General features: G+C 59.9%; 55 protein-coding genes and 5 tRNA genes (2 of these 60 running past the window's edge). 30 read left to right on the forward strand and 30 right to left on the reverse strand.

All coding sequences use genetic code 11. The annotated features are described in order from the left end of the window. Both ACZ5WQ_RS06620 and pabB read left to right on the forward strand, forming a co-directional pair. Positions 1 to 677 carry the 3' portion of an alpha-L-glutamate ligase-like protein gene (locus ACZ5WQ_RS06620; RefSeq protein WP_088274009.1) on the forward strand. 337 nt of this gene lie to the left of the window's left edge, so only the last 677 of its 1,014 coding nucleotides appear in the window; its start codon lies off the left edge, out of view; the stop codon is at positions 675 to 677. Beyond that, positions 674 to 2,032: an aminodeoxychorismate synthase component I gene (pabB, locus tag ACZ5WQ_RS06625; protein ID WP_464383413.1), complete on the forward strand. Its 1,359-nt coding sequence runs from the start codon at positions 674 to 676 to the stop codon at positions 2,030 to 2,032. The genes ACZ5WQ_RS06620 and pabB overlap by 4 nt, the downstream gene beginning before the upstream one ends. 91 nt (positions 2,033 to 2,123) lie before the next feature. Here the strand turns inward: pabB and ACZ5WQ_RS06630 are convergent, their stop codons facing one another. Together ACZ5WQ_RS06630 and ACZ5WQ_RS06635 are read right to left on the reverse strand one after the other, a co-directional pair. After that, the gene (locus tag ACZ5WQ_RS06630; RefSeq protein WP_464383414.1) at positions 2,124 to 3,485 is read right to left on the reverse strand and encodes a spinster family MFS transporter; all 1,362 of its coding nucleotides are present in this window, start codon (positions 3,483 to 3,485) and stop codon (positions 2,124 to 2,126) included. A 186-nt stretch (positions 3,486 to 3,671) separates the two neighbouring features. Continuing rightward, on the reverse strand, positions 3,672 to 4,613 hold the full coding sequence (locus ACZ5WQ_RS06635) for an endonuclease (RefSeq protein WP_233049811.1): 942 nt from the start codon (positions 4,611 to 4,613) through the stop codon (positions 3,672 to 3,674). A 262-nt stretch (positions 4,614 to 4,875) separates the two neighbouring features. Between ACZ5WQ_RS06635 and dusA the strand changes: the two genes are divergently transcribed. Together dusA and tal are read left to right on the forward strand one after the other, a co-directional pair. Next, positions 4,876 to 5,892 carry a tRNA dihydrouridine(20/20a) synthase DusA gene (dusA, locus tag ACZ5WQ_RS06640; protein ID WP_464383415.1) on the forward strand — a complete coding sequence of 339 codons (1,017 nt, stop codon included), beginning with the start codon at positions 4,876 to 4,878 and terminating at the stop codon, positions 5,890 to 5,892. Between the two features lie 59 nt (positions 5,893 to 5,951). Beyond that, positions 5,952 to 6,902 carry a transaldolase gene (gene tal, locus ACZ5WQ_RS06645; RefSeq protein WP_464383416.1) on the forward strand — a complete coding sequence of 317 codons (951 nt, stop codon included), beginning with the start codon at positions 5,952 to 5,954 and terminating at the stop codon, positions 6,900 to 6,902. Here tal and rssC read toward each other — a convergent pair. Beyond that, on the reverse strand, positions 6,891 to 7,379 hold the full coding sequence (gene rssC, locus ACZ5WQ_RS06650) for an anti-sigma factor antagonist RssC (RefSeq protein ID WP_088274321.1): 489 nt from the start codon (positions 7,377 to 7,379) through the stop codon (positions 6,891 to 6,893). The genes tal and rssC overlap by 12 nt on opposite strands. Beyond that, positions 7,379 to 8,569: a PP2C family protein-serine/threonine phosphatase gene (locus ACZ5WQ_RS06655; RefSeq protein WP_464383417.1), complete on the reverse strand. Its 1,191-nt coding sequence runs from the start codon at positions 8,567 to 8,569 to the stop codon at positions 7,379 to 7,381. Before ACZ5WQ_RS06655 ends, rssC begins: the two co-directional genes overlap by 1 nt. A gap of 230 nt (positions 8,570 to 8,799) precedes the next feature. Between ACZ5WQ_RS06655 and ACZ5WQ_RS06660 the strand changes: the two genes are divergently transcribed. After that, positions 8,800 to 9,105 (forward strand): PilZ domain-containing protein, encoded by a 306-nt coding sequence (locus ACZ5WQ_RS06660; RefSeq protein ID WP_160003140.1) that lies wholly within the window; start codon positions 8,800 to 8,802, stop codon positions 9,103 to 9,105. Positions 9,106 to 9,129: 24 nt separating this feature from the next. Here ACZ5WQ_RS06660 and ACZ5WQ_RS06665 read toward each other — a convergent pair whose 3' ends face one another. Continuing rightward, on the reverse strand, positions 9,130 to 9,858 hold the full coding sequence (locus ACZ5WQ_RS06665) for an MlaA family lipoprotein (protein ID WP_464383418.1): 729 nt from the start codon (positions 9,856 to 9,858) through the stop codon (positions 9,130 to 9,132). Between the two features lie 102 nt (positions 9,859 to 9,960). Here ACZ5WQ_RS06665 and ACZ5WQ_RS06670 point away from each other — a divergent pair, with 102 nt between their 5' ends. From ACZ5WQ_RS06670 to ACZ5WQ_RS06680, 3 genes are all read left to right on the forward strand, one after another. Then, on the forward strand, positions 9,961 to 10,395 hold the full coding sequence (locus ACZ5WQ_RS06670) for an acyl-CoA thioesterase (protein WP_088273954.1): 435 nt from the start codon (positions 9,961 to 9,963) through the stop codon (positions 10,393 to 10,395). A 63-nt stretch (positions 10,396 to 10,458) separates the two neighbouring features. Then, positions 10,459 to 11,013: a hypothetical protein gene (locus tag ACZ5WQ_RS06675; RefSeq protein WP_233049814.1), complete on the forward strand. Its 555-nt coding sequence runs from the start codon at positions 10,459 to 10,461 to the stop codon at positions 11,011 to 11,013. Between the two features lie 74 nt (positions 11,014 to 11,087). Next, positions 11,088 to 11,366, forward strand: a complete 279-nt coding sequence (locus tag ACZ5WQ_RS06680; RefSeq protein ID WP_088273952.1) for a DUF4404 family protein — start codon at positions 11,088 to 11,090, stop codon at positions 11,364 to 11,366. A gap of 41 nt (positions 11,367 to 11,407) precedes the next feature. Here ACZ5WQ_RS06680 and queF read toward each other — a convergent pair whose 3' ends face one another. The 3 genes from queF to ACZ5WQ_RS06695 are packed head-to-tail and all read right to left on the reverse strand — an operon-like array spanning position 11,408 to position 14,006. Continuing rightward, positions 11,408 to 12,244 carry an NADPH-dependent 7-cyano-7-deazaguanine reductase QueF gene (gene queF, locus ACZ5WQ_RS06685; RefSeq protein WP_464383419.1) on the reverse strand — a complete coding sequence of 279 codons (837 nt, stop codon included), beginning with the start codon at positions 12,242 to 12,244 and terminating at the stop codon, positions 11,408 to 11,410. A 50-nt stretch (positions 12,245 to 12,294) separates the two neighbouring features. Next, positions 12,295 to 13,071: an ABC transporter permease gene (locus ACZ5WQ_RS06690; RefSeq protein ID WP_464383420.1), complete on the reverse strand. Its 777-nt coding sequence runs from the start codon at positions 13,069 to 13,071 to the stop codon at positions 12,295 to 12,297. Positions 13,072 to 13,073: 2 nt separating this feature from the next. Further along, entirely contained in the window at positions 13,074 to 14,006 is a 933-nt protein-coding gene (locus tag ACZ5WQ_RS06695) for an ABC transporter ATP-binding protein (RefSeq protein ID WP_088273949.1), read from the reverse strand. Positions 14,007 to 14,234: 228 nt separating this feature from the next. Here ACZ5WQ_RS06695 and ACZ5WQ_RS06700 point away from each other — a divergent pair, with 228 nt between their 5' ends. The 3 genes from ACZ5WQ_RS06700 to ACZ5WQ_RS06710 all read left to right on the forward strand — a co-directional run bounded on the left by ACZ5WQ_RS06700 (position 14,235) and on the right by ACZ5WQ_RS06710 (position 18,764). Then, the gene (locus ACZ5WQ_RS06700; protein ID WP_228246594.1) at positions 14,235 to 15,545 is read left to right on the forward strand and encodes a spinster family MFS transporter; all 1,311 of its coding nucleotides are present in this window, start codon (positions 14,235 to 14,237) and stop codon (positions 15,543 to 15,545) included. Between the two features lie 244 nt (positions 15,546 to 15,789). Beyond that, positions 15,790 to 18,258, forward strand: a complete 2,469-nt coding sequence (locus ACZ5WQ_RS06705; RefSeq protein WP_285677414.1) for an acyl-CoA dehydrogenase — start codon at positions 15,790 to 15,792, stop codon at positions 18,256 to 18,258. Positions 18,259 to 18,362: 104 nt separating this feature from the next. Beyond that, on the forward strand, positions 18,363 to 18,764 hold the full coding sequence (locus ACZ5WQ_RS06710) for a PA2817 family protein (RefSeq protein ID WP_233049817.1): 402 nt from the start codon (positions 18,363 to 18,365) through the stop codon (positions 18,762 to 18,764). 115 nt (positions 18,765 to 18,879) lie between these two features. Here the strand turns inward: ACZ5WQ_RS06710 and ACZ5WQ_RS06715 are convergent. The 5 genes from ACZ5WQ_RS06715 to ACZ5WQ_RS06735 form a co-directional block, all read right to left on the reverse strand. Beyond that, positions 18,880 to 18,974: transfer RNA gene (locus ACZ5WQ_RS06715), tRNA-Gly, on the reverse strand. A gap of 52 nt (positions 18,975 to 19,026) precedes the next feature. Then, positions 19,027 to 19,102, reverse strand: a tRNA-Gly gene (locus tag ACZ5WQ_RS06720). A gap of 17 nt (positions 19,103 to 19,119) precedes the next feature. Beyond that, positions 19,120 to 19,195, reverse strand: a tRNA-Glu gene (locus ACZ5WQ_RS06725). 187 nt (positions 19,196 to 19,382) lie between these two features. Continuing rightward, positions 19,383 to 19,458: transfer RNA gene (locus ACZ5WQ_RS06730), tRNA-Gly, on the reverse strand. Between the two features lie 17 nt (positions 19,459 to 19,475). Further along, positions 19,476 to 19,551 (reverse strand) — tRNA-Glu (locus tag ACZ5WQ_RS06735). Between the two features lie 16 nt (positions 19,552 to 19,567). On the opposite strand from ACZ5WQ_RS06735, the gene ACZ5WQ_RS06740 reads away from it, so the two are divergent. From ACZ5WQ_RS06740 to ACZ5WQ_RS06750, 3 genes are all read left to right on the forward strand, one after another. Further along, positions 19,568 to 19,876 carry a hypothetical protein gene (locus ACZ5WQ_RS06740; RefSeq protein ID WP_228247425.1) on the forward strand — a complete coding sequence of 103 codons (309 nt, stop codon included), beginning with the start codon at positions 19,568 to 19,570 and terminating at the stop codon, positions 19,874 to 19,876. Between the two features lie 16 nt (positions 19,877 to 19,892). Continuing rightward, a complete protein-coding gene (locus ACZ5WQ_RS06745) occupies positions 19,893 to 20,657 on the forward strand; it encodes a hypothetical protein (protein WP_335598690.1) in 765 nt (254 codons plus the stop codon). Positions 20,658 to 20,792: 135 nt separating this feature from the next. Continuing rightward, positions 20,793 to 21,452, forward strand: coding sequence for a glutathione S-transferase family protein (locus ACZ5WQ_RS06750; protein WP_228247423.1), 660 nt, complete (start codon positions 20,793 to 20,795; stop codon positions 21,450 to 21,452). A 15-nt stretch (positions 21,453 to 21,467) separates the two neighbouring features. Here ACZ5WQ_RS06750 and ACZ5WQ_RS06755 read toward each other — a convergent pair whose 3' ends face one another. Then, entirely contained in the window at positions 21,468 to 22,346 is an 879-nt protein-coding gene (locus ACZ5WQ_RS06755; protein WP_464383631.1) for an ATP-binding protein, read from the reverse strand. A gap of 147 nt (positions 22,347 to 22,493) precedes the next feature. On the opposite strand from ACZ5WQ_RS06755, the gene ACZ5WQ_RS06760 reads away from it, so the two are divergent. Next, a complete protein-coding gene (locus ACZ5WQ_RS06760) occupies positions 22,494 to 24,890 on the forward strand; it encodes an ATP-binding protein (protein WP_233049820.1) in 2,397 nt (798 codons plus the stop codon). Here ACZ5WQ_RS06760 and ACZ5WQ_RS06765 read toward each other — a convergent pair. From ACZ5WQ_RS06765 to msrB, 3 genes are all read right to left on the reverse strand, one after another. Further along, entirely contained in the window at positions 24,838 to 25,311 is a 474-nt protein-coding gene (locus tag ACZ5WQ_RS06765; RefSeq protein WP_228247421.1) for a MarR family winged helix-turn-helix transcriptional regulator, read from the reverse strand. The two genes, ACZ5WQ_RS06760 and ACZ5WQ_RS06765, sit on opposite strands and share 53 nt — an antisense overlap. Beyond that, entirely contained in the window at positions 25,308 to 25,790 is a 483-nt protein-coding gene (locus ACZ5WQ_RS06770) for a glutathione peroxidase (RefSeq protein WP_172409681.1), read from the reverse strand. Before ACZ5WQ_RS06770 ends, ACZ5WQ_RS06765 begins: the two co-directional genes overlap by 4 nt. Before the next feature lie 93 nt (positions 25,791 to 25,883). Further along, entirely contained in the window at positions 25,884 to 26,282 is a 399-nt protein-coding gene (msrB, locus tag ACZ5WQ_RS06775) for a peptide-methionine (R)-S-oxide reductase MsrB (RefSeq protein WP_335598694.1), read from the reverse strand. Between the two features lie 142 nt (positions 26,283 to 26,424). Here msrB and ACZ5WQ_RS06780 point away from each other — a divergent pair, with 142 nt between their 5' ends. The 3 genes from ACZ5WQ_RS06780 (at position 26,425) to htpX (ending at position 29,122) form a co-directional block, all read left to right on the forward strand. Further along, positions 26,425 to 27,636 carry a pyridoxal phosphate-dependent aminotransferase gene (locus ACZ5WQ_RS06780; RefSeq protein ID WP_088278048.1) on the forward strand — a complete coding sequence of 404 codons (1,212 nt, stop codon included), beginning with the start codon at positions 26,425 to 26,427 and terminating at the stop codon, positions 27,634 to 27,636. A gap of 5 nt (positions 27,637 to 27,641) precedes the next feature. Next, complete coding sequence (locus tag ACZ5WQ_RS06785) at positions 27,642 to 28,073, forward strand: hypothetical protein (protein ID WP_464383421.1); 432 nt, start codon at positions 27,642 to 27,644, stop codon at positions 28,071 to 28,073. A gap of 155 nt (positions 28,074 to 28,228) precedes the next feature. Beyond that, positions 28,229 to 29,122: a protease HtpX gene (htpX, locus tag ACZ5WQ_RS06790; protein WP_464383422.1), complete on the forward strand. Its 894-nt coding sequence runs from the start codon at positions 28,229 to 28,231 to the stop codon at positions 29,120 to 29,122. 104 nt (positions 29,123 to 29,226) lie between these two features. Here the strand turns inward: htpX and ACZ5WQ_RS06795 are convergent, their stop codons facing one another. The 4 genes from ACZ5WQ_RS06795 to ACZ5WQ_RS06810 form a co-directional block, all read right to left on the reverse strand. Then, positions 29,227 to 30,768, reverse strand: a complete 1,542-nt coding sequence (locus tag ACZ5WQ_RS06795) for a hypothetical protein (protein WP_464383423.1) — start codon at positions 30,766 to 30,768, stop codon at positions 29,227 to 29,229. Between the two features lie 162 nt (positions 30,769 to 30,930). Then, complete coding sequence (locus ACZ5WQ_RS06800) at positions 30,931 to 31,146, reverse strand: TIGR02450 family Trp-rich protein (protein ID WP_088273886.1); 216 nt, start codon at positions 31,144 to 31,146, stop codon at positions 30,931 to 30,933. 88 nt (positions 31,147 to 31,234) lie between these two features. Then, complete coding sequence (locus tag ACZ5WQ_RS06805; protein ID WP_233049824.1) at positions 31,235 to 31,741, reverse strand: hypothetical protein; 507 nt, start codon at positions 31,739 to 31,741, stop codon at positions 31,235 to 31,237. Positions 31,742 to 31,829: 88 nt separating this feature from the next. Next, positions 31,830 to 32,987 carry an ATP-NAD kinase family protein gene (locus ACZ5WQ_RS06810; RefSeq protein WP_464383424.1) on the reverse strand — a complete coding sequence of 386 codons (1,158 nt, stop codon included), beginning with the start codon at positions 32,985 to 32,987 and terminating at the stop codon, positions 31,830 to 31,832. An 81-nt stretch (positions 32,988 to 33,068) separates the two neighbouring features. Here ACZ5WQ_RS06810 and ACZ5WQ_RS06815 point away from each other — a divergent pair, with 81 nt between their 5' ends. Then, positions 33,069 to 33,257 (forward strand): PA1571 family protein, encoded by a 189-nt coding sequence (locus ACZ5WQ_RS06815; protein ID WP_228247414.1) that lies wholly within the window; start codon positions 33,069 to 33,071, stop codon positions 33,255 to 33,257. On the opposite strand, the gene pdxB is transcribed toward ACZ5WQ_RS06815, so the two are convergent. Further along, positions 33,247 to 34,386, reverse strand: a complete 1,140-nt coding sequence (gene pdxB, locus ACZ5WQ_RS06820; RefSeq protein ID WP_464383425.1) for a 4-phosphoerythronate dehydrogenase PdxB — start codon at positions 34,384 to 34,386, stop codon at positions 33,247 to 33,249. The two genes, ACZ5WQ_RS06815 and pdxB, sit on opposite strands and share 11 nt — an antisense overlap. 414 nt (positions 34,387 to 34,800) lie before the next feature. Here pdxB and ACZ5WQ_RS06825 point away from each other — a divergent pair, with 414 nt between their 5' ends. Next, positions 34,801 to 35,697: an alpha/beta fold hydrolase gene (locus ACZ5WQ_RS06825; RefSeq protein ID WP_228247412.1), complete on the forward strand. Its 897-nt coding sequence runs from the start codon at positions 34,801 to 34,803 to the stop codon at positions 35,695 to 35,697. Here the strand turns inward: ACZ5WQ_RS06825 and ACZ5WQ_RS06830 are convergent. Further along, entirely contained in the window at positions 35,694 to 36,233 is a 540-nt protein-coding gene (locus ACZ5WQ_RS06830; RefSeq protein WP_464383426.1) for an elongation factor P hydroxylase, read from the reverse strand. The two genes, ACZ5WQ_RS06825 and ACZ5WQ_RS06830, sit on opposite strands and share 4 nt — an antisense overlap. A gap of 144 nt (positions 36,234 to 36,377) precedes the next feature. Between ACZ5WQ_RS06830 and ACZ5WQ_RS06835 the strand changes: the two genes are divergently transcribed. Next, on the forward strand, positions 36,378 to 37,769 hold the full coding sequence (locus tag ACZ5WQ_RS06835; protein WP_269687157.1) for an MATE family efflux transporter: 1,392 nt from the start codon (positions 36,378 to 36,380) through the stop codon (positions 37,767 to 37,769). Positions 37,770 to 37,783: 14 nt separating this feature from the next. Next, a complete protein-coding gene (locus tag ACZ5WQ_RS06840; RefSeq protein WP_269687156.1) occupies positions 37,784 to 38,857 on the forward strand; it encodes a DUF3080 family protein in 1,074 nt (357 codons plus the stop codon). Positions 38,858 to 38,865: 8 nt separating this feature from the next. Here the strand turns inward: ACZ5WQ_RS06840 and tusA are convergent, their stop codons facing one another. Beyond that, positions 38,866 to 39,099, reverse strand: coding sequence for a sulfurtransferase TusA (tusA, locus tag ACZ5WQ_RS06845; protein ID WP_088273878.1), 234 nt, complete (start codon positions 39,097 to 39,099; stop codon positions 38,866 to 38,868). 130 nt (positions 39,100 to 39,229) lie between these two features. Between tusA and ACZ5WQ_RS06850 the strand changes: the two genes are divergently transcribed. The 4 genes from ACZ5WQ_RS06850 to ACZ5WQ_RS06865 all read left to right on the forward strand — a co-directional run bounded on the left by ACZ5WQ_RS06850 (position 39,230) and on the right by ACZ5WQ_RS06865 (position 44,844). Next, the gene (locus ACZ5WQ_RS06850; RefSeq protein ID WP_088273877.1) at positions 39,230 to 39,514 is read left to right on the forward strand and encodes an antibiotic biosynthesis monooxygenase family protein; all 285 of its coding nucleotides are present in this window, start codon (positions 39,230 to 39,232) and stop codon (positions 39,512 to 39,514) included. A 299-nt stretch (positions 39,515 to 39,813) separates the two neighbouring features. Then, on the forward strand, positions 39,814 to 40,698 hold the full coding sequence (locus tag ACZ5WQ_RS06855) for a DUF4123 domain-containing protein (RefSeq protein WP_464383427.1): 885 nt from the start codon (positions 39,814 to 39,816) through the stop codon (positions 40,696 to 40,698). After that, complete coding sequence (locus tag ACZ5WQ_RS06860) at positions 40,682 to 44,083, forward strand: T6SS effector BTH_I2691 family protein (protein WP_464383428.1); 3,402 nt, start codon at positions 40,682 to 40,684, stop codon at positions 44,081 to 44,083. Before ACZ5WQ_RS06855 ends, ACZ5WQ_RS06860 begins: the two co-directional genes overlap by 17 nt. Continuing rightward, positions 44,083 to 44,844, forward strand: a complete 762-nt coding sequence (locus tag ACZ5WQ_RS06865) for a hypothetical protein (RefSeq protein ID WP_285676181.1) — start codon at positions 44,083 to 44,085, stop codon at positions 44,842 to 44,844. The genes ACZ5WQ_RS06860 and ACZ5WQ_RS06865 overlap by 1 nt, the downstream gene beginning before the upstream one ends. Positions 44,845 to 44,886: 42 nt before the next feature. Here the strand turns inward: ACZ5WQ_RS06865 and ACZ5WQ_RS06870 are convergent, their stop codons facing one another. From ACZ5WQ_RS06870 to ACZ5WQ_RS06890, 5 genes are all read right to left on the reverse strand, one after another. Beyond that, the gene (locus ACZ5WQ_RS06870) at positions 44,887 to 45,399 is read right to left on the reverse strand and encodes a flavin reductase family protein (RefSeq protein ID WP_228247759.1); all 513 of its coding nucleotides are present in this window, start codon (positions 45,397 to 45,399) and stop codon (positions 44,887 to 44,889) included. Positions 45,400 to 45,570: 171 nt separating this feature from the next. After that, positions 45,571 to 46,599, reverse strand: a complete 1,029-nt coding sequence (locus ACZ5WQ_RS06875; protein ID WP_228247758.1) for a methionine synthase — start codon at positions 46,597 to 46,599, stop codon at positions 45,571 to 45,573. A 28-nt stretch (positions 46,600 to 46,627) separates the two neighbouring features. After that, positions 46,628 to 47,611, reverse strand: a complete 984-nt coding sequence (locus tag ACZ5WQ_RS06880) for a DUF1852 domain-containing protein (RefSeq protein WP_285676183.1) — start codon at positions 47,609 to 47,611, stop codon at positions 46,628 to 46,630. Positions 47,612 to 48,045: 434 nt separating this feature from the next. Next, positions 48,046 to 49,101, reverse strand: coding sequence for a 23S rRNA (cytidine(2498)-2'-O)-methyltransferase RlmM (gene rlmM, locus ACZ5WQ_RS06885; protein ID WP_269687151.1), 1,056 nt, complete (start codon positions 49,099 to 49,101; stop codon positions 48,046 to 48,048). A gap of 61 nt (positions 49,102 to 49,162) precedes the next feature. Then, positions 49,163 to 49,879, reverse strand: a complete 717-nt coding sequence (locus tag ACZ5WQ_RS06890; RefSeq protein ID WP_464383429.1) for a 5-methyltetrahydropteroyltriglutamate--homocysteine methyltransferase — start codon at positions 49,877 to 49,879, stop codon at positions 49,163 to 49,165. Positions 49,880 to 49,991: 112 nt separating this feature from the next. Here ACZ5WQ_RS06890 and ACZ5WQ_RS06895 point away from each other — a divergent pair, with 112 nt between their 5' ends. The 4 genes from ACZ5WQ_RS06895 to ACZ5WQ_RS06910 all read left to right on the forward strand — a co-directional run bounded on the left by ACZ5WQ_RS06895 (position 49,992) and on the right by ACZ5WQ_RS06910 (position 53,700). Beyond that, positions 49,992 to 50,915 carry a LysR family transcriptional regulator gene (locus tag ACZ5WQ_RS06895; RefSeq protein WP_464383430.1) on the forward strand — a complete coding sequence of 308 codons (924 nt, stop codon included), beginning with the start codon at positions 49,992 to 49,994 and terminating at the stop codon, positions 50,913 to 50,915. A 229-nt stretch (positions 50,916 to 51,144) separates the two neighbouring features. Further along, on the forward strand, positions 51,145 to 52,014 hold the full coding sequence (locus ACZ5WQ_RS06900) for an alpha/beta hydrolase family protein (RefSeq protein WP_464383431.1): 870 nt from the start codon (positions 51,145 to 51,147) through the stop codon (positions 52,012 to 52,014). 102 nt (positions 52,015 to 52,116) lie between these two features. After that, positions 52,117 to 52,878, forward strand: a complete 762-nt coding sequence (locus ACZ5WQ_RS06905; RefSeq protein ID WP_464383432.1) for an SDR family oxidoreductase — start codon at positions 52,117 to 52,119, stop codon at positions 52,876 to 52,878. Positions 52,879 to 53,076: 198 nt separating this feature from the next. Continuing rightward, positions 53,077 to 53,700 (forward strand): QsdR family transcriptional regulator, encoded by a 624-nt coding sequence (locus tag ACZ5WQ_RS06910; RefSeq protein WP_088273865.1) that lies wholly within the window; start codon positions 53,077 to 53,079, stop codon positions 53,698 to 53,700. Positions 53,701 to 53,878: 178 nt separating this feature from the next. Here ACZ5WQ_RS06910 and ACZ5WQ_RS06915 read toward each other — a convergent pair whose 3' ends face one another. Then, a protein-coding gene (locus ACZ5WQ_RS06915) for an ATP-binding protein (RefSeq protein ID WP_464383433.1) crosses the window boundary here: on the reverse strand, positions 53,879 to 54,771 show its 3' portion. Its footprint extends 706 nt past the window's final position; the window shows 893 of its 1,599 coding nt (coding positions 707-1,599); its start codon lies beyond the right edge, outside the window; it ends in the stop codon at positions 53,879 to 53,881.

Below are 54,771 nucleotides of genomic sequence, written 5' to 3' on the forward strand. Positions count from 1 at the left end.
TCAGCCGCGATGAAATCGGCCATCACATCTCCAGCATCCTGTCCGGGCTTTACTCGCTCGGCGGTCACCGCGACCGTGTGCTGATCGAATACCGCGTTACCCCGGACCAGATCTTCAAGAGCATCAGCTACGAAGGTGTGCCGGACATTCGCATCATCTGCCTGATGGGCTACCCGGTCATGGCCATGCTGCGACTGCCAACCCGGCAATCGAACGGCAAGGCCAACCTGCACCAGGGCGCCATCGGTGTAGGGGTCGATCTGGCAACCGGCATCACCCTCAAGGGTACCTGGCTGAACAAGATCATCAGCAAGCACCCGGACACCACCAACGAGGTGGACGGCGTGCAGCTGCCGGACTGGAACGGCTTCATGCGTCTGGCGGCGTCCTGCTATGAGCTGTCGGGCCTGGGCTACATCGGCGTGGATCTGGTGCTGGATCAGGACAAGGGGCCGCTGATTCTGGAGCTCAACGCCCGACCCGGCCTGAACATTCAGATCGCCAACGATGCCGGCCTGACTACCCGCGCGCACATCGTCGAGCGGCATCTCGCCCAATTGAAGAAGGAAGGCCGCGAGGAATCCGTTGAAGAGCGCGTTGCGTTTTCCCAGAAGCACTTCGGCAAACTGCCCAATGCGCCGATGTCCAGCGACGAGGCGAACGCCGGCACCGCATGACCGGAGACACTCCCGCGTACCGGCTGCACGAGCTGCCCTACCAGGCTGATCCGATCGCCCGGCTTGAGTCCGTGCGCGCCCTTGGCGCGCCGGTGCTGCTCGACTCGGCGGACCGGCGCAACCAGCTCGGTCGCTACAGCATCCTTTGTGCAGGCCCGCTGCTGCAGATCATCGATGACCAGCCCGCAGCGCAGGTGCAACAGCACCTGCGCGCAGCCCTGCGACAGCTGGGTCCGGCCCGCTGGCCCGGCGACCTGCGTTTGCCGTTTGGCGCGGGGCTGGTCGGTTACCTGGCCTATGACTACGGTCGCCAGCTGGAGTCCCTGCCCTGCCTCGCACGGCACGACATTGCTCTGCCGGACCTCAGTTTCGGCCTCTATGACTGGAGCCTGGTCAGCGACCATCAGCTTCAACGCTGCTGGCTGGTCTGCCATCCCCAGGTACCCAGCGCACGGCAGCAGGCGCTGCTCAGGCAATTGGACAGCCACGCGGCGCCCAGGCAAGCGTTCTCGCTATGCGAGCCTTTCGCGGCCGAACAAGGCAAGGCACAGTACGCTGAGGCCTTCGCCCGGGTTCAGGATTACATTCAGGCCGGTGACTGTTATCAGATCAACCTGGCCCAACGGTTCAGCAGCCATTACCAGGGCGATCCGCTCAGCGCCTATTGCGCGCTGCGCGAGCGCAGCCCCACGCCTTTCTCTGCCTATCTGGAAATGGCTGGCGGCACCCTGCTGAGCCTGTCGCCCGAGCGTTTTATCGAAGTTCAGAACGGCCGGGTCGAGACGCGGCCGATCAAGGGTACGCGGCCGCGGGGCAGCTCGCCGCAGCAGGATCAAGCGCTGGCCGAAGAACTGCAGCGCTGCGAAAAGGACCGGGCGGAGAACCTCATGATCGTCGACCTGCTGCGCAACGATCTCGGTCGCAGCTGCGAGCCCGGCAGCATTCGGGTACCTGAGCTGTTCAGCCTGGAAAGCTATCCCAACGTGCACCATCTAGTCAGCAGTATCACCGGCCGCCTGCGCAGTGACAGCGATACCATCGACCTGCTGATGCGCGCCTTCCCCGGCGGGTCGATCACCGGCGCGCCGAAGATTCGCGCCATGCAGATTATCGAGGAGCTGGAACCGGTGCGTCGCAGCCTGTATTGCGGCAGTGTTGGCTACCTTGGCTGCGAAGGCCAGATGGATTTCAATATCGCCATTCGCAGCCTGGTGTGCCACGAGGGCAGCATCTACTGCTGGGGCGGCGGCGGCGTCGTTGCCGACTCCGAACTGGACGCCGAATACCAGGAAACCCTCACCAAGGTTGGCAACCTGCTCGATGCCCTGCAGCCCGGGCACGACAGTTACACCTGATGAGCTTGCACAGGTAACACCGTGCGCGGTTCAGGCAAGCCGCGTGGCGGCCTGCCCTGTCCTCACCACAACAGCAAGCACAGCACCAGCTTCACGCCGGTGCTGCAGCAGTATCAGCCTCGTCGATCAGCTGTGCATCGGCTGCCATTGACGCCTCCATCCGTTTGCTGTCCGCAACGAAGGAGCGCGCGCCCATCAGCAGCGCTGCCATAGCCGCCAGCAGCGCAACCGGAATAGAGATCATGGCGTCATGCAGCCCCTGCGCCTTGAACAGCTCGTTCATCTCCGCAGCGCCGGCCGCGACCCGGGCCGCCTCGGCAAACTGATCTGACAGCAGGCCGACCACAACCGGCCCCATGCCACCGCCGAGCAGATACAGACAGGCGAAGAACAGGGCCACCGCCGTGCCACGCAGACGCGGCTCGATCACGTCCTGAATGGCGGTGTAAACGCTGGTGAAGTAGTTGTAGGAAAAGAGCCAGCCGATCGAGAACACAGTGATAAACACACCAATCGCAATCTCATCCTGCAGCAACGCATAACCGGTGGCGAGCGCGGAGATCAGCATGCTGATCGCGCCGAACATCAGTCGCCCGGTTGCCCAGCGCTGATGAACCTTGTCGGCAATCCAGCCGCCGGTGACCAGACCGATCAAGCCCGTCACACCCACGATGATGCCGGTGGATACCGCGGCCTGCTGCAACGACAGGTGAAAGTACCGTTGCAGCATCGGCACCATGAACGAGTTGCAGGCGTAGGATGCAAAGTTGTAGGCCAGCCCGGCCAGCGTCAGCCACCAGAAGGTACGCACCGCGAATATCTTGCGCATCGGCTTGTCGACCGATGCCGCGCTGGTCTTGACCACCTCGGCAGCGCCACGGGCAGGCTCCTTGATCATGAACACGAAGACCGCCAGCACAAGGCCCGGGACAGCAGCAATGTAGAACGGCGCACGCCAGCTGTCGAATGCCTCGACCATAGCGCCAACCGTAAAGAACGCCAGCAGCAACCCAAGCGGCAGCCCCAGCATGAAAATACCCATGGCGCGGGCACGCTTGTGCGCCGGAAACAGGTCACCAATCAGCGAATTTGCCGCAGGTGCATAGCTTGCCTCGCCCACGCCGACACCCATGCGAATGATCAGGAAGCTCCAGAAGTTCCAGGCAGCACCGGTCAGCGCAGTAAAGCCGCTCCAGACCGCCAGGCCCCAGCCCATGATCTTGCGGCGCGAGCCGACGTCAGCCATGCGACCGAGCTGAATGCCGGCCAGCGCATAGATGACCGTAAAGGCCGTACCGCCCAGACCGAGCTGAAAATCACTCAGATCCCACTCCATGCGCAGCGGCTCAATAATGATCGCCGGAATGGTGCGGTCGAAAAAGTTGAACATGTTCGCCAGGAACAGAAGGAAGAGCACACGCCAGGCATTTCTGGCTTGTTGTGGCTGCTGCATGGGCTGACCTCTATTGTTGTTGTAGCGCCTCGCTCTGCTGCGGGCAAAAGCCGTCTGGAACGGGCTTAACAATGAGTCTGTCCGATCGCTGCCGGGTACGAAAGCACTACGCCTGCCGTGATCACGATGCTATCAACGGGGTGAATGGCGGCGTCACCGCAGAGCCCAGCGCCTGGCAGACAGGTACTAACGGCAGTTGCCCGCCTTGCTGAAGCCCGCCCTCTGCGCCTGCTCTTCACTCTCAAAATGCACCTGATTACGCTCCGCGACTCGATCGTAGCTCGGGCAGCCGTCCGGCAGGTGATATACCCGGCTGTTACGATTGCCAATAATCACACCTGATCTGAAGGCTGCCGGTTGACCAACCTCCCGCGCTGCCGATGCCAGACCGGAACGGGAAGGCCGATAGCCGCGTGTCCAAACGGCTGCACCTGTCACAAACGGATTTTCATGACCCATCACCCGCGCGGTACGATCACTCCATTCGCGCTCCCACTCGCTCACCGGATACTGCCGGTCCCAGGCCATCAGCAATTGCTGCTGCTGACGGGACATCGACAACCCATAACGGTCGTACATGTAAAAATGCACCCGCGCCACCAGCCCCTTGACCTCATCCCGCGGCTCGGCAGCACGCCCCTTGAAGTCGACCTTTGACGGGCAGGCACCATACTGCGGCGATACCCCGCGCACCATCGCGTACTGGTAGTTGCTGCGATCGCCGTTAACCTCGCCGACGGCGGGATAGAGGTTGAACAGATCAGCCTCCATGGCACGGAATACCGGGTCCTGTGCCGTACAATTGCGCCGACCACCGCTCTGCCAGCACTGGCGCTGATGACCGAATACCCAGGCCGGCACAATATGCTCCCATTCAATGCGCTCGGCCCGGACCTGCTGGGCCCGGGTTTCATAGCCGCAGGAATCGGCATCAATTCGCCCCCCGGATCGCCCTACCCAGTCCCAGCGACAACCGCAGTACAGGTCACCCTGCTCCAGGGCAAACTCATCAAAGAAAATATGCCGCTTGGCCACGGCCTTGGCCGCGGAGAAACCCTCGGGCGCATCGGCAAATACATGGGGAACAACGCACAGCAGAACAAAAAGGGAAACGATCAGAGACTTCATAAACACTGAGCTTTTGCGAAAAGGGTCGCATTGTAAGGATGCAATCGTGACAGGGACAGCAATCGATACAGACCAGCTCAGGCTCGGCGCCAAAGGCATAGCAGCCCCGCCGATCGGACAAGCTGCCGCCGAGCGCCGACTTTCCTGATAAACTGCCCGCCCCCAGCCCGGCGGACACCATCGCAGGCCTCTCACAGCATCAACGCCAGCAACGCGCAAAGGGGTTGGCAGCAGAACTCAGTAACCTAACAGGCAGTCAGAAATGCACCCAGAATCACCATCCAGCCCAGTAACCACGCGGCAAGAGCCCAATCGCCGCTTCAGCGTTGCGCCGATGATGGACTGGACTGATCGCCACTATCGCTACTTTGCGCGGCTTATCAGCCGGCACGCATTGCTGTATACCGAGATGGTGACAACCGGTGCAGTGCTGCATGGTGATCCCGAGCGGTTTCTGGGATACAGCGCCGAAGAGCAGCCGCTGGCGTTGCAATTGGGCGGCAGTAATCCGCAGGAGCTGGCTCAGTGCGCGGTGCTGGCCGAGCGAGCCGGCTACGCCGAAGTCAACCTGAACGTCGGCTGCCCCAGCGACCGGGTGCAGAACAATATGATCGGCGCCTGCCTGATGGCGCATCCGGCGCTGGTGGGTGACTGTGTGAAGGCGATGCAGGATGCCTGCAGCACGCCGATTACGGTCAAGCATCGCATCGGCATCAACGGCAGAGAGAGTTACGAAGAACTGTGCGATTTCGTTGGCACTGTTCACGCCGCAGGCTGCACCAGCTTCACAGTGCATGCGCGCATTGCCATTCTGGAGGGGCTGTCGCCGAAGGAGAATCGCGAGATACCGCCGCTAAAGTACGAGGTGGTGCATCAGCTCAAGCGCGACTTCCCGCAGCTGGAAATCATCCTCAACGGCGGCCTGACCGACCTGGATGTCATGCAAGCGCAGCTTGACCACGTTGATGGCGTCATGGTCGGTCGCGAGGCGTATCACAACCCCTGGTTGCTATCCGAGGTAGATCGCCGCTTCTTCGGTGATGACCATCCTCTGCCATCGCGGATCGAGGTGATGGCACTGATGCGCCCGTATATCGAGCGCCACATCGCCGCCGGCGGCCAGATGCACCACATTACGCGCCATATGCTCGGGCTGTTCCAGGGCTTACCCGGCGCGCGCCACTTCCGCCGCGAGCTGAGCACGACCATTCATCGCACCGACGAGCCGCTGGCGCTGTACGATGCGCTGCTGGAACAGATGCAGGCACGCGTTGGCTGATTGCGGCTGTCAAAGCCTATGAGGTAAGGTCGGAGCATACTAGGGAGTACCACCGCACCATGACCTCAAAACTCGAAAGCCTGAAACAACACACCCTGATCGTCGCCGACACCGGCGACATCGACGCCATCCGCCAGCACCAGCCGATCGACGCGACCACCAACCCCTCACTGCTGCTCAAGGCTGCAGGCCTGCCCAGCTGCGCGCCTCTGCTGGAGCGTTCAATCGGCGAGGCAAAAGACAGCACAGAGCCGCTTGGCAACGCCTGTGATCGCTTTGCGGTAGCGGTTGGCAGTGAAATCCTGGGGCTGATCCCGGGTCGCATTTCTACCGAGGTGGACGCGCGCCTGTCGTTTGATCAGGACGCGACCTTTCGCAAGGCCTGCGAGCTGATCGAGCTGTACGAACGTGCCGGCATCACCCGTGATCGGGTACTGATCAAGATTGCCGCCACTTGGGAAGGGATTCAGGCCGCCGCCGCGCTGGAACGCGAAGGTATCCAGTGCAACCTGACGCTGCTGTTCTCGTTTGCGCAGGCCCAGGCCTGTGCCGATGCCGGGGTCTATCTGATTTCGCCCTTCGTGGGCCGAATCTATGACTGGTACAAGCAGCACGAAGGCCGCGACTTCAGCGGTTTCGATGATCCGGGCGTGCAATCGGTGGCGCGCATCTTCCGTTATTACAAGGCGCACATGTACGAGACAGTCGTGATGGGTGCCAGCTTCCGCAACACCGGACAAATCGAAGCCTTGGCCGGCTGTGACCGCCTGACCATCAGCCCGCAACTGCTGGAGAGCCTGGCCGATCAGGCCGGCACACTGACGCCGTCACGATTGCTGCGCGAAGGGGCTGTCGACCCGCGTGTCGAGCTGGATCAGATCGGCTTTCGCTGGGCTCACAATGAGGACGCCATGGCGACCGAGAAGCTGGCTGAGGGAATTCGGGCTTTCGCGGCAGACCAGCTCAAGCTGGAACAGTTGGTTGCAAGCAGGCTGGGCTTAGCTGTCTGACTTTTCCAGTGCACTGACCAGGTCGCGAAACGCTTCACGGTTACTGTCGTTGAGGTCCATCAGAATGCGATGGGCCTCCAGCACCTTGTGTTTGACCTTGTCTTCGGAAAGCATCTGCGCCGGCAAATCCTGCAGCTCCTCGCAGGTCGGCGTGGATTCGGACACGATATTGAAGACCTGATCAAACCCCATGCTCTGCAGCAGGCGGTTCATGTCTTCATGGTTGGATACCAGCGTCGGCAAAAAACCAACCTTCTGCCGCGACAGGATTGAAAGCTTGGCAAGCAGCCCCAGCGAGGTGCTGTCGATGCACTCGGTCTCTGTCAGATCGATCACAATGGCCTTGAAAGTCAGCACACTGAAGATCTTTTCGATATAGGCATCCAGCGCCGCACACAGCGTCAGGCGCACGTCACCGATAAACTTGAGCACAAAGGTGCCTTGCGCTTCCGCAAACTGAATCTTGCCAGTCGTCATCATTCTGCGTTCCTGCTCAACACCAATACGGATATATCATCGGGCATCGTCCTATCGGGCCCCAGCCCGAGGGACGCCATGATACCTTGCATGCGGCCATCCTGCTCGGCTATCAGCACAGGAAGACACGCTTCCTTCTCCTTCAGGGTAGCCCCTTGCAGACAGTCCAGCACACCATCGGAACACAAGGTAAGACTGAAGCGCTCCGGCAAAGGGATGGTCTGATCCTGATACTCGGCATCCTCGAACAATCCTACCGGCCGCCCCTTGCCTGTCAGATAGTGCGCCTCGCCATCGGCGTAGATCACCGGCAGCGGCAGGTGGCCACCAATACTGTAGGTCAGCGTCTGGTCCTGCTCATCAATCACACCACCGAGCATGGTTACATGCTTGCCAAGCTTGCAGCTGATCAGGCTGCGGTTGATGTGGCCCAGCACGTCTGAGGGCTTGAACTCGATACGCCCCTGGCCTTCCAGCTTGCGACGCTCATAAAGCAAACGGGTGGTCATGAACTTGAGCAACACGGTCACGAAGGCAGAAGAAGACCCATGCCCGGACACGTCTGCCAAATAGAACGCCAGCTGCGAGTCGGATACCCGGAAATAGTCAACAAAGTCCCCCGAGAGGTACAACGACGGAATCAGCTTGTGCTCAAGGGTGTACTCGCCACTGACCCAGGGTGTGACAGGCAGCATGTTGAGCTGCACCTGATGCCCGGCAGCCTGATCGTCACGCAGCTCCTTGAGGTGGACCTCAAGCTCGCGGTTGGCACGTTCAAGCCGCTCGCGAATCCGTTCGTTCTCCAGACGCAGGCGATAACGGTCAAGCGCTCGCCGCACCGCGTGCTCCAGTACCTCGGGGTCATTCAGGGGATTGAGGAGAAAGTCGCTGGCACCCAGTCTGAGCGCCTGCACCACGTCGTTCATTGCGCCGTCAGCCGACATGACAATAACCGGGGCGCCATGCGCCGACTCGGTCATCTGGCGAACCAGCTCAAAGCCCTGATTGTCGCCGAGTTGCAGATCACACAGGATCAGCTCGGGATGCCGGGTGTTGAACAGGGTCAGGCCGCTACCAGCGTTCGTCGCCTGGAGCACGTCATACCCGTTCCCTTCCAACAGTGCCGACAGACTCTGACGAGCCTTGTCGTCGTCATCGATCACCAGCAGTGTGGTGCCTGGAGGCTGCATAGAATCCCTACGTCATTGTCGCTGCGCGCATCATTCGCGGCGACCACAGGGTGATTTGGATAAACCGGAAATAACCCGGCGTTTTCAAGGGGGAAACACTACTCCCATCCGTTGCCGCAAGCAACCGTTGCAGAAGGACCGCAGGGTGCTTGTCGAGGTCTCGACTCGGAACTAGGATGACGGGTAGAAAACCAGAAAAACCGACATATCTGCCAGAGCCGGAGTCGCCGATGTCGTTTCATGATCAGCAGTACAGTGAGAAGCGTGATTTCATGCGTATGACGGTGGAAACTGCCGCCACACTTACCTTTGGTGCCGATAACCATTCGTGCGACGTTATTTGCCGCGACCTTTCCAACCAGGGAGCCCAGGTCACGGCGGGTGAAGCCGTCGCCGCTGGCACGCTCATCACCCTGTCGATTCCCTCACCCACCCCCGGCATGCAAGGGCTGCAGGCCAAGGGAGAGGTAGTACGCTGCCAGGCAGAGAACAACGGCCGCTTCAGTATCGGGCTGCGATTCGACAGCCTGAACTGAGACAGCCGTGCCCCACCCCGGCGATCAGAACTCGTCGGGGACGTTACCGTCACGCACCTTGTATTCGCGATTCTGAAGATAGGCATTGCGAACAAAGGTGTAGCGATCTCCGGTAATCAGGCGCTCCTGATCCAGCAGACCACTGCGGATATCGACCGTCTCCAGCGCAAACATCTGGTTACGAACGCGCACGTCGTTCATGTAGCCGGTGTAGGTGTAATTGAAGAAGTTCTCCGGAAGCTTCGACGCCGTATCGCGCACTGTATTGGGCCCGAGGAAGGGCAAAACCAGATACGGCCCGCTCTCAACCCCCCAGTAACCAAGGGTCTGCCCCAGGTCCTCATCGTTGCGCTCCAGCCCCATGCGAGTAGCCACATCCACCAGACCGAAGCCACCCAGCAAGGTGTTGAACAGGAAGCGCGACATGTCGACACCGGCTTCGTTGAACTTGCCCTGCAGGCCATTGTTCAGGAAGTTGGCCGGCTCTTCGAGGTTGTTGAAGAAGTTGCCCACCCCATCGCGCATAAATTGCGGAGTTACCGCCTTGTAGCCCTTGGCAACCGGCTTGAGCGTATAGCGGTCTACCGTATCGTTGAAGCTGAAGGTGACGCGATTGAAACGCTCCCACGGATCCGGATCCGCATACTCCGACGCGTAATCGTCGTAGTCATCGGCAGCAAAAACGGGTGTAATACAGGTCAGCGACAGCGCCGACAACACCATTGCCAAGGCTCCTGTATTCAACAGATTCATCAGCGGTTTCTCCATTCTTCGCTTTTGAGATGCAGTCGCCGAAGGGCTCTGCGGGCCTGCCAGTGTAATGCATAATTTCCATGAATTTCAGCGATATTTACCATGACCGATCCGAACAAGACCCTGCTCTATACCACCGAAATCCCCATTCGCTATGGCGATATGGACAGCAACCAGCACGTCAACAACACCCGGTATTACCAGTATCTGGAAGACGCCCGCATCGAGTGGCTGGACGGCCTGGGAGCGCCCCGACGTGAGGTAGGCCAGGGCCTGGTGCTGCTGACCTGCACCCACCATTTTCTGAAGCCGGCCTTCCACCCGGGCACCATCATTGTTGAGCTGTACGCCGGCGTGGTTGGTCGCACCAGTCTGACGCTCGAGCACAAGCTTTACATCAAGGGCCAGCCCGATGTGATCGGGTACGGCGACGTCAAGATGGTCTGGATTACTGTCGACAATCAGCGCCCGATTCCGGTACCCAACAGCGTTCGGCTTGCCATGGGAGCCGAGCCGCTGGACGAAGCCGGGTCATAAATCTGACACATTTTGCAACCATCATGTGCGGTCAACACGCGTTTGCGACCAGGAGCACCGCACATGACCGCACAGCAGATCGAGGCTGTTCTCTTCGATCTTTCAGGCACCTTGACAACAGCCCGATCGAACGCCAGCGCCGCCACATTGCTGCCGCAGGCAATTCCTGCCCTGGAGCGGCTGCGCCATGACGACATCCGCACCGGCCTGATTATTCAAGCTCCTGACCATCCGTTCGCCTCGCTGGACGCGCTAACCGACGCCACCGTTCGCAGCGACGACCAGCTGCGCCCCTTCCCTGCGCCCGACCTTCCCGCCGCCGTTGCCGTGCGCCTCAAGGCCAGCGCCCTGAAACGCTGCGTTCTTGTGAGCGGCTGCGCCGACGGCATCAGCGCGGGGCTCAACGCCGGCCTTTGGACGGTTGGCACCGCACTCAGCGGCGCTCTGGACCGACATGGCAACGAGCGCTGGGCAACACTGACACATGACGAACAGGATCGCATACGGCTGCAGGCAACCATGACGCTGATGAACGCTGGCGCTCACTATGTCATTGATGACATTAGCGAACTTGACAGCTGTCTGCGGGATATTGCGCTGCGTCAGACAACGGGCTGATTGGCGCAAAAGCGGCGGACGTCGTATTGATCTGGGGGTATAGTGGAACCAAACCGGATGGACAGGAGAACCGTATGCCCTCAGATCGTTTGAAGTCTCAGCTGGAGTCTTTGCAGCAAACACTGAATGAAAGCAACTCGCCGCTTAGCAGCGAAGAGCACGAAGCCCTGCAGGCGCTGGCAACCAGCCTTGAGGCACGACTGCTGAATGAAACCACGGATCTGCAAGTTGATGAAGACCCAAGCCTGGTGGACGGCGTCAACCTGATGGCCGAACAATTCGAGGCCCGTCACCCCACCCTTGCAAGTACCCTGCGCAGCGTGATGCAGAGCCTGGCCGACATGGGCATCTGACAATCCCGGTGCTCCGCTGCGGCGGAGCACCGGTACTTTTCCTACTGTCGCGCCAATCGCAGGTTTTCCGGCATGCCGGGTTGCGTTGAGCGCCAGGGATTGATGTCCAATCCACCCCGACGAACATAGCGCGCATAAACCGTCAGCGACGCCCCTTCACCCAACTGCTTGAGAATATCCAGGAAGATACGTTCCACGCATTGCTCGTGGAAATCCGAGTGCTGCCTGAACGAAACCAGGTAGCGCAGCATAGACGCGTGATCGAGTTGAGGCCCGCTGTAGCTGATCTGCACAGAACCCCAATCCGGCTGACCTGTCACCGGGCAGTTGGATTTCAGCAAATGACTGTGAAGGACCTCGGTCACCGGCCCTGCGTTGGGTGCAAGGGTCAGCAGCGACGGATCGTAACTGTACTCGGATACCTCAACCTCCAGATCATCGACACAGGTACCGGGCAATACCAGCAAACCCGCCTGATGCAGCTGCTGCATGCTCAGCAAGCGGACCATGACCGGCCCCTGCGCCGCAACCGACAGGTCGGTTTCCAGCGTCTTCAACAGGTCGTGGCGATCACGAAAAACCGTCTGATTGAGTGAGTTCAGGTACAGCTTGAAGGACTTGGACTCGACAATCCGCGCCGCCTTGATCGGGAACACGAACTCGGCCGCAGCCACCACGGGCTTGCCAGAGGGTGTCAGCCAGGACAATTCGAAGCAGTTCCAGATATCAGCGCCGTGAAACGGCAGTTGCTGCGGATCCAGCCCCAACTCCTGCCATTTCGGCAGTCGTGAGATTGGATACAGCAGCGACGGCGTGTAAACGCTGATGTAGGTACTGGACTTGCCCAGCGGCGACTCGGTCGCAGGATGATCAGACATGGAATACCCCGGGGATCGACAACGGGCCGCCGGCTGACGGCCCGCGCCCATTATTGCCGCATACCCGTGCCTCTGACCAGCAACCAGTAGCTCACGCTGTAGAGCACCACGGTAAAGATAGCCATGATGATCAGGGCAGTCGCGATTGGAATATCGGACACCCCGAGAATGCCGTATCGGAACGCGTTGACCATATGCAGAATCGGGTTGACCTGCGACACCGCATGCCAGAACGGCGGCAACAGGTTGATCGAGTAGAATACCCCACCCAGATAGGTCAGCGGCGTCAGCACGAAGGTCGGCACGATCGAGATATCGTCGAAGGTCCGGGCGAATACCGCGTTGATAAAGCCGCCGAGCGAAAACACCAGCGAGGTAAAGAAGACCACCACAATGGTCAGCCAAACGTGCTCAACACGCAGCTTGGTGAAGAACAGTGACGTCAGCGTTACGATCAGCCCGACGGCCAGCCCGCGGGCAACACCGCCAAAGGTGTAGCCAAGCAGGATCACATGCGGCGACACCGGAGCGACCATCAGCTCCTCAATGGAGCGCTGAAATTTGGTACTGAAGAAACTCGAGACCACGTTGGAATAGCTGTTGGTAATCACCGACATCATGATCAGGCCCGGTACGATGTAATCGATATAACGGAACCCGCCCATCTCGCCAATGCGACTGCCGATCAGGTGACCAAAGATGACGAAATACAGCGTCATGGTGATCGCCGGCGGGAGCAATGTCTGCGCCCATATCCGGGTAAAGCGGCGAATCTCCTTGGTCAGGATGGTCGTGAATGCCACCCAGCCCTGTTGCCAGTACTGCATGCTCAGGCCCCCTTCTTCTCGGCGTTTTCATCCACCAGCGTAAGAAACAACTCCTCCAGCCGGTTACTTTTGTTGCGCATGCTCACCACCTCGATTCCGGACTCTGTGAGCGCTGCAAACAACGCATTCAGACCTTGCGCCTTGTCCACCTGCACCTCAAGCGTATGCTCGTCAACGAGTCGCGCCGCGTAACCTGCCAGTGCCGGCGCGTCGGTCAGGGTCTGGCGCGTATCGAGCAGGAAGGTTTCGACATGCAGCTCTTTCAGCAGCGCACGCATGCTGGTGTTATGAATGATCCGGCCCTCATCGATAATCGCGATGTGGCGGCACAGCTGCTCAGCCTCTTCCAGATAGTGCGTGGTCAGCACAATGGTGATGCCTTGGGCATTGATCTCCTGAAGGAACTGCCACATCGAGCGGCGAATTTCGATATCCACGCCGGCGGTGGGCTCATCCAGAATCAACAGTTTGGGCTCGTGGATCAGCGCGCGGGCAATCATCAGCCGACGCTTCATGCCACCGGACAGCATGCGAGAGGGTACGTCGCGTTTTTCCCACAACCCAAGTCGCTTGAGATAATGCTCGGCGCGCTCACGTGCACGGGCCAGCGGGATGCCGTAATAGCCGGCCTGGCTGACCAGAATGTCGATTACCTTCTCGAACTGACTGAAGTTGAACTCCTGCGGCACCACCCCGATGCAGCGCTTGGCTGCAAGCAGCTCGCGATCAATGTCATGCCCGAAGATGCTGACTTCGCCTGCCGACTTGTTGACCAGAGAAGACAGAATGCCGATCGTCGTCGACTTGCCTGCCCCGTTGGGCCCCAGCAGAGCAAAAAAGTCGCCCTCGCGCACCTCCAGATCGATGCCCTTGAGAGCGCGCATTCCGGTGGCATAGGTCTTCTCAAGCCCCCGGATACGTATAGCTGCAGTCATGCCTTGCCTCACGCTTGGAAGTGGAGGGCTAACTATGGGGGCAGATACGCAGGAATCAAGTCCAACTGCTGGCACCTCGAGGAATTCGCACCCAAACTGCGAATACAGATACCGCTGTGCGGAATAAGCGGCTTACAATTTTGCTACAAATGCAGCCATGCGGTTGATTGTTACGATCTGCGGGACAACGTATTCTCGCCGCAGAACAACAAACGCCGGAGACAACACATGGCCCAAACGCCAGACACCGCGGCTGACACGCAAGACGTCAGTCATCGCATTACCCCCGCCTATCGACGCTACGCGTTGTTGATTCTGGTCCTGGCCTACACGTCCAGCCACGTCGACCGCAACATCGTCGGTATCCTGATCGAACCCTTGAAGGCCGACCTGTTGCTGTCGGACACCCAGCTGGGCTTCCTGTCCGGCATCGCCTTTGCCCTGTTCTACGCAACCCTGGGTATTCCGATCGCGATCTTTGCCGACCGCTCCAACCGCCGCAACATTATTGCCTGGTCCATTGCCATCTGGAGTGCCATGACTGCGGTGTGCGGTCTTGCGCAGAACTTCTGGCAACTGGCCATCGCCCGCATTGGCGTCGGCATCGGTGAAGCCGGCTCGAGTCCGCCGTCGCACTCGATGATTGCCGACCTCTATCCGAAGGAGCAACGCTCCAGCGCCATGTCGATCTATGCCCTGGGCGTCTACCTCGGGATCATGATTGGCTTTATCGTCGGTGGTTTTGTCGCTGAATGGTGGGGCTGGCGTGCTGCCTTCTTCGTGGTTGGTCTGCCCGGCATCCTGATCGCCCTGCTGGTGCGTTTCACCATGATCGAGCCGCCGCGCGGCTTCGCGGATGGCGTCAAGCCGCCGCCGATGGGCAAGGTCAACATCAAGGCCGGTTTTGCCGTATTGTGGCGCGTGCGCACCACGCGCCACGTGGTTTTGGGGGTTACCCTGACGGCACTGGTCGGTTACGGCACCATCGTCTGGAACCCGGCGTTCCTGATTCGCAGCCACGGCCTGACTCCCGGCCAGGTAGGACTGTTCCTTGGTCCGCTGATGGGCGTCGTTGGCGGCCTGGGCGCCTGGATTGGCGGCATGCTGGCAGACAAACTGGCAGCACGCGACGCCAGCTGGAACGCATGGATTGTCGGCCTGGCCAAACTGCTGGCGATTCCCTTCATCATTGCCTTTTATATGGTAGACAGCACCTTCTGGGCGCTGGTTGTGTATTGCCCGGCGGTCTTCCTTGGTGCCTTCTATCTCGGCCCCAGCTTCGCCATGATCCAGAGCCTGACCCCGCTGCGCAGTCGCGCCCTGGCCTCGGCCATCATGCTGCTGGTACTGAATCTGGTCGGCCTGGGCCTGGGCCCGCAACTGATCGGTATTGTCAGTGACCTGGTCAGCGGCCCGTTCGGCTCCGACAGCCTGCGCTATGCCCTGATCGGCGCGGCATTCGTCAACATCTGGGCCTGCGCGCACTACTATCTCGCCGGCCGCACTATCCGTCAGGACCTCGACACCGTCGACGGCTGACGCCTCCGTTACGGGCGCCTTATGGCGCCCGTAATACCCTGTCACTGCTCCACTCCCGCCCCTCCCACCCAAACCGGCTATGCTGAAAGGGTGCTGAATAACGATATTTCTCCGCAGTATCACCACACATCGCCCGGCACCGAGCGCGTCATCACCTGCGTCCGCCGGGGATCGAAGGTCGAACGGAATTTTTCAGCACATCCTCTGGTCTGCAGAGATGTACCGAAAAGGAGTGCGTATTATGATGACCCTGCTTTGGCTGATCGGCCTGCTACTGTGTATCGCCGGCCTGGCCTACATCCGAACGAGCCTGCTCAATGCCACCATCGGCGTAGCAGCCTATCTCGCCGTAATGACGCTACTCGGCTCCACCCACTGGCTGCTTGATCTGCTGTTGTGGGCTGTATTCCTTGGCATTGCCGTACCGCTCAACCTGCCGGACTGGCGTCGCCAGAGTATCAGCGCGCCCTTGCTCGGCTGGTTCCGCAAGGTACTGCCGCCGTTATCGGACACCGAACAGCAAGCCCTGGATGCCGGCACCGTCTGGTGGGACGGCGAGCTGTTCAGCGGTCGCCCTGACTGGGGCAAGCTGCACAACTTCCCGACCCCGCGCCTGACCGAAGAGGAGCAGGCATTTCTTGATGGCCCGGTTGAACAGCTGTGCCAAATGACCAACGAGTGGCAAGTCACTACCGAATTACAGGACCTGCCACCGAACGTCTGGCAATTCATCAAGGACAACGGCTTCTTTGGCCTGATCATCCCCAAGGAGTACGGCGGCAAGGGCTTCTCGGCCTTCGCCCACTCCCAGATCGCGATGAAACTGGCCAGCCGCAGCGGCGATCTGGGCTCGACAGTCATGGTGCCCAACTCGCTCGGCCCTGCCGAGCTGCTGATGCACTACGGCACCGAGGAACAGAAACAGCACTACCTGCCCCGTCTGGCCCGTGGCGAAGAGGTCCCCTGCTTTGCCCTGACTGCGCCTGAAGCCGGGTCCGATGCCGGAGCCATGCCCGACAAGGGCATTATCTGCAAGGGCCAGTGGAACGGCGAGGAAGTCATCGGCCTGCGCGTTACCTGGGAGAAGCGCTATATCACCCTAGGCCCCGTGGCAACGGTGCTGGGCCTGGCCTTCAAGGCCTATGACCCGGATCACCTGCTCGGCGACGAAGAGTCGCTTGGCATCACCCTTGCGCTGATTCCCACCAACACCGAGGGTGTCAACATCGGGCGACGCCACTTCCCGCTCAATGCTGCCTTTATGAACGGTCCCAACTCGGGCACAGACGTATTCATCCCCATGGATTACCTGATCGGTGGGCAGGAACGCATCGGTCAGGGCTGGATGATGTTGATGAACTGTCTGTCGGTCGGGCGCTCTATCTCGCTGCCGGCCGGCAGCATTGGCGCTGCCAAGATGGCCAGCATGACCACCGGCGCCTATGCCCGCATCCGCCAGCAGTTCAATCTGCCCATCGGGGAGTTTGAAGGCATTCAGGAAGCGCTGGCCCGAATCGGCGGCAACACCTATGTTATGGATGCCGCGCGCACCATGACCGCCGGCGCCGTCGATCTGGGCGAAAAGCCCTCGGTGCTGTCCGCAGTGGTCAAGTACCACCTTACCGAGCGCATGCGCCAGTGCATCAACGATGCCATGGACGTGCACGGCGGCAAGGGCATCTGCATGGGCCCGCGAAATTACCTCGGCCGCGCCTATCAGTCCGTGCCGATCTCGATCACCGTCGAGGGCGCCAACATTCTGACCCGCAACATGATGATCTTCGGCCAGGGCGCCATTCGCTGCCATCCTTATGTCCTGCGGGAAATGCAGGCCGCCGCACTGGACGATCACAACGAGGCCCTGACCCACTTTGATCGACTGCTGTTCGAGCACATTGGCTTCTCGCTCAGCAATGCGTCCGCCAGCCTGCTGCTGGGCCTGACCGGTGGACGTCTGGCCGGCGTGCCGGACTACCCGCAAACCCGCCGTTACTACCAGCAGCTTTCACGTCTGGCGGCTGCTTTTGCCACGCTGACAGACTGCACCATGCTGATGCTGGGCGGTGAGCTGAAACGCCGTGAGCGACTCTCCGCACGCCTGGGCGATATCATGAGCAATCTTTATCTTGCCAGCGCGACCCTCAAGCACTTCGACGACCAGGGGCGCCAGGAGGAGGATCTGCCCTTCGTACAGTGGGGACTGGAAGACCTCCTGCATCGGATCGAAACCAGCCTGCACGAGGTGCTGCGCAACTTCCCGAACCGATCGATGGGCTGCCTGCTTCGCACCATTATCTTCCCGCTCGGTCGCAGGCTTGATCCGCCGAGTGACCGGATCGGCGCCGAAATAGCCCGCCGCCTGATGCGCCCGGGCGCCTCACGTGATCGGCTGATTGCCGGCTGCTATCAGAGCGCGGATCCAAACGACGTAACCGGCCTGCTCAACAGCGCGCTGAGCAAAGTCATCCTCGCCGATCCTATCGAAGCACGCCTGCACAAGGCCCTGCGCTCGGGCGAGCTTGACCATGACAGCGATGCCGATACGCTGGCAGTTGCAGCCGAAAGCGGCGTGATCAGCCCGGAGGAAGCCGAACTGGTGCGCGAGGCTCGTGCTGCGCGCCTGGCGGTGATTACCGTCGATGATTTTTCGAAGGAAGAAATGACTCCGCATAAACCCGCTCGCCGCAAGGCTGGCAAAACCGAAAGCACCTAGCGCGACAGGTGGCCGGCCACAGCGCCGGCCACCCTCTGCGCGCGCCGCGCGGTGTGGCTCGCAACCTGATAGACTCCCCGCCATTGCGCTATCAGGAGTCCTCCATGAACAACACACTCGGCTATCACGACTATCACCTGGCTCTGTTGCAGAGCCTGTACGACACCATCCGCGCCCAGTCGGCACTGCTTGAACAGCTACCGGAAGAAAGCAACGAGCTGTTTATGGAGCGTTTCAATGAGCTGCTGAACCAGCTCCAACAGGGCAATCACGATGATATGTATCTGGGCCAGGATATCCTCTGCCAGATTATCGCCCGCTACCCACAGATCGCCCACCTGATTCCCCGCGACCTGCTCTGGTACTTTGGCGGCGACTGCCTGCACTTCATGCCTGACGAAGAAATCGCCCAATATCAGTTGCTGGATGAACACCGCGCCGAAGCGGAAGCCCGCGGCGAACCCTTCGACTGGGAGCAGGCCCGCCAGTTGCTGCAGGCGCGCTGAGGCGATTACCGGCCTTGCCCCGTTGAGGCAAGGTCGGCCCTGCCGCCTGCCCTTGCTGCGCGCCCGAATTTCGGGCACAAAAAAACCGTCTCAAGGGAGGTTTTTTTGCTGAATCTGGAGCGGGAAACGAGACTCGAACTCGCGAGGCTACCCGCCCAGCCCCGACCTCGGCAAGGTCGCGCTCTACCAACTGAGCCATTCCTTTTGCGCCCGAGTTTCGAGCACAAAAAAACCGTCTCAAGGACGGTTTTTTTGCTGAATCTGGAGCGGGAAACGAGACTCGAACTCGCGACCCCGACCTTGGCAAGGTCGTGCTCTACCAACTGAGCTATTCCCGCAAATCTGACGCCGAAAATGGCGTCCCCTAGGGGACTCGAACCCCTGTTACCGCCGTGAAAGGGCGGTGTCCTAGGCCACTAGACGAAGGGGACGTATCCGGACTTCTCTATGCCGAGTATTACCTCTGGCTACCTGCAACGTGTTGTTCGCTGCAAGTGGCGCGCATTTTATGCGTCACCCGCGACCTCGTCAACAACTAATATTAAGCATCTTCAACAAAACCCGAATCGCGTACGGGCACAAAAAAAACCGCCTCAAGGACGGTTTATTTGTTGAATCTGGAGCGGGAAACGAGACTCGAACTCGCGACCCCGACCTTGGCAAGGTCGTGCTCTACCAACTGAGCTATTCCCGCAAATCTGACGCCGAAAGTGGCGTCCCCTAGGGGACTCGAACCCCTGTTACCGCCGTGAAAGGGCGGTGTCCTAGGCCACTAGACGAAGGGGACGTATCCGGACTTCTCTATGCCGAGTATTACCTCTGGCTACCTGCTGCGTGATGTTCGCTGCAAGTGGCGCGCATTTTATGCACCGCCCGAAACACCGTCAACCCCTCAAGCTGATATTTTTTCAGGTTTTTTTGCTGCGCACAGCAGGCTAGCAACAACTCGCATCGACCATGCACGGCAGCCTGCGCAGCTCACACCCGCGCGCCCAAACCGGGAAAAAAGGCTTGTCCGACCGATTTCAGTCGGCCATGATGCGAAAGTGACATTGATCTGCAGTGAAATCAGGTCAGTATCGACACCGGTTATCGTTAAAGCTCCGACTTAAAAAGAGAGACAAGAGCGTGTCCCCATTACTCATTGGCGGTCTGCTGGCGGGAGGGTTGATCATTCTCGTCTGCGTGGGATTCATAAGCCACAGCCTCGAGCGCAACAGGCTGGAGCGCGCTCGCCAGGTCGCGGAACTGAATGCGCGCATCAAACTCAGCCGGCAGGCCATGGCCAGCATCCCCGGCCAGTTCATGCCACCAGAACTCGCAAAGGTAATTCTGGAGATTGAGACGGCCCTGCTGGAGCGGCTTTGTCGTATCGGCAAATCTGCCGATGCTGCCCAGCGTCTGGAACAAACCCGGGCAACCATTGCTGAAGGTAAGCTGCCCAGCAACCCCGTTGCCGAGCTGGACAGTGAAGCCAAGGGCAAGGAAGCTCGGCTGCAGCTGGAAAACCTGTTCAAGCAGTTGCAGCTGGCAGAACAGGACCGGCTAATCGACAACGCCACCTTCAAGCAGGCGGGCGGTCAGGTGCGCCGGTTCCTGATCAGTGCCACACTGGATACCTTCAATGCAACCGCCAAGCTGGGCATGCAGCAAGGCAAACCGCGAGTGGCCAAGTTGCAATACGAGCGCGCCATCGCCTTTATTACTCGGCTGAATAACCCGGGGCTGGCGAAACATCTGGAGCAGTACAAGCGCCTGCTGCAACGTGCAGAAGCAGCGGTGGTAGAACAGAACCGGGCCGATGAAGGTCAACCCAGTGAACTGACCGCCGGCCTCGCCGAGCTGGAATCGGAAGACGCCGGCTGGCAAAAGAAAGCCGTCTACGACGACTGACGCAGCGGGCAGACGCCCGCGCTGCCTGCACGTTCAGCGAAAGCGGCCAATATCCTGGGATTCTCCCCTGTGAACCACACTCGCTCGGCGCCAAAGCGCGCCGACGTCCTGACCCAACAATACCGGAGCCCTGACATGGCCTTGACTCTCTATGGCGCCATCTTGTCCCCCTTTGTGCGCAAGGTGCGCATCCTGCTGGCGGAACATCAGATCCCCTACGAGCACACGTTCATTCCGCCCCGCGGCCAGCCGGACTGGTACTACGACATCAGTCCACTCGGGCGCATACCAGCGATTGTTGATGGCGACGTCAAGCTGGCGGACTCTGCGGTCATAGCCCAGTATCTGCAGGACAGCCGCGGCGGCCCTTCGCTCTACGGCAGCACGCCGGAAGAAGCCGCCCGCGTTCGCTGGCTGGAGAAATATGCCGACTATGAGCTGGCACCGCACTGTACCTTTGGTGTGTTCTTTCCCCGCATCGTCGCTTGCAGCGTCGGAGAGCCCGCCGATGAAGCCAGGGTGCAGGCATCGCTGAACGAGCACCTGCCGCCGCTGTTCGACTACCTGGAGCGTGAACTCGGAGAACGGCGTTTCTTTCTCGGCGACCAGTTCAGCATGGCCGATATCGCTGTCGTCTGTCAGTTGATCAACATGGCCCACGCTGGCGAGCTGATAGACGAAGCGCGCTGGCCCGGACTGGCCTCACTGCTGAGCCGCGTCACCGCACGCGAGAGCGTCTCGGCCCTGCTTCCGGCCGAGCATCAACTGGTCGCCAAGCTCAGCGGTCGCATGTAACGCTGATTCCCCGCGTCAGTTGCCGAGCAACTGACGCCCCACCCAGGAACGGGCAAACTGATAGGCGCAGCGGCCATTGCGATTGCCCCGCCCCGTCGCCCAGCGCAGGGCCTCAAGCTGCAGCTGCTCGTCCCATTGCCACTGCAATCCGTACTCGCCAGCCAACTGACCCAGCCATTTTTGCACCACCGCCAGGTAATGTTCCTGACTGAAGGGGTAAAAGGAAACCCAAAGACCGAAGCGGTCCGACAGCGCGATCTTTTCCTCGATCGCTTCGCCCGGATGAATCTCTCCATCAACCTGTCTGGCGGACAGATTGTCACTGTTGTGCTCGGGCAGCAGATGGCGCCGGTTGCTGGTGGCATAGAGCAGGATATTTTCCGGGCTGGCTTCGACGGTACCGTCCAGGACCGTCTTCAGCGCCTTGTAGCCACTGTCATCCGCCTCAAAAGCCAGATCGTCACAGAACAGCACGAAGCGCCAGGGCTGACCGGCAAGTAGCGGCAGGAGCGCAGACAAATGCACCAAATCGGCCTTGTCTACTTCAATCAGACGCATCCCGGCTTGCGCGTACTCACTGAGCAGCGCCCGGACCAGTGAAGACTTGCCCGTGCCGCGCGCCCCCCAGAGCAGCGCATTATTGGCCGGCAGGCCGCGAACAAACTGGCCGGTATTGCTCTCCAGCAACTGCTTTTGGCGATCAACACCCACCAGATCGTCCAGCCGCAAACCGAGACCGACCTGCAGCGGACGCAGTTGGCACAGCTGCCCTTCCATGCTCCAGCGCGCGGCGAAGGTACTGCTCCAGTCAACCGCAGAGGGCGTCGCCGGCAAGGTGCGCTCGAAGCGATCGATGAAGTCCGCGACACGCTGCATGAACTGCTCGCTACTCATGCCCGACATGGGTTTCTCCTTTGGCCGTCAAACGTGCAAGAATGCCACGCCAGCGTCACTGTCACCACTACCGCTATAAAGGGCCATCACCCACCCGACAATTGCGCTAAGCTCAGCAAAGGACGCCACTGGAATCGACGCCCATTTATGGATATCCGCTTCACCAACCGACTGTCGTTCAAGCAGGCGCGCCTCAGCGTCCTCGCCGCCTTTATTCTCGGAACCCTGCTTAGTCTGATCCAGGTGGTTGTCGACTATCGCTCTGAGGACGCGCTGATCGACCAGGAAGTCCAAGCCCAGATCAACGTCAGTCTCAGCCCCGCCGCACGCATTGCCTACAACATTGATGCCGAGCTGGCGCTGGAGCTGGTCAACGGTCTGCTGGAGGCGCCTGAAGTCGTTCGTGCAGAGATTATCGACAACAACGGCATTGCCCTGGCCAGCGTCAGCCGTCCAATGGCAAACAGCGGCTATCGAGCCGTCAGCGACGCCCTGTTCGGTCGCCGCCGTGATTACTCCCAGCCCCTGTACGTCGACCATGCCCCCAGTGAGCTGCTGGGCCATCTGGTCATCGAAGTCGACACGTTCTACCAGGGGGCGAGCTTCCTGCGCCGCGCAGGACTCACGATGCTTTCCGGCTTCGTACTCAGCCTGGTGCTGTCGCTGATCCTCATGGTGCTGTTCTATGCCATGCTGACCAAGCCGCTTGTGCATCTGATCAATGACCTGCTGAACATGAAAACCGAGGGCGAGCGTAGCCGCCTGCCCTGTCCTGATGGTCACGAGCGGGACGAGATTGGCGCGCTGGTCGAGGTGATTAACCGTCAGTTGCAGAGCATCGATGTCAACCTGCGCCAGAAGCTGCGCGCCGAGGAGCGGCTGCGCAAGTATCTTGAGGAGCTGGAAAGCATCGTGGAATCACGCACCACCGAACTCCAGCACACCAATGCGCAGTTGCGCGAATCCAACCGGGAGCTGGAGGCCTCCCGCGAGGCAGCACTGGATATGGCACGCGCGCGCTCGGCCTTCCTTGCCAACATGAGCCATGAAATCCGCACACCGATCAACGGCCTGTTGGGAATGATCGGTCTGACCCTGGACAGCCCGCTCAACGAGGAGCAGCGCCAGCAGCTGTCTATCGCCTACGACTCGGGCAAGGTGCTGGTTGCGTTGCTCAATGACATCCTCGACCTGTCCAAGTTCGAGGCCGGCAAGCTGCAGCTGGAACAGATTCCCTTCGACCTCGGCGCTCTGCTGGAGGAAACGGCCAGCCTGCTTTCCCAGAACGCCGGCAAGCAAGACCTCGAACTGATCTGCGAAATCGACCCCAACCTGCCCGGACTGCTGCTCGGCGACCCGACACGCATCCGTCAGATCATCAGCAACCTGCTCTCCAATGCCCTGAAGTTCACCGAGCAGGGCCATGTCGCTCTGCGTCTGACGCTGGAGCGCAGCGACGGCGAGCAACGGCATGTCTGCATCAGCGTCAGCGACACCGGCATCGGTATTCCAGCGCAGGCAATCAACGAGATATTCTCGCCCTTCACCCAGGCCGACGCTCAGATTTCCAGGCGGTTCGGTGGCACAGGCCTCGGCCTGACCCTGTGCAAGAGCCTGACAGATGCGATGCACGGCGAACTCAGTGTCGAGTCGACACCGGGGCGCGGCAGCACCTTCAGCGTACGACTGCCACTGCTGCGCCATGAGCAGGCACCGCGCTATAAACGGCCACAGCCTTGCAGCGTACTGATCTGGAATCAGCGCGGCCACCTTCAGGGCGCCACACTGCAGCGCCTGCTGGAAAGCTGGCAAATGCGCTGCAAGCGTATCGACTACGAGCCAAGCGACAACTTCGCAGGGGACCTGCCGGCCGCCAGCTGCTGGCTGATCGACAGTCCACAGCTGGCCGAACGGCTACGGGACATCAGGCCGGATATTCCTCGCCTGCTCATCTGCAGCTACAGCCAGCAACTGGATCAGACGCGGGCCGAGGCCTGCCACGTTCGCCAGCAGGTCGCCACGCCGCCGGCGAGACATCGTCTGGCGCTTGCCATCGATGGCCTGTTCGAGGCTCAGCCTCGCAGCGAAAAAAGCAGCACCGAGCAGCAGATGGGCAACGGCCAGAGACTGCTGCTGGTTGAGGACAACGCTGTCAATCAGATGGTGGCCAAGGGCATGCTCAGCCGCCTGGGGTTCGAGGTGGACTTGGCCGAGCACGGCGAAATCGCACTCAGCAAACTGGCAGAACAGGATTACGCACTGGTATTGATGGACTGCAACATGCCGGTAATGGACGGCTACGAAACCAGCCGACGCATGCGCGCCGACCCGCGCTGGCAGCACCTGCCCATCGTTGCGCTCACCGCCAATGCGCTGCATGAGGACCGCCAGCGCTGCAAGGATGCAGGCATGGACGACTACCTGGCAAAACCCTTCAAGCGCGAAGATCTGCAGGCGGTACTGCAGCGCTGGCTGACACCGACAGACCAGGTTACTCCTGCAGCTCCCCAAGCAACTGATCCAGGCCCCGGCGCAGGGTCATGACCTGCTCGGCGCTCATGCCCGTGCTGCACATCAGCGCCCGAGGTACTTCACCGGCCTGCTCGCGCAGACGCTCGCCAGCCTCAGTGAGGCTGACCTGAAGCTGACGCTCATCGCCTCCCCTGACTCGCTCGCGTCGAACCAGACCCTGCGCCTCCAGGCGCTTGAGCAGCGGCGTCAGGGTCCCGGAGTCAAGCTGCAACCGCTCCCCCAGCGCCTTGACACCGGGATGCGCGGGCGGCTGCCGTTGCCACTCCCACAGCACCAGCATGACCAGATACTGCGGATAGGTCAGCCCCAGCGGCTCCAGCAAGGGACGATAGGTCCGCATCAGGGCCCGCGAAGCGGCATACAGGGCAAAGCAGAGCTGGTTATCCAGTGCCAGCAGATCGTCCAGCTCATCAGGGTTACGCGCTGCACTCACGACAACAACGCCTCGATATCCGCACGCAGCTCATCGGGCGCAGTGGTCGGCGCATAGCGCTTGACCACCGTGCCCTGGCCATCAACCAGAAACTTGGTGAAGTTCCATTTTATGCCCTTGCTGCCCAGCAGGCCCGGAGCCTGCCTTTTCAGTTCGACAAACAGCGGATGGGCATTGCTGCCATTGACCTCGACCTTTTTAAACAGCGGGAAGCTGACACCGTAATTGAGCTCGCAGAACTGGCTGATTTCATCGCTGCTGCCGGGCTCCTGGGCGCCAAACTGATTGCACGGGAAGCCGGCGACCCGCAAACCGCGATCCCGATAGTCCTGCCACAACGCTTCAAGGCCCTTGTACTGGGGGGTAAAACCGCACTTGCTGGCGGTATTGACTACCAGGTAGGCCTTGCCGCCCAGCTCTGCCAGGGAAGAGTCGCGGTTGTCGATTGTGGTGCAGGGTATGTCCAGCAACTTGCTCATGATGGCTTCCTTGAAAAACAGGACTGAAATGGAATGTTCACCCGCCAGCCTAGCCACAAATAACTTTATGTCAACAAAATTGCACACAACTAATCATGCTTCGCGCGGCTCCAGCCGCAGGCAAACCGAGTTGATGCAGTAGCGCAGCCCGGTCGGCGGCGGACCGTCCGGAAACACGTGCCCCAGGTGCGCATCGCACTGGGCGCAGGTCACCTCGATACGGTTCATGCCATGACTGAAGTCCTCGTGTTCCTCTACAACCTCAGGACGTACCGGTTGGTAATAGCTCGGCCAGCCGCAGCCGGCATCAAACTGGGTATCGGTGTCAAACAGTGCGGCATCGCAGCAGATGCAGTGGTATACCCCGGGGGTGGTATTGCGGTAGTAGGCACCGGTAAACGGGCGTTCGGTTCCCTTCAGGCGACAGACCTGGAACTGCGACTCGGACAACTGCTCGCGCCACTCGGATTCACTCTTGCTGATCTTGTTCATGAATTCACTCCGGATAACCGTAATCGGGCTTTCACACTCGCCCACGCAAGACGTATGATGAGCGCTTTACGCGCGCTCAGGGAAGTCTCCAATCGCCTCCCCGACACATCCCACCCAGCCCTGGATCGACAAGGTAAGCATCATGCAGGTTAGCAAGTCCAACAAATTGGCCAATGTCTGCTACGACATTCGCGGGCCCGTTCTGCGGCACGCCAAGCGCCTCGAGGAAGAAGGTCACCGCATTCTCAAGTTGAACATTGGCAACCCTGCACCCTTCGGTTTCGAGGCGCCGGAGGAAATCCTCCAGGACGTCATTCTCAACCTGCCAACCGCCCAGGGCTACAGTGACTCGCGCGGCCTGTTCTCGGCGCGCAAGGCGGTGATGCATTACACCCAGACCAAGAACATACCGGGTGTCGGCATTGAAGACATCTACCTTGGCAACGGCGTATCCGAGCTGATCGTGATGGCCATGCAGGGTCTGCTCAACAACGGCGACGAGGTGTTGATCCCGGCCCCGGACTATCCGCTGTGGACCGCTTCGGTCAGCCTCTCCGGCGGCAAGCCTGTGCATTACCTGTGCGACGAACAGTCAGACTGGTATCCGGACATTGAGGACATCCGCAGCAAGATTACTCCCAATACCCGAGCCATGGTCGTCATCAACCCGAACAACCCGACCGGCGCGGTGTACCCACGCGAAGTGCTTGAGCAACTGGCCCAGGTCGCCCGCGAGCACAACCTGATCCTGTTTGCCGACGAGATCTACGACAAGATCCTGTACGACGGCGCTGTCCACGAATCACTGGCGGCAGTCGCCCCCGATGTGCTTTGCCTGACGTTCAACGGTCTGTCCAAGTCCTACCGGGTTGCCGGCTTCCGTTCCGGCTGGATGGTTATCAGCGGCCCCAAGCAGCACGCCACAAGCTATCTGGAAGGCCTGGAAATCCTGGCATCGATGCGTCTGTGCGCCAACGTGCCGGCTCAGCACGCGATCCAGACGGCTCTCGGCGGCTACCAGAGCATCAATGACCTGATTCTGCCCGGCGGCCGCCTGCTGGAACAGCGTGACACCGCCTGGGAACTGCTCAACGAGATTCCCGGCGTCAGCTGCACCAAGCCCAAGGGCGCGCTGTATCTGTTCCCGCGCCTGGACCCCAAGGTCTACCCGATCCATAACGACGAGAAGTTCGTGCTCGACCTGCTGCTGCAGGAAAAGATTCTGATCGTCCAGGGTACCGCCTTCAATTGGCCATGGCCTGACCACTTCCGCATCGTCTCTCTGCCGCGCAAGGACGATCTGGAAATGGCGATTGGCCGCATCGGCAACTTCCTCAAGAGCTACCGGCAGTAAGCCCCGTGGCAGCGGATCTTCATATTGAGGACTTCCACCAGGATGTCGCGCGCATCCTGGTGGCGCTGTACAACCGTTTTCCGCAACCGGGCAGCCTGTTTGTCGTTGATCTGATCGGCGAACATGAACCCGATGCATTTGGCGTTCCCGCACCACGACACATGGCCTGTTTCAGCACCATGCTGTGGCTCGCCCAGGAAGGGCTCCTGCGCTACACCGACACTATCCGCCAGGAAGCGATTGATCAGTGCTGCCTGACCGAACGCGCCTTCACCCTGCTCTCTGCACCTGACCCGCAACGTTTGCAGGCAGACCTGCCAGCCAGTGTCGCACGCCAGCGAGCGACCCTTGCCCAACGCCTGCGCGATGCCCTGCGCAGCGGCTCTGGCAACGAAATCTTCGACGCCGTTCAGCAGTGCTTTCGCCGTCAATCGTGACCCATCGCAGCGGAACCCGCTCAAGACACGTTTTGTCATAGAGTCGTCGTTGAAAGACACGGGCTTTCGCCCAATATAAGCCCCATGTAAATCGCCCAAGCCTTGAGCAGGCGTCTGCAACACCCGGTTTTCATTCGATAGGATTAGATACCCCCATGATGCGAATACTGTTGTTTCTGGCTACCAACGTAGCAGTGATTCTGGTTGCCAGTGTCACCTTGAGCCTGCTGGGCGTTGGCAGCGTCCACGATGGTCAGGGTGGCATGAACCTGCAGTCGCTGCTGATCTTCTGTGCCGTATTCGGTTTTGCCGGCTCCTTCGTTTCGCTGTTCCTGTCCAAGTGGATGGCCAAGCGCAGCACCGGTGCCCGCGTGATCGAACAGCCACAAACCCAGCAAGAGCGCTGGCTGGTAAGCACCGTTGAAGAACTGGCGCGCACCGCCGGCATCGGCATGCCGGAAGTGGCGATCTTCCCATCCCGCGCGCCAAACGCGTTTGCCACCGGCTGGAACAAGAACGCGTCGCTGGTTGCCGCGTCTGAAGGCATGCTGCAGCGTTTCAGCCCAGCCGAAGTGAAAGCGGTTATGGCCCACGAGATCGGTCACGTCGCCAACGGTGACATGGTCACCCTGTCGCTGATCCAGGGCGTGGTAAACACCTTCGTCATGTTCTTTGCCCGCATCATCGGCAACTTCGTTGATCGCGCGGTATTCAAGAACGAAAGTGACGGCCCCGGCATCGGCTACTTCATCGCAACCATCTTTGCCGAGCTGGTACTGGGCATCCTCGCCAGCATTATCGTCATGTGGTTCTCCCGTCAGCGTGAGTTCCGCGCCGATGCCGCCGGGGCCCAGCTGGCTGGTGCCGGTGCCATGATCGCAGCGCTGGAGCATCTGAAAGCCGAGCAAGGCATTCCGGTTGAGCTGCCCGGCGAGATGACCGCCTTCGGTATCAACGGCGGTCTGAAAAATGGTCTGGCCGGTCTGCTGATGAGTCATCCGCCGCTGGATGAGCGCATCGCTGCGCTGCGCGCCGGTAACTACCGCTAAATCGTCAGACGGCTAACAGAAAGGGATCGGGTGCTTCACCTGATCCCTTTTTTTGTTTCAAACCTCCACCCTGTCTGGCGCCATTAAGGCAACGACAATCCCGCTCAGGGATCACCCAGAAGCGTCTCGAAGTCAGGGTCATTTTCTGTCTTGCAAGCCGCACGCTGCGAAGCAACGTTCGCTTCATCAGCCGCCAGCCGGGCCAAAAACGCCTCGTCGATTCGGGTCGCTGGAACCGCCAGTGCCGATGCAGAATAGCTGCCGGAAAAACCGCTCAGCGACACACCCGTCAATCCCTTCAGCGCACTCAGCGTAGGCCCCAGGCTCCCCCCGGAACAATGAAAAGTCCCAGCAGTACAACTGCACTCCGCACCCACGCGGTAGGACCCGATCCGGGACTTGGCCGGCAATCTGAGCAGTGATTCGGGCAGGTCGCCATCCAGCCTGGAGCCAGGCTTGTAGGCGCCATAGACAACTGCCCTGACGTCGACACCAAACGGGTTGGACAAATGCCACCTGACCGGACTGTAGGAGCTCAGGACCAGCGCGACCGCCCCTTGTGTGTGCTCCAGGTTCAGCACGATGGACATATCCTGTGCGCTGCTCTCATAGACACCGGCGTAATACAGGGTCACATCTGCAGGTAGCGCCTCGCCCAGGCGTGCGCGAATCTCACTGGCCTCAAGATAGGTCTGCTCGCTGCTGATGTCCACGTTGAACTCGGTGGTATGCCAGTTGTTGACGTACTCGACCTCCAGCTTGTGCACACCCGGCTCAAAGCGATACAGCACCGACTGATCGGAGCCGCCCTCATAGAGCACCCGACCATCAATCAGAACGCGTGACTTGGCCCAGCTCTGACTGACCGAAATCCGCTTTACGGTCGGCTCCTCAAACATGAGGTTGCCGACCCAGTAGCCACCGAAGTCGCCCGATTCGATGCCATGGAAGTCATCCCGAATATAGTTGATCGCGATGTTATCCACGGTCTCTGTAGCAATCACCTGCTGCGGTTGCCTGGTATTGATATAAAAAGCCTGAAACCGCCCGGTAGGGATGTCTCCAGAGGGATTCAGGCGCGCTCCCCAGGTAGTAGCCGCAGACACAAGATCGCCTGCGGACTTGATGATCCGGGCGGACTCTTGGCGGCCAGCGGCCGACATCGCGCCGCCCCGCCGCTCCTGTTGATAGGCCGCATCCGCCTTGCTGCAATCAAGCTGATAACCATACTGCGGCAATCGGCTCTGGTAGCTGCATTGCTCGAGATACGCGCCAAACTGGCCCTGATAGGCGTCTGCCCCTTCGCTCAGCCCTGTCGGGTAAAGTCCGCTGCGCTGGTGCACCGCTTCAAGGTGCTGAAGAACATCACGCGACACCAGCCCCCTGTTGCGCCGCTGATTTGCCTCCGGGCCGAACTCCAGGCGGTAGCTTTCTATTCGCGCTGCTCGCTCCGTCAAGGCATCGGTAGCCGCAGCGGTGTGCAGATACTGATCCTCGATCCGATCGAAGGCCTGAAGTGCCAGCGCAAGCTCACCTCGATCCCAGTCCTGAATAGCATGGTTGAGCAGCGTGCGGGCCTCCTCCTCCGAATTGGAGCAGGCGGACAACAGCGGCGGTAACAAGACTGCCAACAGCCATTTTTTCATAGTGCCATTCCTTAGCGTGTACCCACCGCCTGTGAGCTGATGAGCCTGATGATGCGCAACCGCGTGAGGCAGCGGCTGCCAGATTGCTGTTCACAACACCGACGCGGCCCCGCTGCCAGCAGCCTACGCCAGCGCAACGGCCATGTCATGCGCCGCGAGACGTCACTTCCAGCCTTGCAGCCACCTGGCGTCGTCCTTCAGCTCACGCCAGTCAATCTGAGCCTGACGCTTGGAAAGGACCGCCTCGATCTCGCAGCCAATTACCTGCCCTTCCTCATCGACCTCAACGTCGGTAATCATGAAATGCTTTTCCCGGTTGACCGGCGCAACCGCCGTCCACTTGCTGTGGAGAAGCTTCTTCGGATTTATCCTGTTCACGTTTCATACCTCATTGACTGACGCTGCGGATTGGGCAGGCCCGGAACCGGCTAAAGCGAGTTTAACGCGCAGCCTGCCAGCCCTTGGGTCAGGGAACCAGAAAAAAATCATGAACGGCGTTGTAGACATACATCTCGCTGAACCGACCGTCGTGTTGCTGGCGTACCGCAGCAAGCACTTTGACAATCTGCGTAATTTCACGCTCGAACACAAACGGCGAGTACAGGCCGACCAGCAGAATGCCCGCGCCGCTCGCCTCGTATATATCGGTGATGGAGGCCTTGGCGTACTTCTTCTCCACGACCGCGACCACCTCCTCGGCAAAGTTTTCATCCGGGTTGACAGTCATCCCGCGTCCGGCCGGGATGTACTCCACATCATCGGCGGCAAAGCTGGTCAGGCTCCGGGCAAAATCAGCACCGATAAAGGCATCGGTAATCTCGATCCAGCAGGGTGAGCCGTCAAGGACAACGATAGCGTCCGGCGGATCGGGATAGTCGAGAATCTCCAGACTGCGCCCGCTCCCTTCGAGATAACGCTTGAAGGAGCGCAGCACACTCTGCTCGTGGGCCTTTTTGATATCGCGTCTGTTCATTACCACCCTTCAGGATAAACAACGACGTCGGCAGCACGATGGCGCCAGCAGCATCGCTGACCGCAGCCCGGACGCGCCCTATCTTGCCTTACTCCGCCTTCCAGTTCACCGGATAGAGCATTTCCTCACGATACCCGCTGAGTACCCGACGCAAGCCGCTCAGTTCACTGTCGAGCGAGCTGTCACCGGTATCGACCAGAAAGGGGCGTCCGGCAAGGCTGCGCAGCTTGGTTTTGGTAGCGACCACCAGCAGGTTATCGAGCCCGACAGCGCGGATGATCCGCGGTGACAACTGCTGGTTGCCGCGCCCGAGAATATGGCCCTGACCACCGATGGCGGTCACCAGAATGCGCCAGTCGCCGCCCTGCTCGACCAACTTCCAGAGCTGCTGCTCGGTCGCATCACGCAGGATCACCTCACCGTCGCGCAATACATCGACGCCAAGCAGAGTACCTTCGAGCCCCATGGCCTCCAGCAGGCCCAGCGTGGTTGAGCCGGGGCCGAGGATCCAGCCTGTGCCATCTTCCTGCGCTTCCTGCAGTCCGGCTGCGATATCGTCCAGTACCAGGGTTTCCACTTCCCGGCCGCCCTGCTTGACCTGCTGGACGAAACGCCCCTCCTCAGGCACCGATAGCTCACCATAATGCCGGGTACGCACCTGACCGTTGCGAAATGCCTGCTCGTCGATGTCGCGCACATCCGCTTCACGCAGCCGCACCAGCTCGCCCTGCACCAGCAGCGCGACCAGCTCACCGGCAGCGCGCGGATTGACCGCATACACGCCGGAATGAATCTTGACCCCGGCCGGAATACCCAGCACCAGCTGACGCCCGTCGAGCTGGTTGCATATGTTGCGTGCAGTACCGTCGCCGCCGGCAAACAGCAGCAGGTCCACACCCAGCTCGCTCATCTGCCGGGCAATGGTTTCAGTGTCTTCAGCGGATGTTTCCGGTGGGCAAGACAGCGCCCCGACCACCTCGCAGTCAAAGCCCATATCAGTCAACAAATCGGCGCCCATCACCCCAGGGGCAGCCAACAGCCGGATGCGATCACGCAGCGGCAGCAGCGACTCCAGCGCCTGCCTTACCCGGCTGTGCGCCTGCGGTTCAACGCCCATTGCCAACGCCTGCTCGGCTACGCCATCGGAGCCCTTGAGCGCCGCACGACCGCCCACCCCCGCCAGCGGGTTGATAATCAACCCCAGACGAAAACGGGTGTTGTGATGTTCTGCTATCGGGTTTTCCATGTCACAAATCCGTCATGGCAATGCCATATCCTGCGTTCAGCTGCCAATGCGGCTGAACCTGACTGATAACGGGAGACAACCATGAACGTGCCTGCCCTGAAACCGTGTCGTGAAACCGCCGAGATTCTGCTGCACCCGGCTCACTGCGTCGGTGGTTTTATCATCGATGAAGCCGGTCGCGAAGTCGCCATTACCGAACAGATGATCCAGCACGCCTGTGAGCAACTGGACCGTCAGTGGGTGGCAGCGCAACCGCGCTTCAAACACTGAATCCGGCGGCCGCCAGCAGCGCGGCCTGCCCTTCCCCATCCGCCTGCAGAATCCTTACCTGCGGGCATTCGCGGCGCAGCGGATACTCCTTGCGCAGCGCATCAAAAGCAGCCCCGGTACTCTGACCCGCCAGCGGCATCATCACCGCCCGGAACCGGGCGTCATCATCGCGCACGTCGTACACCTGGCGCAGCGCCTTTTCCAGCAGCCACTGGGCCGGCGTCTCGGCACTGAACTGCAGCTGCGCACAACCGGCCTCCGGCGCCAGAACCTGTAACGTCAGCCTCGGCTGCTCGCCACGGTGCCGACACAGAGCCTGATAGATCAGCTCGGTGCCACGCAGTTTGCCATCCAGACTGTAGCCGGCAATATGCGGCGTTCCCAACGCACACAGCTTGAGCAACGCGGTATCGACCTGCGGCTCCAGCTCCCAGACATCAAGCGCCACCTGCACATCGGGGCGTTCAGCCAGCAGCACAGACAACGCATGATTGTCGATCACCGGGCCGCGGCTGCTGTTGATCAGCCAGGTCCCGTGCTGCAGGGCCATCAAACGGGGCGCATCGATCAGATGCCAGGTTGCATCCGGGCCGTTGCGGGTCAGCGGCACATGGCAGCTGACCACGTCTACCTGCGTCAGCAACGCATCCAGGTCGACAAACCCCGCCTCACCACGGGCGGCCCGCGGCGGATCGCACAGTACACACTCCACGCCCAGCGCGCCAAGCGTTGCCGCCAGACGACTACCCACTTCGCCAACACCAACGATACCCACCCGGCGCTCACGCCACGGCAGGCCAGTTCGTTCCGACAGGGTCAGCAGACAGCTGAGCACATACTCGACCACACCGCGCGCGTTGCAACCGGGCGCACTGGCAACCTGAATACCGGCCGCAGCCAGCCCCGGCAAATCCAGATGATCGGTGCCAATGGTGCAGGTACCGACAAATTGTACCGGCGTGCCCTCGAGCATGGCGGGGTCAACCCGCGTCACCGAACGCACCAGCAGCGCATCGGCGTCCAGCAGATGCTCACGGCGGATACTGCGCCCGGGCAGCGTCGTCAGCCGGCCTTGATCGGCAAAGAAGGCCTGCAGCAGGGGAATATTTTCGTCGGCAACGATATGCATGAGCGGGGCACCTGACAGAGGGGACGCGGGCATTGTCGAGCGTTGGTGGCTGCGCTGTCCACCTGGCTGCGCATTTTGTCGCCTTGTTGCAACAACTGCTTGCACCGAGACAACGCCGCTGCTTAACTGAAACTCACAGTCCGAATGTGACTTTTCGGTCTGATAATGATTCCAAGCGTTTTTTTGAGGCACTGCCTCACCTTGCAGGACCTGCCTGAGTAACGGGAGCACCGACGCACAGCCCACTGCGCCGCACCCGGAACTGTCCTCACCACCCTGTCGCCATAACCACAATCACAGCGGTCGCGCATCGCGCCTGCCTGGCGATTTTGCTTGTTTACGGCCATTTGCCTGCAACTGCCCTGTATGACCCGCCAGCGCGGCCGGGTCCAGCCAATTCCGGAGACAGGGAATATGAAAGCAGAACACAACGTTGTAGAAACACTGGGGCTATTTCGCATCCACACCCACTATTACGCGAGCCCGGCACCGCGCGGTACGGTCATTCTGGTCAACGGGTCTCTGGCCACCACAGCCTCGTTCGCGCAGACGGTGCGCTACCTGCAGCCGCACTTCAATGTGGTGTTATTTGATGAGCCGTACGCGGGCCAGTCAAAGCCGCTCAACAGCAACCGGCGGCCGATTACCAAGGAGCAGGAAGCCGGAATCCTGCTGGAGCTGATAGAGCATTATCAGGCCGACCACCTGATGTCGTTTTCGTGGGGCGGCGCCTCGGCCCTTCTGGCCCTGGCCCAGCGCCCGGCGCGGATAAAGAAGGCCATCGTGCTGGCATTTTCACCGATGATCAATTCGGCCATGCGTGACTATCTCGAACGCGGCATCGACCTGCTGCTCAACGCCGAACGCCGCCAACTGGGCGAGCTGCTCAACTCGACCATTGGTGAATACCTGCCCTCGCTGGTCAAACGCTTCAACTTTCGTCACATCATCAGCCTGGAAGAGCACGAATACCATCAGATGGCGTTCCACGTCAGTCAGGTACTGACCCAGGATACGCGCTGCTATCTGCGCGGCAGCGCCGATATTGACGTGCCAATCCTGTTTATCAACGGCGACCGGGACCGCTATACCAGCGTCGAGGACGCCCGCGACTTCAACCGCTACGTGCGTCGCAGCAGCTTTGCCACGATACAGGGCGCCGGGCATTTTCTGGATATGGAAAGCCGCGAAGCCTGGATTCAGACCCGCGATGCGGTGCTGCAGTACCTCGCACCGGATGCCCTCGTCGCCACCGAGCCAGTTGAGCTACACAGGCCGCGCGGTGCGCAGGTCATACCGATGACGGTCTAGGCTGCAGCCACTTCGGAGAATAGCCCAGGGTCGAGCAGGCGTCCCGGCTGGTAGGCGTCGAGTAACGCCTGAGCAAACCGGGTCGGACGCTCGCCCATGCCCTGTTGCAGGTACACCTTCGCCTGCGCATGCACCTTGGCGCGGAAGGGCCCCGGGTCGGTCTGCTCGCCGTTAAGGTTGTCGGTGCTCACGTCAAAGCGATGCCCGGCAGCCAGGCAAAAGATCATTTCCAACGCCTGCGGTTTGACCTCGACGCTCTCGAAGGTGCGCTGCTGCTCAGCAGTGCGGCCATCCGGCGCGTACCAGTAACCAAAGTCCGGCATCAGTCGACGCTCCGGCCCGGCAACACACCAGTGCGCAACCTCATGCAATGCGCTGCGAAAGTAATCTCGGGTAAACAGGATACGGTGGAGCGGATGCGACGCATCGGCCGGCAGGTACTCGGGCTCCGGATAGCCGCCCAGCAGACAGGTATTGAGGTCGGCGAGAAAACACTCGTCGAACAAACGAATCAGGTCCTGACAGTCGTGATGCATGCTGAAAACCAAGGGTACTGAGTGACTGGGTGCCAGGGCTCGAACCGGCCCCGGGCGCAAGGCCGGAAAGCACCGTGACGGTGCAGCTGGACAATACGCCGTAAATTGCTAGCATGGGCGGTTTTTACGTCAGGTCCGGCCAGAATGACCAGTACTCCCCCCCTGCCCGCTCGGGCGCGCATTGTAACAGAACTGCGCGCCCTGATTGCGCTGGTGCTCCCGATCATCGCGGCGCAGCTGGCACATACCCTGCTGGGCTTTGTCGACACCGCCATGGCCGGGCGCGTCAGTGCCGAAGCGCTGGCAGCGGTGGCGCTGGGTAACTCATTCTGGATTCCGACCCTGCTGTTTCTCACCGGGGTGATGATGATTGTCACCTCCAAGGTTGCTGCCGCCAATGGGGCCGGTCGTATCAGTGAAACCGGTGCGCTGGTGCGCCAGGGCGCCTGGCTGGGGCTGATGATCGGCTGTGGCTGCATGCTGTTTCTCAACCTGATGCGACCAGTGCTGGGCTGGATGGAGGTCGATCCGCAGCTGGTCCCGGTGACCCTCGACTACCTGCTGGCCATCTCCCTCGGCTTCCCGGCGGTCGGCGTCATGCTGGCTCTGCGCGGGCTGAGCGACGGTCTCTCACGCACCAAACCGGCCATGCTGATTGGCTTCATCGGACTGCTGATCAACGTCCCCGCCAACTATGTGCTGGTCTACGGCAAATTCGGCTTTCCGGCCATGGGCGCGGTCGGCTGCGGCGTCGCCACGGCGATCGTCATGTGGGCGATGCTGGGCTGCCTGCTGGTGCACCTCAGGCGCGCATCGTTCTATCAACCCTGCGGCCTGTTCGAGCGGTTCGACTGGCCCAAGGCGCGCACCCAGGGCGAGCTGATAGGCTTGGGCTTCCCGATCGGCATCGCCTTGTTTGCCGAAACCAGCATGTTCGCAGTAATTGCCCTGCTGATTGGCAGCCTGGGTGCCATTGTAGTTGCCGCTCACCAGGTCACCCTGAACTTCACCTCGCTGGCATTCATGGTGCCTTTCAGTCTGGGGCTGGCCATTACCGTACGCGTGGGCCACAACCTGGGGCGCGGTGGCGCCCGTGCCGCCATGCTGGCAACCAAGGTGGGTCTGGTGCTGGCACTGCTGTTTGCCGCCATCGCGGCCATCATCATGTTCACCCTGGCCAGGCAGATTCCGCTGATCTACACCCAGGATCCGCAGGTACTGGCGCTGGCTTCCAGCCTGTTTGTGCTCGCTGCGCTATACCAGTTCTCGGATGCGGTGCAGGTGGCCTGCGCCGGCGCGTTGCGAGGTTTTCAGGACACCCGTCTGCCAATGCTGCTGACCATGATCGCCTACTGGCTGATTGGCCTGCCGACCGGTTACGTGCTGGGCCTGACCGACTGGCTGGGTCCGGCCAGAGGCCCGGCCGGCTTCTGGATCGGGCTGATTGTCGGCCTTAGCAGCGCCGCCCTGTTCCTCGGCCTGCGCCTGCGGGCGGTCAGCCGCAAACCCGTTTACCAGCACGGGCTTCAACACTAGGGCATACTGGCGTCATGCGCTCATCGCCCGTATTGCTTGTTCTGCTGTCCATCGCCGCGCTCTGTGTCGGCTGCCAGCCTGTGCCCGATGCCGAGCAGCAAATGGACAATTATCTGAGCCGCGTCGCACGCGTGCTCAAGCAGGAGTTCATCCCGTTTGATGCCAACCAGCTCAGTCAGTACCGGCTCGCAGAGCGCCGTGACCGGCTCTACGACATCCCCGCCGAACGCATCAGCCTGCTCGATCTGCTGATCGATGTGCATCAATGCAAACCACTGCAGCAGCGCATTGCCGAACGCAACAGTGTGCTGGGCAAGGTCATGCCCTGGAGCAGCCGTCTGGGCTACGAGGGTGAGCTGCTGCGCGCGCTGGACAGTTGCCGGCAAAGCCTTGCAGACGACCCGCCGCAGCAGGAGCTGCTGACCGAGCTGAGCGACATCGCCGAGCGCAAGCGCAGCCAGTTGCCAGCGGTATTCTGGAACGCGATCAACGCCAGCAGCGAGGCAGAGCATTATCTGCGCTTTGCCACCGAGCCGCTGCCGGTGACCAGCGCCCCCCTGACCGACGAGGCGCTACCGGCACTGCAGCAGCTGACGGCGATTGGCAGTGCCCTGCCCGAACACCTCCCCCCGCCAGTTGGCGAGCTGGATCCGCTGTTCCAGGCACTGCAACGCAGTCAGCGCAGCAGCCAGCTGATTACCGCGCTAGCGCAAACCCGACACGGTCTCCAGCAGGCCACCGCGATGCTGCGAGCACAACCAGCAACCTATTTGTGCCCGATGAGCCAGCCATCAGAGCGGTCGAAGATTCTGCTCAACGTCTTTGTGTTGTTCTACGCCGGCGAGATCCAACCCTATCTGGCGCAACTGCAACGGCTCGGCGAGCCCTGGGCCGCGCAGATCAAGCAATTACGTGCTGTTGCGCACATTCCACCCGCCACAGCGCAGGCGCTGGATCGTCTGGCGGGTAATCCAGAGGCGTTGTGGGATAGCTACCGGCAGGCCGTCGATGAACACACTCGCGCCTGGCAGGACGTGCTTGGCGCCTGCCAGTCCGCACCCGGGCAAGCCGGCTGGCAGACGCCCTGAGGCGCGGCTCAGCCAGCCTTGCGAATCAGGTAATGGAAGATGCCACCAGTCTCGTGCTGCTCAACCAGCTCGTGACCGAGAAAACTGCAAAAACGCGGGATATCGCGCTGGGTGGACGGGTCGGTCGCAAGCACCTGAAGCAGCTCACCGGCGGCCATATCGCGCACCGCGTTGTGCAGCATCATGACCGGCTCGGGGCACATCAGGCCCTGGGTATCGAGAGTAGCGGTGGCATCAGACATGGGCAGGTCCCGCAGCAGAAAACGCCGATTATCCCGAAATGCCACAGCGCTTGCCAGACGCAGTCTGTCGGCCGAAACTGGGAGGGAAAGTCGTCAAGACGCAACACCCCGAAACGGGTAAGGAAAAAGCATGATCAAGGTGTTGATTGAAAGGGATATCGCAGAAGGTCTGGAAGTACCCTACGAAGAAGTCGCGCGGCGCGTGCTGTCGGCGGCCATCCAGTCGCCTGGGTTCATCTCGGGTGAGTCGTTCCGTGATCTGGAGCATCCCAACCGGCGTGTGATCATGGTGACCTGGCAAAACATCCGCTCCTGGGAGCGCTGGGAAGAGTCGGAAGCCCGCCGCGACGCCATCAGCAAGTTTGCTCCCATACTGCTGGAAGAAGAGCGCATCACCCTGCTTGAGCCGCTGTAACACGCTCAGCACAGCGATCTACCACGCCAGAGAGCATCCGGGCGACTCTGGCGTGACGCCTGAATCAACGCATTTTTGTCAGCAAATGCGCACTGCCTCCAATTTTTCCGCGCTTCCCGCAGCCATCGTCTGTCGATCCCCCTAAGCTTTAGATTCCGGCCTGAGACCTTCCGCTCGGGCGCCGCATGGATCGCACTGCAAGGAACACGGATGTTCTCCCTAACTGCCACAGTACAGTCTGCTCTGTACCTGGATGGCATCAACCAGGCGCACAATACGCAAACAGCCGGTATCGCGACATGATGCATCGATACCTGCTGGTCGACGGTGCCCGTTATCACAATGCCCTGGCGCGCCTGTATGCGCGCAATGAGGTACTGGAGGTCGAGCCGCTTTACTTCGACTCCCCCTGGCACAGCGCAGCCGATCTGGGCCCGCTGCTGATAAGCACCGATCCGGCTTCTGCACTTTTTTATGAAATTGAAACCAGCGCAGAGCTGCGCGCAAGCGCTGCGGTGCTTGAAAGCCGGGCGCTTGCAGATGTCGTCGCCAGTCATCTTCGGCGTTTCAATCAGGTCACTGACGTTTCCGGCGCCAAAATCCTGCTGCGTTATGCCGACCCACAGGTTGCCTGGTTCTGGCTGCACAGCTACGACGCCGACGCCCTTTCTTCTGTTATGGGGCCAATCACCCGCTGGCGAATCGCAGTGGCACCCAGCGCCCTGCTCCCTCAACAGCCGCCGCGCTGGCACGATTTCGCCTCTGCGCGACCGGCAGTGCAAAGCGGCCTGCCCGCTGGCCTGCTCGGCCACCCACAGCTGTCAGCGCTACAGCAAGCCTATCAACAGCAACTGAAAGAGCGTCTTTACCGCTGGCTGCAGGAAAACCACCAAACCGCGCTATCAGCATTACCCGAACAGACACGGGACAACTGGTTCAACGCCCGGCTCGTGGATGCCGAGGGCTTTGGCCTGAGCACCGAGCGCAGCATCGCCATCTGGTGCGAACTGGCCCTGCGTGACGGCAGCGACTTTGCTGGCAATCCACAGGGGCCGTATCGACGATGGCTAGCCCGGGCGCCGAAGGAGCTGCCGGCGACACCCGACCAACGACTGCAGCATTACTACCGCGACCGCGCAACCGCGCCAATCAGGGATGATGAAACCCATGACCGTCCTGCATAGGGAACTCGCATTACTGGAAAGCCTCTGGGCCGCCTTCGAAGACAAGCCCGCCAGCGCCACCGCCCAATGCCCCCTGCAGCAGCGAGAGATTGCCATCTTCCCGGTGCGTTACGCGATTGACGAGGCCGCGGACAGTCCGGACCAGCCTGGCCCCAACCCCATTCCGCCACACTGGCAGGGCCACCAATCGCTGCCCGAGCTGAACCGGCGCAGCTATACCCTGAGGCAACTGCGCGACGGCTGGCTGTATGTGATCGACCGCACCGCCAATACCCAGGACGAATACCAGATAACCGGCTCTCGCTTCAGCAAGGTCGCCAGCAGCACCGCCGCTGCGGGCCAGGCACTTTCCTGCTCAAATGGCGTGAGTCATCTGCTCTACCCACGCCAACACCAGCTGTATATCGCCTACTCAGCCGAGCGGTGGACCGCCTGGACACACGAGCGCATGCAGGCCCCCGCCAATCAGGCAAACTGGATGCGTGGACTCGATCTGGCCACCTATGCCAAAACGCTCTCGGCACCCCACTGCGCCCCGCTGAGGCACTTGGGCGAGACAGTCGCCGATATCGACACCGGCACAGCCGTGCCCGGCCAGCGCTTCGACAGCACCACGCTGCCCACACAGGCCACAGGTGAAGACGCCACATACAAACCGGCCCTGGGCAGCAACACCGTGCTTGCCAGCGTACCCGACCAGGACTCCGCCCTGTTCATCGCGCTGGACGATCATCTTGGCATCCTTGATGACCTCGGCATGCAGAGCGCCGGACCGGCGCTCGAACTCAGCCAGTTCGAAGAGCAACACCTGCACAAGCTGACCATAGCTCAACATATCGAACTGCTGGCCGGTGTTGATTTCTCTCTACTGGAGTCAGAGATGGGGCTGTCACCAGAAGCCTTTCACGCCTTCAAACAGAAGGCGCAGGACTATCTCACTGCCAAGGCGCGCTACCTGAAGGAATTGAACAGACCAACGGACGGAATCAGCGCATTCGCCGCGGGCCAGACGTTAGAACAGCACCAGCAGCAACTGATTAGCGGATACGGTCAGGACGCACCGGCCAAACTGGACGGTCTGGTTGAACAATGGGGCACACGGGAAACCCTGCGCGATCAGGTGCGCTTTGAGGAATCACAAACCTTCACGCTGGAAAAAGCGCAAGAGCTAGAGGGTATACAGGCCAGACTGACGCCCTGCCTGCAAGACCTGATCACCTGGCTGAAGCGGATTGGTCCCGATCCGCTGGGCCTGTTCCTCGATCAGACGGACGAAGAGCAGTGCCTGAGCCTGATCAACCACGCCGACGCCTGGCTCTCCTTCCTCGCCCATGATCAACAGGCGCAGCAATGGGTAATTGAGGACTACGCCACCCCCAAAACGCTGATTGGTCTGGCCAACTACAACTTCGACGCAGAGCTCGCCTCAGGTATCGAGCAACTGGCCAAGGAGTTCGTCGAAGAGTACGGCATATCCCTGGCGACCAGTGCCTCCGTCGCCAAGCGCACACAGGAAATCAGCGACGTCCTCAGCAACGAAACCATCCGCAACAGCGCGATCTTTCAGCGCCTGAGCAGACCAGCGCAGAAAGCCTACGAAACGTTACTGCGCGTGGCCGCCGCCAACTACGAAAAAACCTGGCAAGCATTCGAATTCAAGCTGCTTCCCGCCATCAGCAGCCGTCATGCCCCGCGCTGGAAAACCATTGCCTACGCAACCATCTCGGTATCCATACATAGCCAGATCAACGAAACCCGCCCGTTTTTGCTGATTGACAGCGAATATCAGCAGAAGCAAGCCGCCTGGATGCGCAAGGTCACGCAACTAACCCGCCGAATAGACGCCCAGACCCGCGTGGTAACAACCGGCAGAACCCACGACCGCATGGCAGCGACAAGAGACGTCCACCAACTCAAACGCCAGCTCGACGCCCTCATGCTGGAGATGCCAAACAAGGTTCTGGCCAGCGGCGAACTCAATACCCAGACCCTGCGTACTCATACCGAGCACCGCACCTACTCCATACAGACCCTGGTCCGTGCGGAGCTGGCGCAACAGCTGGAACTGAAAGCGCGAGACTATGGCGCCTACCTCAAGCGGGTAAACGAATGGACAAAACGCAACGCCGCCCAAGGTCTCGCCGCCCTGGTCACCGTCCTCAACATCTGGAACTTCCACGAGGCCATGACCGCAGCCGGCACCAGCGGCGAATGGAACCGACAAGACCAGTTGGCAGTGAGCACGGCAGCCAGCAGCATGCTGGCGAGCTTGGCCACCATGGCGTTGATACCGGCGTGGTCGAGAATCAATGGCCTGGTGGGAAACGCACAAACGGTCTCAGGAAAAGCGCAAGTCATCCGCCTGACCAAGGCAGCGACAAAAACGTGGACAAGCGGCTTGCAGTACAAAGCGTTGTTCAAGAGCTTTGCTATACGAGCAATTGCTGTGTCTGCGCTTTCTGTTATTGCCGCGGCAGCCGAATATTTTCAGGTGCAAGAAGAAATAGGTGGTGCAGAATCTGAAGATCGGAAAAATGCATTGCGGGCCAAGCTATTCATCACGGCCGTCATTGGAGCGGTTGCAGCTTTTCAATTAATGACCTCCGCTGCTACCTGGCTAGGAGTGATGTCTGCCAGCCTTACTATTGCCCCGTGGATGGTTATCGCATTAGCGATGCTGGGCATGGCTCATCTAATCATTTCGCTAATTTCAGACTCATTGAAGCTGGAGGGCTTCAAGCTATGGCTTTACCGCAGCAGTTGGGGCAAAGCGAGCAATCCTTACTGGCCGGACACCGAGAAGGGAAATGCAGACGAGCTAAGAGCCTTGCACGAGGTATTGCTGCGCCCCACCGTTATTGCCAAAACACTGGAAGACGGTGTTTGGCTAAAGCTGATTTTCCCTCCTAGCATCGCCGGACACACGGCAAGCATCCACCCGACGATGGTTACAGAAGGAAACTGGTTTCGCTCCGACAGAGAAGCCAGCTACCGCGCGGGCATGTACTCGGGCTATATGTCAGAGGGCCGCTGGATCGAACTTAACGAGCTTGGAGAATGGGCTTCCCTTGGGGCCCGCAATCAGCCAAACAAAGTTTGGCCTATCTACCAGGCGACTGACTGGCGTATCTGGCTCGTCCACATACCACGTTCCCGTGGCATGGACCGACTCGATATCAGCATCAAGTATCCACCTGCTGTACTGCAACGCCCCGACAATCTCGGCTACCGATTCAGCATCAACCTGGCCGGAATACAGGAGGGCACGTTGCATGAGAATCCTTACGTAAAAAATCGGCAAGTCGAACCGGCTAGTGTTGCCACATCTCCATCTGGGCCAGTGAAAGCACATTCAAATTCCGGTTTCAATCTGGGAGTCATTTAATGAGACGGACCTCATGGCGCAAAACAGCAGAGCTTTCAAAAAAGATGGAGTGGAAGCACTCCGAAGAAGGCGTTCTATTGACATGGACAGTCAAGGCTATTGACAAGAAGATACTGGCATTCGACGGGATAGGAATTATCTGCATCATAGGAGCGTCGCTTTGCATCGCGTTGTATAGCTATTTTTTTAACGATGCTTTTGAAGTCGATATATTCTGCGCGACTGCCGCATTCATGGGCTTTTTTTTCTACAAACACTCCATGCAAAAAACAGTCTTCGTCTATCGCGCAACCTCCAACCACCTTGAGGTGTGCCGCTGGCAAGACATTCCTGACATGGTGTTTATCTTTATACGCGTCATCCCTTTCGTGATGATCGGGATTGTCCTGATGCTATTGATCAGCAACCCGGCGCTATCCATTGCCGCATTGGCCGGCCCAGCTTTGGTGGGGATCGGACTGGCCTCGGTGGGTGGCGACTCGAGCTACCAAACCTACTGGCAGGACTTTCAGCAGGATGACTATCTGTGGAGCGAGGTGCTGGAGGCGATGCTGGACGCCGAGCAAGGCCTCATCGTGCTAACACTGGCCTACGAACTGCCTGCGGAGTTGGCCGCCCAAATAGAAAATCCGGAGCAGTTCACCAGCCAGGATGTCCGACTGTACTTCCGCAAAGACCAGCAGGCCGAAGTGATTGCCATGGTCAGGAGCCGGATACCGCACATCGAACTTACGCCGGGCAGGCAGATATACGAATTTTGATGAGCGCAACCATTAACAGACTCACCAGCAAGGCAGAACCCGTCAATCACCCGGAATGCTGGCAGGCAGTGAATGATATTGCCCCTTGAAATACAGCAGCGGCTCGACAGAAATAGCCTCTTCCAGGCTTAACGCCTTTACCTTGCCAATCACGATCAGATGATCACCCGCGATGTGTTCAGCATGGATTTCGCAATCCAGCCAGTGCAGGCTGCCGTCGATGACAGGATTTCCCAAAGGTGAGTTCTGCCACTCAACGCCGAGCCACTTGTTCGCGCCCTGCCGAGCAAACCGGTTGGATATGCTGACCTGATCGCCGGACAGGATATTGACCGCGAACCGACCCGCGCGGCGAATCTTGGGGTAGCTGTACGAGTCGGACTTGACGCTGAAAGAGACCAGCGGCGGGCTCATCGATACGCTGTAGAACGACTGACAGGTAAAACCAATCGGCTCGCCATCGACGTTTGAGGTGATGACGGTGATACCTGAAGCATAGTGCCCAAGAGCTTCGCGAAAGCGCAGGGGGTCTATGGTGGAGCTGGGAACAGACATGGCAGATCCTGAAATCAAAAATCCAGATAGAGCGTGACTGGAGAGGCTGACAGCAATATGTCAGGCGGCGAACCTGAGCCGGGGTCTTTCCAACCCCAGCCCATTACCGGCAGCGTGATTGATCTACACGTTCAATCATCACCGCACGCACGCCACTACATCCTCCAATTGCTAGGCAAGGAGCTCCTGGCGAACAATTTCCGCGCCGGCGCTCAAGGCGCTCAGCTTCCCTCTGGCCAGCTCTCGAGACAAAGGCGCCATGCCGCAGTTGGTGCACGGATAAAGCTTGTCTGCATCAACAAACTGCAGCGCCTTGCGCAGGGTGCTGGCAACCTCCTCCGGTGTTTCTACCGTATTGCTTGCCACATCAATGGCGCCCAACATCACCTTCTTTCCGCGGATCAGTTCAATCAGGTCCATCGGAACATGCGAGTTTTGGCACTCCAGCGAAATCATATCAATCCTGGATTTTTGCAGTTTGGGGAACGCTTCTTCGTATTGGCGCCATTCCGAGCCCAGCGTTTTTTTCCAGTCGGTATTAGCCTTGATGCCGTAGCCATAGCAAATGTGAACCGCCGTTTCACATTTCAGACCTTCTATGGCTCGCTCCAATGTGGCAACCCCCCAGTCATTCAGTTCATCAAAGAACACGTTAAAAGCAGGCTCATCAAACTGAATAATGTCGACACCTGCGGCCTCGAGTTCTTTGGCTTCCTGATTGAGAATCTTGGCGAATTCCCAAGCCAGCTTTTCGCGGCTTTTATAGTGCGCATCGTAAAGCGTATCAATCATGGTCATGGGCCCTGGCAGTGCCCATTTGACAGGTTGATCCGTCAGTTGCCGTAAATAGATTGCGTCCTCAACAAACACAGGCTTCCGGCGAGCAACCGAGCCAGTGACAGTCGGCACACTGGCATCGTACCGATCACGAATCCGGACAGTTTCCCGCTTCGCGAAATCGACTCCATCGAGATGCTCAATAAAGGTGGTTACGAAGTGCTGACGAGTTTGTTCACCATCACTCACAATATCGATGCCGGCGCATTGCTGCTCATGCAGTGACAGACGCAATGCATCGCGCTTGCCATCGCGCAGCGCTTCACCCTCAAGCTTCCAGGGTGACCACAGCTTCTCCGGTTCCGCAAGCCAGGATGGTTTGGGCAGGCTGCCCGCAGTTGACGTAGGTAATAGTTTATTCATGGTAAATCGTGCCGTGAATCCTGGTTATTTAAAGAGAGCAACTGGCAGACCACTGCTCAAGCAGATCCCGATAAGGCTTGATAAAACGCTCTTCAGCAAACTTCCCCTGCGCAACAGCAAGCTCGCTGCGTTCCTTTCGGTCATAGACAATGCGGGTCAGTGAGTGATCCGGATTTTGCAAGTTGGGTTGATAGCACTTCCCGGCAGCAGCGTTCGCGTTATATATCTCGGGCCGATAGATCTTCTGGAAGGTTTCCATGGTGCTGATGGTGCTGATCAGCTCCAGATCGGTGTAATCGTTAAGCAGGTCTCCGAAGAAGTAGAACGCCAGCGGTGCAACGCTGTTTGGCGGCATAAAATAGCGGACAGCCAGCCCCATCTTCTTAAAATACTGCTCAGTTAACGAAGACTCATTTGGTTCATATTCAAAGCCCAGAACAGGGTGCTGGTTTCCCGTCCGATGGTAGATCTTGTTATCCGAAACACTCAGGCAGATCACGGGCAACTTCTTGAAGTGCTGTTTATACGCACCTGAATCAACAAAATACTTGAATAACTTGCCGTGCAGATCGCCAAAATTGGCGGGCACGCTGAAGCCGGACTGCCCCTTGTTGTGATCCGGCAACACTACGCTAAAGTCGTAATCGCGCAGGTACGATGAAAAGTTGTTGCCAACGATCCCTTCAATGTATCTGTCAGTCTTTTTATCAAGGATATTGGTTTTCAATATCTCGATAGCAGGAAAGCTGTCAGCAGCCCCTGTTGCCTCGAGCGTCATTTCAACAGAAATAATTTCCAGCTCGATTGCGTACCGTTCGCCCTTGGGATTATCCCAATGTGCCAGCGCGTTGAAGCGGTTATTAATCATCCTCAAGGCGTTGCTCAGATTCTCCTGGCGATTTTCACCACGCGCCAGGTTGGCGAAATTGGTTGTTATCCGCGTGCTGTCGGAGGGGTGGTAATGCTCATCAAAGGGAATGCTTTTGATGGCAAACTCAAACTCGGTATTCATGGCAGTCGGTATCCTGACGTCTGGAAACCCCTGAGTGCAGCAACAGCCCATCAGGGGTTCTAAATTTCCTTTTCCGGTGCATACACCAGGGAACAGATGGCAGTTTAAGTCAGCCTTAAATTGAGAAAAACTGAACGTATTTCACCGATGCATTAGTTAAACTCATAATGACAAAAATACCCTGACAGGATCCCCGCCAGAGCCGGGGGGGTCTGCCTGGCGCCGCGATGTCTGAGCGGATATGCGCCCCGCACCGGAAGCAAGCAATCGCGCAGGGTGAACGAATCAGGGGCAACACTGCCGGCAGGGCAATACGATAGCGATGCCGTCGGTAGATCGACGGCAAGGCTCTGAAGCGTCGCAAACCGGCTGCAGCCTCAATCTATGACGGCAGGCAGGGCTTCTCGCAGGCGGCGCGACTGAGGAAATCAGGCCTAACGCAACACTCGAATATGGCAGGTAACTTCTTCACGGTCGGTATAGAGCTGCTTGCAGGCAACTTCTGCCCTGATGCCGGCCGCCTCGAGCGCGTCCTGAATATGCGCCAGGCACTGGACCACCTCCGGATAGCGCTGCTTCATTGGCAGTTTGAAGTTGATGATCAGTTCGCGGCAAAGTTTCTGGGTAATCCATTTGGCGGCCAGGGCGCTGCTGCGGGCGGGCTTGTCGACGATGTCGCAGACCATCCAGTCAACAGTGCGTTTGGGCTTGTACATGTAGCCGTCGGCCTGCACGTGCTCGACCTGTCCGCTGTCCATCAGGCGGCGATCCATTGGGCCGTTGTCGACGGCAATCACCTTCATCAGCCGGTTTACCAGCTGCCAGGTCCAGCCGCCGGGGGCGGCGCCAAGGTCGACCGCTGTCATGCCTGCCTTCAGGCGCACGTCCCAGTCATCACGCGGGATAAAGTGGTGCCACGCCTCTTCCAGTTTCAGCGTCGAGCGGCTCGGCGCTTCTTTCGGTACGCGCAAACGGGGAATCCCCATCGGCCAGGGCGCGCCATTGTCAGCCCAGGACCAGCCAACAAACACCTTCTGGCCACTCTCGAAGCACAGGTGCAGGCGCGGCAGCTCAGTCTTGTTCGGGCGCACAAACCGGGTTTTGGTCAGCGCGCGTTCGAGCGGCCCCTTGAGCTTTTTGGTAAGCGCCGCGAGCGCCTTGCCATCATTGGTATCGGCGGTTTCCAGCCAGATCAGCGAGGCAATCGGGCCCTGGGCACAGGCGGTAATAATGGGGCTGACGCGATCTTCCGGATCGAGATCGACCCAGTTGCCCAGCGCCCACTGACGAACGAAGATCAGTTGCTGGAAATCAATGGCCCGCATCAGCTGCTCGGCATCGCCCGTCTCCGGACAGACAAAACGCACCAGCGCGCTGCCGTCACGGGTCACGGGGTAGCCGGCAATGCCCTGCTCGTTAGCCAGTTCCTGCATTTCCGCAGCGGCTTCGCCCTCGAAGCCTGGACGGCAATGTAGTAACAGTTCCTGCATGATTCGCTCCCGAAAGGTAATGGGGCGCTACTCTACAGGCAGACCGGCACAGGTTGAAGCGTCAGGCAGCAATAGACGACGGGTTGCCGATTTCCACTGCCCAATACGCAAGCTCACCTTCATCGCTGGCCGCCAGCCAAAGCCGATCACCCAGACGCTGATGCACACTCCGTAGCTGCGCCGCCAGCGCTGCCGACTGTTCGGGTTGAGGCAGCACCAGTGACAGCGCCTTATAGGCAGGAAGCCGATCCAGCGCAGCAACCAGTTCACGCTCCGCATCGTGCAACTCGATCTGCAGCGCATCAACCGGGAGGTTGCAGGCCAACCCCAGGTTGTCGACCAGCGGGCCTCCACTCACTGCCAGCAGCCGTCTCAGTGCCGTACGCTGCAACCGGTTATAGCTGCGCTCGCAGGCCGCAATCCATACCGGGGAAAGCGGCTGCGTCAGTTGCGGCTCATTCAACTCGACCCACTCTACCCCGTGTTTGCCGAGGGCAAGCAGCAGATCGTCATAGGCGTCCAGCAAGCCATCCAGTTGCTCAAGCCCCGCCTCGCTCCCATCACTGAGTGACCACAGCAACGACAACGGCCCCGGAATGATCGGCTTGACGCTGAATCCGCAGGCACGCGCACTGGCAACCCGCTCCAGTAGCGAGTCAAACGGAGGAATACCCGCTGCTGCGATGCTGACCCATGCCATACCTGCGTCAGCCTGCTGGTGCCAGCGCGCTGACTCCTGCGCAAGTGATACCGCGGGGCCGGTTTGGTGCAGCAGCATGGGAGTTCTCCTGATCGCTCAACAAAGTGGCGATACTCGCCCGCGGCGAGCACTGAATCAAACTCATCTTGCTCATGCTATAGTTCGATTTTTCTCATGTAGACCCGCTGCCATGCTTGAACTCCGCCACCTGCGCACCCTGACTACCCTGCGCGAGGCAGAAAGCCTTGTTGAAGCCGCCGAGCGTCTGCATCTGACCCAGTCGGCCCTGTCGCATCAGATCAAGGATCTGGAAGAACGGCTCGGCATGAGCCTGTTTGTGCGCAAGAGCAAGCCAGTGCGCTTTACCAGCGCAGGTCTGCGGCTGCTGCGTCTGGCCGACACCCTGCTGCCCCAGGTGCGCCAGGCCGAGCGCGATATTCAGCGACTTGCGGGCGGCCAGGCCGGGCGCCTGCATATGGCCATCGAGTGTCACAGCTGCTTCCAATGGCTGATGCCGACTATCGATCAGTTCCGCAACGCCTGGCCCGAGGTCGAGGTCGACTTTGCCTCGGGGTTCTTCTTCGCTCCGCTGCCGGCGTTGGCCCGTGGCGACCTGGATCTGGTTGTCACCTCAGACCCGCTCGATATCCCCGGCATCAGCTATGTCCCCCTGTTTACCTACGAGGCCCTGCTGGCGGTCAGCAACCAGCATCCGCTGAGTACCCGTCACCACATCAGACCCGATGATCTGGCCGGTGAGACGTTAATCACCTATCCGGTTGAGCGCGAGCGCCTCGACATTTTCAAGCAGTTTCTTGAACCCGCCGGAGTCGAGCCGGCAGGTGTGCGTACTGCCGAAATGACAGTCATGATGATGCAGCTGGTGGCCTCCGGCCGCGGTGTGTGCTGCCTGCCCAACTGGGCGCTGGCCGAATATCTGCACAAGGGCTACGTCAGCGCCTGCCGGCTTGGACCGGACGGCCTATTCGGAACCCTTTACGCTGCGGTGCGTGAAGACATGATGACAATGCCCTACCTGCAGGACTTTCTGCTCACCGCCAAGGACACCTCCTTTGCGACGCTTGAAGGGGTCAGCGCGCGGGGCAACGACTGAGCCCATTCGGGTGACGTGGCACTGCGCCGCCGCGCCACTACTTATCCGTATTTTCCCAGGCAAACCAGTCAGTTATCGACGAAACCTCAGACTCTGCTTATCTCAATATCGATACAAACCGCCCGGATAACCCATCCGGGCGACTTTACCTCACACCCAAGCCCCCTACCGTGAGCCTTCTGCGCACCTTGCACAGCCATTCCAACAACAAGACAAAAGGACTCACAGGATGAATGCACAGATGTTCAAACTGGCCACACTCGCGCTCGGCTTGTCGCTTTCCAGCATCGCGCTGGCCACCAACCCCGGTGGTGGTGGCGGCACCGGCAACCCGGCTACCGGGACCGGTTTCCCCGGCGTTGGCAGCTTCAGCGCCGATGGCCCATTCGCGACAACCAGCGGCAGCGCGGGCAGCAGCTGCACAGTGTTTCGCCCGTCCACCCTCGGCGAGAACAACCGCAAACACCCGATCATCGTCTGGGGCAACGGCACCACTGCCTCGCCCAGCACCTACGCAGCCCTGCTTGAGCACTGGGCGTCGCACGGTTTCGTCGTGATCGCAGCCAATACCTCCAACGCCGGCACCGGCCAGGAAATGCTGGGTTGCATCGACTACCTGACCACCCAGAACAACCGCAGCACCGGCACCTATGCGAACAAGCTGGACCTCAACCGCATTGGCGCGGCCGGGCACTCCCAAGGCGGTGGCGGCACCATCATGGCGGGGCAGGACTACCGCATCAAAGTCACTGCGCCGTTCCAGCCGTACACTATTGGTCTGGGCCACAACAGCAGCTCGCAATCCAACCAGAATGGTCCCATGTTCCTGATGACCGGCAGCGCCGACACCATCGCCAGCCCGACCTTGAACGCCTTGCCAGTCTACAACCGCGCTAACGTGCCGGTATTCTGGGGTGAACTGTCCAGAGCCAGCCATTTCGAGCCGGTCGGCAATGCGGGCGACTACCGTGGCCCCTCAACCGCCTGGTTCCGCTACCATCTGATGGACGACGCCAGCGCCGAAGACACGTTCTACGGCAGCAATTGTGACCTGTGCAGCGACCGCGACTGGGATGTACGTCGCAAGGGCATCAACTGATGCCCGCGCCTTCCCGACCGCCAGGATGCTGTCGGGATGGCGACACTTGAGTGCCCGTCGGTGGTGTATCCTCTGCCCAGCCTAAAACACAGAGGAATCCCGATGACCGACTCCCCACTCAAAGTCGCCCTGGTTACCGGTGCCGGCACAGGCATTGGCCGAGCTACCAGTATTGCCCTGCTCAAGGCTGGCTATCACGTGGCCCTTACTGGTCGCAACGCCGACAAGCTGCAGCGCAGTCTCGAAGGGCTCGACGAGCTTGCCAATAATGCTCTGGTGATCCCCTCCGATGTGCGCGACCCGTCATCCGTGAATGCGCTGTTCGACCAGGTACAGGCAACCTGGGGGCGGCTGGACGTTCTGTTCAACAATGCCGGTACCGGCGCGCCGCCGTTACCGCTGGAAGAGCTGCCGTTCGACGCCTGGAAGGCCACTATCGACACCAACCTGACAGGCGCCTTCCTCTGTACCCAGCAAGCCTTTCGGCTGATGAAAGCCCAGACGCCGATGGGCGGACGCATCATCAACAACGGCTCGATTTCAGCCACGGCTCCGCGCCCGAACTCAGCCCCCTACACCGCGTCCAAGCACGGCATGACCGGCCTGACCAAGTCCACCTCGCTGGATGGTCGCAAATACAATATTGCCTGCGGGCAGATCGATATCGGCAACGCCGCTACCGAGATGGCTGCACCCATGCAACGCGGCATACCGCAGGCCAATGGCGAGATCATGGCCGAGCCGGTGATGGACGTGGAGCATGTCGCCCAGGCGGTTGTTCAGATGGCCGAACTGCCACTGGAAACCAACGTCCAGTTCATGACCATCATGGCAACCAGGATGCCGTTCATCGGCCGCGGCTGATACACAGTCGAGACGTCTGATCCGGCCGCTTGCGGATCAGACGAAACGGTTCGTTGGCGAGCCGATGACGCGTGGTTACAAATTCACTCGTATTACTACTGGTGATTCACACACGGGACACTTTCATTCTTGGTATCAGCATTGCTACCATGCAAGCCAAATACGAAGAAGAAACCTAAAACGCCAGGAAAGCACCGAATGACCAGTCAGCAGACTCCCCTCTCCCTTGCCCTCTCAAAACGCAAATCCGACGAACGCGCGACGCCGATATCGGCCTTTCGCATGGCACGCAGCTGGTGGCTGGAAGGCCGCCGTCTGAACCTGTCGCAACTCGCGGAAGAGCTGGGTATCGGACGAGCCACACTGATGCGCTGGGTCGGCAACAAGGATTTGTTGATGGGCGAAATTCTGTGGTCGCTGTACAAGCGTATCTACGATGAAGCCATCGCCCGTGCCGAACAGACTCCAAACCTCACGGGCATCGACTACCTCACGCAGATATACGAAGACATCAATGTTGCATTGATCAACGCACGCCCCATGTACGATTTTCTGCAAGCCGAGCCGCAATGGGGCCTGCAATTGCTCACTGCCCGCGCCTCAGGCCTGCAGGAGCGCCTGATCAGCACCTGGCAGCAAATGTTCGAAAAGGCGATTGCGGCTGGTGAAATCAAGCCAGAGATGGATGCCCAGAGCCTTGCTCTGTACATCGTGCGTATCGGCGAAAGCGCCATTTATTGCGACCTGATCTGCGGCCGTAAACCCGAGCCAGGCCCGGCTACCACGGCGTTCCGCCTGCTGGTCAACGGTCATCAGCGCTAAGACGCGATTTGTCTGGTGGGGAGTCTCCGCGCGTCGGTAAATGAGCTCACGGAGAACGCTGCGCGGTTCTCCATGCTACCGCCCCCGCAGCCCGCAACCTCCGTAGGGCGGAGAACGCCGCAGGCTTCTCCGCGCGTCGGCACATGAACCCACGGAGAACGCTGCGCGGTTCTCCATGCTACGACGCCTGGCGCAGCGGCCAGTCGATAATGAAGGCAGCTCCGCCCAGCTCCTTGGACGATTCGACCCGTGCGTAGCCGCGGTGCCAGTAGGCAATGCGGCGAACAATGGATAACCCCAGGCCATAACCACCGCTGGCACGGGTACGGCTGTCGTCCAGCCGAAGGAAGGGAGTAAAGATGCGCTCGCGGTAGGCCTCCGGAATCCCGGGGCCGTCATCTTCCACAGTCAGCCTGCAGCGGCCGTTGGCAACGCGTGTAGTCACCTTGACCCGCGAGGCCGCATGACGCAGGGCATTGCTGACCAGGTTGGTCAGTGCCCGATGCAGGTAACGCTCCTCGGCGTCCACCACATGGGCCCGGCCATGGGACAGATCTTCATGCTCCAGCTGCACGCTGGCAGCCAACGGCAACAACTCGGTCACAACCTGCTCCACCGTCGCCAGCACATCCACCGGCTGCAGCACCAGAGCCGGCGCGCCCTGTTCAAGACGGGCGTAGGTCAGAATCTCGTCGACCAGTTTGTCCAGTTCGGTCAAATCACCGTCCATGCTGTCGAGATAGCGTTTCAGATCAGCTTCACTGCTGGCTGTTTCCACCATCTCCAGACCGAAGCGCAAGCGCGCTACCGGCGTGCGCAGCTCGTGCGAGACGGCTCGAATCATCTCCTGTTGAATACGCATCATGCGTTGCAGGTGGCCGGCCATATCATTGAACGCCCGTGCCAGACTGCCAACCGAGTCGCTGCCGATAGCCTCCGCCCGGGCATCCAGATTACCGCGCGCCAGATGCGTCGCCGCCGACTCCAGATTCATCAGCCGCTGCTCCAACTGACGCACCAGCAGATAAATCAGCAGACCACTGAGCGACAGCGCCAGCAAGCCGGTCATCA

It is taken from the genome of Halopseudomonas sp. T1L2, assembly GCF_055397385.1.

Excerpts from the sequence above, each read along its gene's own strand:
- pabB (WP_464383413.1), top strand. The coding sequence starts at position 674 with ATGACCGGAGACACTCCCGCGTACCGGCTGCACGAGCTGCCCTACCAG.
- ACZ5WQ_RS06630 (WP_464383414.1), bottom strand. The coding sequence starts at position 3,485 with ATGCAGCAGCCACAACAAGCCAGAAATGCCTGGCGTGTGCTCTTCCTT.
- ACZ5WQ_RS06635 (WP_233049811.1), bottom strand. The coding sequence starts at position 4,613 with ATGAAGTCTCTGATCGTTTCCCTTTTTGTTCTGCTGTGCGTTGTTCCC.
- dusA (WP_464383415.1), top strand. The coding sequence starts at position 4,876 with ATGCACCCAGAATCACCATCCAGCCCAGTAACCACGCGGCAAGAGCCC.
- tal (WP_464383416.1), top strand. The coding sequence starts at position 5,952 with ATGACCTCAAAACTCGAAAGCCTGAAACAACACACCCTGATCGTCGCC.
- rssC (WP_088274321.1), bottom strand. The coding sequence starts at position 7,379 with ATGACGACTGGCAAGATTCAGTTTGCGGAAGCGCAAGGCACCTTTGTG.
- ACZ5WQ_RS06655 (WP_464383417.1), bottom strand. The coding sequence starts at position 8,569 with ATGCAGCCTCCAGGCACCACACTGCTGGTGATCGATGACGACGACAAG.
- ACZ5WQ_RS06660 (WP_160003140.1), top strand. The coding sequence starts at position 8,800 with ATGTCGTTTCATGATCAGCAGTACAGTGAGAAGCGTGATTTCATGCGT.
- ACZ5WQ_RS06665 (WP_464383418.1), bottom strand. The coding sequence starts at position 9,858 with ATGAATCTGTTGAATACAGGAGCCTTGGCAATGGTGTTGTCGGCGCTG.
- ACZ5WQ_RS06670 (WP_088273954.1), top strand. The coding sequence starts at position 9,961 with ATGACCGATCCGAACAAGACCCTGCTCTATACCACCGAAATCCCCATT.
- ACZ5WQ_RS06675 (WP_233049814.1), top strand. The coding sequence starts at position 10,459 with ATGACCGCACAGCAGATCGAGGCTGTTCTCTTCGATCTTTCAGGCACC.
- ACZ5WQ_RS06680 (WP_088273952.1), top strand. The coding sequence starts at position 11,088 with ATGCCCTCAGATCGTTTGAAGTCTCAGCTGGAGTCTTTGCAGCAAACA.
- queF (WP_464383419.1), bottom strand. The coding sequence starts at position 12,244 with ATGTCTGATCATCCTGCGACCGAGTCGCCGCTGGGCAAGTCCAGTACC.
- ACZ5WQ_RS06690 (WP_464383420.1), bottom strand. The coding sequence starts at position 13,071 with ATGCAGTACTGGCAACAGGGCTGGGTGGCATTCACGACCATCCTGACC.
- ACZ5WQ_RS06695 (WP_088273949.1), bottom strand. The coding sequence starts at position 14,006 with ATGACTGCAGCTATACGTATCCGGGGGCTTGAGAAGACCTATGCCACC.
- ACZ5WQ_RS06700 (WP_228246594.1), top strand. The coding sequence starts at position 14,235 with ATGGCCCAAACGCCAGACACCGCGGCTGACACGCAAGACGTCAGTCAT.
- ACZ5WQ_RS06705 (WP_285677414.1), top strand. The coding sequence starts at position 15,790 with ATGACCCTGCTTTGGCTGATCGGCCTGCTACTGTGTATCGCCGGCCTG.
- ACZ5WQ_RS06710 (WP_233049817.1), top strand. The coding sequence starts at position 18,363 with ATGAACAACACACTCGGCTATCACGACTATCACCTGGCTCTGTTGCAG.
- ACZ5WQ_RS06740 (WP_228247425.1), top strand. The coding sequence starts at position 19,568 with ATGCCGAGTATTACCTCTGGCTACCTGCTGCGTGATGTTCGCTGCAAG.
- ACZ5WQ_RS06750 (WP_228247423.1), top strand. The coding sequence starts at position 20,793 with ATGGCCTTGACTCTCTATGGCGCCATCTTGTCCCCCTTTGTGCGCAAG.
- ACZ5WQ_RS06755 (WP_464383631.1), bottom strand. The coding sequence starts at position 22,346 with ATGAGTAGCGAGCAGTTCATGCAGCGTGTCGCGGACTTCATCGATCGC.
- ACZ5WQ_RS06760 (WP_233049820.1), top strand. The coding sequence starts at position 22,494 with ATGGATATCCGCTTCACCAACCGACTGTCGTTCAAGCAGGCGCGCCTC.
- ACZ5WQ_RS06770 (WP_172409681.1), bottom strand. The coding sequence starts at position 25,790 with ATGAGCAAGTTGCTGGACATACCCTGCACCACAATCGACAACCGCGAC.
- msrB (WP_335598694.1), bottom strand. The coding sequence starts at position 26,282 with ATGAACAAGATCAGCAAGAGTGAATCCGAGTGGCGCGAGCAGTTGTCC.
- ACZ5WQ_RS06780 (WP_088278048.1), top strand. The coding sequence starts at position 26,425 with ATGCAGGTTAGCAAGTCCAACAAATTGGCCAATGTCTGCTACGACATT.
- htpX (WP_464383422.1), top strand. The coding sequence starts at position 28,229 with ATGATGCGAATACTGTTGTTTCTGGCTACCAACGTAGCAGTGATTCTG.
- ACZ5WQ_RS06795 (WP_464383423.1), bottom strand. The coding sequence starts at position 30,768 with ATGAAAAAATGGCTGTTGGCAGTCTTGTTACCGCCGCTGTTGTCCGCC.
- ACZ5WQ_RS06805 (WP_233049824.1), bottom strand. The coding sequence starts at position 31,741 with ATGAACAGACGCGATATCAAAAAGGCCCACGAGCAGAGTGTGCTGCGC.
- ACZ5WQ_RS06810 (WP_464383424.1), bottom strand. The coding sequence starts at position 32,987 with ATGGAAAACCCGATAGCAGAACATCACAACACCCGTTTTCGTCTGGGG.
- ACZ5WQ_RS06815 (WP_228247414.1), top strand. The coding sequence starts at position 33,069 with ATGAACGTGCCTGCCCTGAAACCGTGTCGTGAAACCGCCGAGATTCTG.
- pdxB (WP_464383425.1), bottom strand. The coding sequence starts at position 34,386 with ATGCATATCGTTGCCGACGAAAATATTCCCCTGCTGCAGGCCTTCTTT.
- ACZ5WQ_RS06825 (WP_228247412.1), top strand. The coding sequence starts at position 34,801 with ATGAAAGCAGAACACAACGTTGTAGAAACACTGGGGCTATTTCGCATC.
- ACZ5WQ_RS06830 (WP_464383426.1), bottom strand. The coding sequence starts at position 36,233 with ATGCATCACGACTGTCAGGACCTGATTCGTTTGTTCGACGAGTGTTTT.
- ACZ5WQ_RS06835 (WP_269687157.1), top strand. The coding sequence starts at position 36,378 with ATGACCAGTACTCCCCCCCTGCCCGCTCGGGCGCGCATTGTAACAGAA.
- ACZ5WQ_RS06840 (WP_269687156.1), top strand. The coding sequence starts at position 37,784 with ATGCGCTCATCGCCCGTATTGCTTGTTCTGCTGTCCATCGCCGCGCTC.
- tusA (WP_088273878.1), bottom strand. The coding sequence starts at position 39,099 with ATGTCTGATGCCACCGCTACTCTCGATACCCAGGGCCTGATGTGCCCC.
- ACZ5WQ_RS06850 (WP_088273877.1), top strand. The coding sequence starts at position 39,230 with ATGATCAAGGTGTTGATTGAAAGGGATATCGCAGAAGGTCTGGAAGTA.
- ACZ5WQ_RS06855 (WP_464383427.1), top strand. The coding sequence starts at position 39,814 with ATGATGCATCGATACCTGCTGGTCGACGGTGCCCGTTATCACAATGCC.
- ACZ5WQ_RS06860 (WP_464383428.1), top strand. The coding sequence starts at position 40,682 with ATGACCGTCCTGCATAGGGAACTCGCATTACTGGAAAGCCTCTGGGCC.
- ACZ5WQ_RS06865 (WP_285676181.1), top strand. The coding sequence starts at position 44,083 with ATGAGACGGACCTCATGGCGCAAAACAGCAGAGCTTTCAAAAAAGATG.
- ACZ5WQ_RS06870 (WP_228247759.1), bottom strand. The coding sequence starts at position 45,399 with ATGTCTGTTCCCAGCTCCACCATAGACCCCCTGCGCTTTCGCGAAGCT.
- ACZ5WQ_RS06875 (WP_228247758.1), bottom strand. The coding sequence starts at position 46,599 with ATGAATAAACTATTACCTACGTCAACTGCGGGCAGCCTGCCCAAACCA.
- ACZ5WQ_RS06880 (WP_285676183.1), bottom strand. The coding sequence starts at position 47,611 with ATGAATACCGAGTTTGAGTTTGCCATCAAAAGCATTCCCTTTGATGAG.
- rlmM (WP_269687151.1), bottom strand. The coding sequence starts at position 49,101 with ATGCAGGAACTGTTACTACATTGCCGTCCAGGCTTCGAGGGCGAAGCC.
- ACZ5WQ_RS06890 (WP_464383429.1), bottom strand. The coding sequence starts at position 49,879 with ATGCTGCTGCACCAAACCGGCCCCGCGGTATCACTTGCGCAGGAGTCA.
- ACZ5WQ_RS06895 (WP_464383430.1), top strand. The coding sequence starts at position 49,992 with ATGCTTGAACTCCGCCACCTGCGCACCCTGACTACCCTGCGCGAGGCA.
- ACZ5WQ_RS06900 (WP_464383431.1), top strand. The coding sequence starts at position 51,145 with ATGAATGCACAGATGTTCAAACTGGCCACACTCGCGCTCGGCTTGTCG.
- ACZ5WQ_RS06905 (WP_464383432.1), top strand. The coding sequence starts at position 52,117 with ATGACCGACTCCCCACTCAAAGTCGCCCTGGTTACCGGTGCCGGCACA.
- ACZ5WQ_RS06910 (WP_088273865.1), top strand. The coding sequence starts at position 53,077 with ATGACCAGTCAGCAGACTCCCCTCTCCCTTGCCCTCTCAAAACGCAAA.